The 57,671-nt window shown below is 43.9% G+C and carries 56 protein-coding genes (2 of these 56 running past the window's edge); 28 read left to right on the top strand and 28 right to left on the bottom strand.

Translation table 11 applies throughout. The features are described 5' to 3' along the window. From L2W36_RS10700 to L2W36_RS10680, 5 genes are all read right to left on the bottom strand, one after another. Positions 1-480, bottom strand: partial view of a fumarylacetoacetate hydrolase family protein gene (locus L2W36_RS10700; protein WP_107306649.1) — the beginning only. It extends 537 nt beyond the left edge of the window; 480 of the gene's 1,017 nt are visible here — the first part of the coding sequence; it begins with the start codon at positions 478-480; its stop codon lies off the left edge, out of view. A 1-nt stretch (position 481) separates the two neighbouring features. Then, complete coding sequence (locus L2W36_RS10695; RefSeq protein ID WP_171390255.1) at positions 482-1,615, bottom strand: homogentisate 1,2-dioxygenase; 1,134 nt, start codon at positions 1,613-1,615, stop codon at positions 482-484. Continuing rightward, positions 1,608-2,681, bottom strand: a complete 1,074-nt coding sequence (gene hppD, locus L2W36_RS10690; RefSeq protein ID WP_006070192.1) for a 4-hydroxyphenylpyruvate dioxygenase — start codon at positions 2,679-2,681, stop codon at positions 1,608-1,610. The genes L2W36_RS10695 and hppD overlap by 8 nt, the downstream gene beginning before the upstream one ends. Positions 2,682-3,063: 382 nt before the next feature. Next, complete coding sequence (locus L2W36_RS10685; RefSeq protein ID WP_236110010.1) at positions 3,064-4,485, bottom strand: anaerobic C4-dicarboxylate transporter; 1,422 nt, start codon at positions 4,483-4,485, stop codon at positions 3,064-3,066. 211 nt (positions 4,486-4,696) lie between these two features. After that, on the bottom strand, positions 4,697-6,553 hold the full coding sequence (locus L2W36_RS10680) for an ABC transporter ATP-binding protein (protein ID WP_038230834.1): 1,857 nt from the start codon (positions 6,551-6,553) through the stop codon (positions 4,697-4,699). Between the two features lie 471 nt (positions 6,554-7,024). On the opposite strand from L2W36_RS10680, the gene L2W36_RS10675 reads away from it, so the two are divergent. Then, complete coding sequence (locus tag L2W36_RS10675) at positions 7,025-8,008, top strand: arginine deiminase-related protein (protein WP_107306647.1); 984 nt, start codon at positions 7,025-7,027, stop codon at positions 8,006-8,008. Between the two features lie 87 nt (positions 8,009-8,095). On the opposite strand, the gene L2W36_RS10670 is transcribed toward L2W36_RS10675, so the two are convergent. Beyond that, positions 8,096-8,506, bottom strand: a complete 411-nt coding sequence (locus L2W36_RS10670; protein ID WP_062461879.1) for a VF530 family DNA-binding protein — start codon at positions 8,504-8,506, stop codon at positions 8,096-8,098. 447 nt (positions 8,507-8,953) lie between these two features. Here L2W36_RS10670 and L2W36_RS10665 point away from each other — a divergent pair, with 447 nt between their 5' ends. From L2W36_RS10665 to L2W36_RS10655, 3 genes are read left to right on the top strand one after another with little or no spacing between them, the layout of a single operon-like run. After that, on the top strand, positions 8,954-9,772 hold the full coding sequence (locus L2W36_RS10665) for an NAD-dependent epimerase/dehydratase family protein (protein ID WP_006070187.1): 819 nt from the start codon (positions 8,954-8,956) through the stop codon (positions 9,770-9,772). A 32-nt stretch (positions 9,773-9,804) separates the two neighbouring features. Then, the gene (locus L2W36_RS10660) at positions 9,805-11,232 is read left to right on the top strand and encodes a sugar porter family MFS transporter (RefSeq protein WP_062461884.1); all 1,428 of its coding nucleotides are present in this window, start codon (positions 9,805-9,807) and stop codon (positions 11,230-11,232) included. A gap of 58 nt (positions 11,233-11,290) precedes the next feature. After that, the gene (locus L2W36_RS10655; protein WP_236110009.1) at positions 11,291-12,472 is read left to right on the top strand and encodes a lactonase family protein; all 1,182 of its coding nucleotides are present in this window, start codon (positions 11,291-11,293) and stop codon (positions 12,470-12,472) included. 61 nt (positions 12,473-12,533) lie between these two features. On the opposite strand, the gene L2W36_RS10650 is transcribed toward L2W36_RS10655, so the two are convergent. The 6 genes from L2W36_RS10650 to L2W36_RS10625 form a co-directional block, all read right to left on the bottom strand. Beyond that, entirely contained in the window at positions 12,534-13,394 is an 861-nt protein-coding gene (locus tag L2W36_RS10650) for a DMT family transporter (protein ID WP_107306644.1), read from the bottom strand. 11 nt (positions 13,395-13,405) lie between these two features. Further along, positions 13,406-14,398 (bottom strand): zinc-binding dehydrogenase, encoded by a 993-nt coding sequence (locus tag L2W36_RS10645; RefSeq protein ID WP_236110008.1) that lies wholly within the window; start codon positions 14,396-14,398, stop codon positions 13,406-13,408. A gap of 76 nt (positions 14,399-14,474) precedes the next feature. Further along, on the bottom strand, positions 14,475-15,455 hold the full coding sequence (locus L2W36_RS10640) for a 2-dehydro-3-deoxygalactonokinase (RefSeq protein ID WP_236110007.1): 981 nt from the start codon (positions 15,453-15,455) through the stop codon (positions 14,475-14,477). 50 nt (positions 15,456-15,505) lie between these two features. Further along, positions 15,506-16,192 carry an RraA family protein gene (locus tag L2W36_RS10635; protein WP_006070181.1) on the bottom strand — a complete coding sequence of 229 codons (687 nt, stop codon included), beginning with the start codon at positions 16,190-16,192 and terminating at the stop codon, positions 15,506-15,508. A 2-nt stretch (positions 16,193-16,194) separates the two neighbouring features. Further along, positions 16,195-16,848, bottom strand: a complete 654-nt coding sequence (locus L2W36_RS10630) for a bifunctional 4-hydroxy-2-oxoglutarate aldolase/2-dehydro-3-deoxy-phosphogluconate aldolase (RefSeq protein WP_062461899.1) — start codon at positions 16,846-16,848, stop codon at positions 16,195-16,197. Between the two features lie 2 nt (positions 16,849-16,850). Next, complete coding sequence (locus L2W36_RS10625; protein ID WP_006070179.1) at positions 16,851-17,864, bottom strand: C-terminal binding protein; 1,014 nt, start codon at positions 17,862-17,864, stop codon at positions 16,851-16,853. Between the two features lie 208 nt (positions 17,865-18,072). Here L2W36_RS10625 and L2W36_RS10620 point away from each other — a divergent pair, with 208 nt between their 5' ends. From L2W36_RS10620 to L2W36_RS10605, 4 genes are all read left to right on the top strand, one after another. Then, the gene (locus tag L2W36_RS10620; protein WP_231892996.1) at positions 18,073-18,555 is read left to right on the top strand and encodes a TRAP transporter small permease; all 483 of its coding nucleotides are present in this window, start codon (positions 18,073-18,075) and stop codon (positions 18,553-18,555) included. Between the two features lies 1 nt (position 18,556). Beyond that, entirely contained in the window at positions 18,557-19,843 is a 1,287-nt protein-coding gene (locus L2W36_RS10615; RefSeq protein ID WP_062461902.1) for a TRAP transporter large permease, read from the top strand. Between the two features lie 256 nt (positions 19,844-20,099). Further along, complete coding sequence (locus L2W36_RS10610) at positions 20,100-21,095, top strand: TRAP transporter substrate-binding protein (RefSeq protein WP_006070176.1); 996 nt, start codon at positions 20,100-20,102, stop codon at positions 21,093-21,095. A gap of 79 nt (positions 21,096-21,174) precedes the next feature. After that, complete coding sequence (locus L2W36_RS10605) at positions 21,175-22,470, top strand: DUF362 domain-containing protein (RefSeq protein ID WP_236110006.1); 1,296 nt, start codon at positions 21,175-21,177, stop codon at positions 22,468-22,470. A gap of 43 nt (positions 22,471-22,513) precedes the next feature. On the opposite strand, the gene larB is transcribed toward L2W36_RS10605, so the two are convergent. Genes larB through L2W36_RS10590 form a run of 3 tightly spaced genes read right to left on the bottom strand, consistent with a single transcriptional unit; the run spans position 22,514 to position 25,189 of the window. Then, positions 22,514-23,176, bottom strand: coding sequence for a nickel pincer cofactor biosynthesis protein LarB (gene larB, locus L2W36_RS10600; RefSeq protein WP_236110005.1), 663 nt, complete (start codon positions 23,174-23,176; stop codon positions 22,514-22,516). Then, on the bottom strand, positions 23,164-23,985 hold the full coding sequence (gene larE / locus L2W36_RS10595; RefSeq protein WP_236110004.1) for an ATP-dependent sacrificial sulfur transferase LarE: 822 nt from the start codon (positions 23,983-23,985) through the stop codon (positions 23,164-23,166). The genes larB and larE overlap by 13 nt, the downstream gene beginning before the upstream one ends. Next, the gene (locus tag L2W36_RS10590; protein WP_236110003.1) at positions 23,960-25,189 is read right to left on the bottom strand and encodes a LarC family nickel insertion protein; all 1,230 of its coding nucleotides are present in this window, start codon (positions 25,187-25,189) and stop codon (positions 23,960-23,962) included. Before L2W36_RS10590 ends, larE begins: the two co-directional genes overlap by 26 nt. A gap of 275 nt (positions 25,190-25,464) precedes the next feature. Here L2W36_RS10590 and L2W36_RS10585 point away from each other — a divergent pair, with 275 nt between their 5' ends. Both L2W36_RS10585 and L2W36_RS10580 read left to right on the top strand, forming a co-directional pair. Beyond that, the gene (locus L2W36_RS10585) at positions 25,465-26,046 is read left to right on the top strand and encodes a HupE/UreJ family protein (protein ID WP_236110002.1); all 582 of its coding nucleotides are present in this window, start codon (positions 25,465-25,467) and stop codon (positions 26,044-26,046) included. A 187-nt stretch (positions 26,047-26,233) separates the two neighbouring features. Beyond that, a complete protein-coding gene (locus tag L2W36_RS10580; protein WP_006070170.1) occupies positions 26,234-26,890 on the top strand; it encodes a GntR family transcriptional regulator in 657 nt (218 codons plus the stop codon). Positions 26,891-26,966: 76 nt separating this feature from the next. Here the strand turns inward: L2W36_RS10580 and L2W36_RS10575 are convergent, their stop codons facing one another. Beyond that, positions 26,967-29,357: a hypothetical protein gene (locus tag L2W36_RS10575; protein ID WP_236110001.1), complete on the bottom strand. Its 2,391-nt coding sequence runs from the start codon at positions 29,355-29,357 to the stop codon at positions 26,967-26,969. After that, the gene (locus tag L2W36_RS10570; RefSeq protein ID WP_236110000.1) at positions 29,335-29,961 is read right to left on the bottom strand and encodes a hypothetical protein; all 627 of its coding nucleotides are present in this window, start codon (positions 29,959-29,961) and stop codon (positions 29,335-29,337) included. Before L2W36_RS10570 ends, L2W36_RS10575 begins: the two co-directional genes overlap by 23 nt. A 160-nt stretch (positions 29,962-30,121) precedes the next feature. Here L2W36_RS10570 and L2W36_RS10565 point away from each other — a divergent pair, with 160 nt between their 5' ends. From L2W36_RS10565 to L2W36_RS10555, 3 genes are all read left to right on the top strand, one after another. Beyond that, the gene (locus L2W36_RS10565; RefSeq protein WP_171393600.1) at positions 30,122-30,727 is read left to right on the top strand and encodes a class I SAM-dependent methyltransferase; all 606 of its coding nucleotides are present in this window, start codon (positions 30,122-30,124) and stop codon (positions 30,725-30,727) included. Positions 30,728-31,030: 303 nt separating this feature from the next. After that, the gene (locus L2W36_RS10560; RefSeq protein ID WP_062461926.1) at positions 31,031-32,611 is read left to right on the top strand and encodes a BCCT family transporter; all 1,581 of its coding nucleotides are present in this window, start codon (positions 31,031-31,033) and stop codon (positions 32,609-32,611) included. 239 nt (positions 32,612-32,850) lie between these two features. After that, positions 32,851-34,014: a glyceraldehyde-3-phosphate dehydrogenase gene (locus tag L2W36_RS10555; protein WP_236109999.1), complete on the top strand. Its 1,164-nt coding sequence runs from the start codon at positions 32,851-32,853 to the stop codon at positions 34,012-34,014. A 47-nt stretch (positions 34,015-34,061) separates the two neighbouring features. On the opposite strand, the gene L2W36_RS10550 is transcribed toward L2W36_RS10555, so the two are convergent. From L2W36_RS10550 to L2W36_RS10540, 3 genes are all read right to left on the bottom strand, one after another. Next, complete coding sequence (locus L2W36_RS10550) at positions 34,062-34,826, bottom strand: DoxX family protein (protein WP_236109998.1); 765 nt, start codon at positions 34,824-34,826, stop codon at positions 34,062-34,064. 63 nt (positions 34,827-34,889) lie between these two features. Further along, on the bottom strand, positions 34,890-35,534 hold the full coding sequence (grxB, locus tag L2W36_RS10545; protein ID WP_006070163.1) for a glutaredoxin 2: 645 nt from the start codon (positions 35,532-35,534) through the stop codon (positions 34,890-34,892). Between the two features lie 37 nt (positions 35,535-35,571). After that, a complete protein-coding gene (locus L2W36_RS10540) occupies positions 35,572-36,240 on the bottom strand; it encodes an SDR family oxidoreductase (RefSeq protein WP_443088388.1) in 669 nt (222 codons plus the stop codon). Positions 36,241-36,360: 120 nt separating this feature from the next. Between L2W36_RS10540 and L2W36_RS10535 the strand changes: the two genes are divergently transcribed. Beyond that, positions 36,361-37,296 carry a LysR family transcriptional regulator gene (locus L2W36_RS10535; protein ID WP_038230823.1) on the top strand — a complete coding sequence of 312 codons (936 nt, stop codon included), beginning with the start codon at positions 36,361-36,363 and terminating at the stop codon, positions 37,294-37,296. A gap of 57 nt (positions 37,297-37,353) precedes the next feature. Here the strand turns inward: L2W36_RS10535 and L2W36_RS10530 are convergent, their stop codons facing one another. Beyond that, on the bottom strand, positions 37,354-38,619 hold the full coding sequence (locus L2W36_RS10530; protein WP_329605669.1) for a sensor histidine kinase: 1,266 nt from the start codon (positions 38,617-38,619) through the stop codon (positions 37,354-37,356). After that, entirely contained in the window at positions 38,616-39,305 is a 690-nt protein-coding gene (locus tag L2W36_RS10525; protein ID WP_268980694.1) for a response regulator transcription factor, read from the bottom strand. Before L2W36_RS10525 ends, L2W36_RS10530 begins: the two co-directional genes overlap by 4 nt. Positions 39,306-39,455: 150 nt before the next feature. Here L2W36_RS10525 and L2W36_RS10520 point away from each other — a divergent pair, with 150 nt between their 5' ends. From L2W36_RS10520 to L2W36_RS10510, 3 genes are all read left to right on the top strand, one after another. Continuing rightward, complete coding sequence (locus tag L2W36_RS10520; RefSeq protein ID WP_236109996.1) at positions 39,456-40,241, top strand: efflux RND transporter periplasmic adaptor subunit; 786 nt, start codon at positions 39,456-39,458, stop codon at positions 40,239-40,241. Positions 40,242-40,256: 15 nt separating this feature from the next. Further along, entirely contained in the window at positions 40,257-43,274 is a 3,018-nt protein-coding gene (locus L2W36_RS10515; protein ID WP_236109995.1) for an efflux RND transporter permease subunit, read from the top strand. A gap of 211 nt (positions 43,275-43,485) precedes the next feature. Next, complete coding sequence (locus L2W36_RS10510; protein WP_198558603.1) at positions 43,486-43,869, top strand: DUF1090 domain-containing protein; 384 nt, start codon at positions 43,486-43,488, stop codon at positions 43,867-43,869. Between the two features lie 99 nt (positions 43,870-43,968). On the opposite strand, the gene L2W36_RS10505 is transcribed toward L2W36_RS10510, so the two are convergent. Beyond that, the gene (locus tag L2W36_RS10505) at positions 43,969-44,601 is read right to left on the bottom strand and encodes a response regulator (RefSeq protein ID WP_006070155.1); all 633 of its coding nucleotides are present in this window, start codon (positions 44,599-44,601) and stop codon (positions 43,969-43,971) included. After that, positions 44,601-45,977 (bottom strand): sensor histidine kinase, encoded by a 1,377-nt coding sequence (locus tag L2W36_RS10500; protein WP_236109994.1) that lies wholly within the window; start codon positions 45,975-45,977, stop codon positions 44,601-44,603. The genes L2W36_RS10505 and L2W36_RS10500 overlap by 1 nt, the downstream gene beginning before the upstream one ends. Positions 45,978-46,668: 691 nt before the next feature. On the opposite strand from L2W36_RS10500, the gene L2W36_RS10495 reads away from it, so the two are divergent. From L2W36_RS10495 to L2W36_RS10450, 10 genes are read left to right on the top strand one after another with little or no spacing between them, the layout of a single operon-like run. Further along, complete coding sequence (locus L2W36_RS10495; protein ID WP_006070152.1) at positions 46,669-47,079, top strand: ATP synthase subunit I; 411 nt, start codon at positions 46,669-46,671, stop codon at positions 47,077-47,079. Further along, positions 47,079-47,849, top strand: a complete 771-nt coding sequence (atpB, locus tag L2W36_RS10490) for a F0F1 ATP synthase subunit A (RefSeq protein ID WP_006070151.1) — start codon at positions 47,079-47,081, stop codon at positions 47,847-47,849. Before L2W36_RS10495 ends, atpB begins: the two co-directional genes overlap by 1 nt. A gap of 40 nt (positions 47,850-47,889) precedes the next feature. Further along, positions 47,890-48,126, top strand: a complete 237-nt coding sequence (gene atpE / locus L2W36_RS10485; RefSeq protein WP_004727739.1) for a F0F1 ATP synthase subunit C — start codon at positions 47,890-47,892, stop codon at positions 48,124-48,126. 35 nt (positions 48,127-48,161) lie between these two features. Continuing rightward, positions 48,162-48,632 (top strand): F0F1 ATP synthase subunit B, encoded by a 471-nt coding sequence (locus L2W36_RS10480; protein ID WP_006070150.1) that lies wholly within the window; start codon positions 48,162-48,164, stop codon positions 48,630-48,632. 11 nt (positions 48,633-48,643) lie between these two features. Further along, positions 48,644-49,186, top strand: a complete 543-nt coding sequence (locus L2W36_RS10475) for a F0F1 ATP synthase subunit delta (protein ID WP_038230814.1) — start codon at positions 48,644-48,646, stop codon at positions 49,184-49,186. Between the two features lie 12 nt (positions 49,187-49,198). Beyond that, positions 49,199-50,737, top strand: a complete 1,539-nt coding sequence (gene atpA / locus L2W36_RS10470) for a F0F1 ATP synthase subunit alpha (RefSeq protein ID WP_038230813.1) — start codon at positions 49,199-49,201, stop codon at positions 50,735-50,737. 24 nt (positions 50,738-50,761) lie between these two features. Next, positions 50,762-51,619, top strand: a complete 858-nt coding sequence (atpG, locus tag L2W36_RS10465) for a F0F1 ATP synthase subunit gamma (protein WP_031493101.1) — start codon at positions 50,762-50,764, stop codon at positions 51,617-51,619. A 20-nt stretch (positions 51,620-51,639) separates the two neighbouring features. Next, positions 51,640-53,025 (top strand): F0F1 ATP synthase subunit beta, encoded by a 1,386-nt coding sequence (gene atpD, locus L2W36_RS10460; RefSeq protein WP_006070146.1) that lies wholly within the window; start codon positions 51,640-51,642, stop codon positions 53,023-53,025. A gap of 11 nt (positions 53,026-53,036) precedes the next feature. Continuing rightward, a complete protein-coding gene (locus L2W36_RS10455) occupies positions 53,037-53,480 on the top strand; it encodes a F0F1 ATP synthase subunit epsilon (RefSeq protein WP_006070145.1) in 444 nt (147 codons plus the stop codon). A 16-nt stretch (positions 53,481-53,496) separates the two neighbouring features. Further along, positions 53,497-53,712: a hypothetical protein gene (locus tag L2W36_RS10450; protein ID WP_006070144.1), complete on the top strand. Its 216-nt coding sequence runs from the start codon at positions 53,497-53,499 to the stop codon at positions 53,710-53,712. Between the two features lie 305 nt (positions 53,713-54,017). On the opposite strand, the gene L2W36_RS10445 is transcribed toward L2W36_RS10450, so the two are convergent. After that, positions 54,018-54,638: a glutathione S-transferase family protein gene (locus L2W36_RS10445; RefSeq protein WP_236109993.1), complete on the bottom strand. Its 621-nt coding sequence runs from the start codon at positions 54,636-54,638 to the stop codon at positions 54,018-54,020. A 169-nt stretch (positions 54,639-54,807) separates the two neighbouring features. Here L2W36_RS10445 and L2W36_RS10440 point away from each other — a divergent pair, with 169 nt between their 5' ends. Then, on the top strand, positions 54,808-55,599 hold the full coding sequence (locus L2W36_RS10440) for a hypothetical protein (RefSeq protein WP_236109992.1): 792 nt from the start codon (positions 54,808-54,810) through the stop codon (positions 55,597-55,599). A gap of 42 nt (positions 55,600-55,641) precedes the next feature. On the opposite strand, the gene L2W36_RS10435 is transcribed toward L2W36_RS10440, so the two are convergent. From L2W36_RS10435 to L2W36_RS10425, 3 genes are all read right to left on the bottom strand, one after another. Next, positions 55,642-56,115: a Dps family protein gene (locus L2W36_RS10435; protein WP_006070136.1), complete on the bottom strand. Its 474-nt coding sequence runs from the start codon at positions 56,113-56,115 to the stop codon at positions 55,642-55,644. Positions 56,116-56,256: 141 nt separating this feature from the next. Further along, positions 56,257-56,982 (bottom strand): nitroreductase family protein, encoded by a 726-nt coding sequence (locus L2W36_RS10430; protein WP_171390527.1) that lies wholly within the window; start codon positions 56,980-56,982, stop codon positions 56,257-56,259. Positions 56,983-57,024: 42 nt separating this feature from the next. Further along, positions 57,025-57,671, bottom strand: partial view of an acyltransferase gene (locus L2W36_RS10425; RefSeq protein ID WP_236109991.1) — the 3' portion only. It continues 421 nt past the right edge of the window; the window shows 647 of its 1,068 coding nt (coding positions 422-1,068); its start codon lies beyond the right edge, outside the window; it ends in the stop codon at positions 57,025-57,027.

Below are 57,671 nucleotides of genomic sequence, written 5' to 3'. Positions count from 1 at the left end.
AGAGGCTTGTGCGGTCGAGCAACCCATAGGGACATCGCCGGTCACAACTGCAACTTCGCCTTCAAAGTCTATGCCCCATTGTTCGCTTTCCATTACGATGGGACCTCTTGGGGCGAGAAAAGTGTCTGAACCACCTTGGTACATCAACGGATCAGTCCAAAAGCTGTCTGGTATTTCTGCTCCGCGGGCTTTACGAACCAGTTCGACATGATTGACATAGGCTGACCCATCCGCCCATTGATAGGCCCTTGGCAATGGTGATTCGCACTGGTTTTGGTCGAATGGCATAGCTTGGAGCAAGATCCCTTGATTGAGTCCTAGGTACACCTCTTCTAATAAAGGCTTAGTTTGCTCCCAGTTGTCGAGTGCGGATTGCAGTGTGTGTGCGATGTCAGGCACTGCAATACATTGTGATAAGTCACGGCTCACGACGACGAGTTGGCCGTCGCGAGAGGCATCTTTTAATGTGGCTAACTTCATATTATTTTCCTGTTTTCCAGCTATAGACGTACTGGTTATTCTCAACGTTTGCCGCTTCTGGGCTATGATGCAGCGCGTTGCGGGTATCGATCATCACTGCCACTTCATCAGTAAAGGTTTTCTTGGCTTCTCTTCCGGCTTGGAAGGCTTTCGGGTGTGGTCCGTGAGTAAAGCCTGCTGGGTGGAACGTCATCATCCCCGCTTCAATATTGTCACGGCTAAAGAAATCGCCCGCGTGATAGAACAGCACTTCATCGTAATCATCGTTGTTGTGATAAAACGGTACTTTCAGGGCTCCGGGGTCGCTTTCAATCGGTCGAGGGACAAAAGTACAGACCACAAAGCCGTTTCCTACAAAGGTGGTGTGTGCTGAAGGAGGAAGGTGATAACGGTGCGACATCAAAGGTCTAATATCACGCCAGTTGAGTTTTAGCACTGACAAATCACCGTGCCAGCCTATCGCATCCAGAGGGTTGAAGGGATAGGTGATGACATTCACTTTGCCACCACGTTTCAGCTGTACTTGAGTCTGATTTTCACTGTATTGAGCTTTGAACTTGTCGTTAATGGCTGGTGGCTCAAGAACCGCAGGATCGAACACCGCGTGTTGACCGACGATACCCTTGTCAGGTAACGCATAAGCCGACCCTGTGTTTTCGATCATCAATAAGAACATTGGACTATGCGGTTCTAGGCGCCAATTAGTGGAGCGGGGAATCAGGACGTAATCTCCGTCAGAGACCTCTAGATGACCATAATCGCAATATAGGTCAGCGCTGCCTTGATGAATGAACAACAGCTCATCCCCATCAGCATTGCGAACGAGGTGGGACATGGCGTCTTGCAGCCGCCAGACTCGAATTTTACATTCGTTATTTTCCAGTACGGTGGGTATCGACCATGGTGATGTTTGCTGCGCACTCTCTATATTGTTGAGGTTAAAAGCACGCGGTTTGAGCTCGCCTTCCCATTCTGTCCAGCCAGTAGGAGCATGTTGGTGATGGAAGTGGGTTGCGGGACCAAAGAACCCCTCGCGACCCGCCTCTCGCTCGTAGATGGCTTCTTCAGGAAAATCGGCGTGCGCCTGTTTGGAGTAAGTTCCCTCTCGATGAGGGAACGTTGGCCACTTACGCATCATTAAGTACCCCGCGACGAATTTGGTCTTCTTCAATGGACTCAAACAGCGCTTTAAAGTTACCCTCGCCAAACCCTTCATTGCCTTTGCGCTGAATGATTTCAAAGAACACTGGACCAATAACGGTTTGCGTAAAGATCTGCAACAAGATACCATCTTTCATTGGAGCGCCATCGATGAGGATTCTCAAGTCTTGGAGGCGGTCAACATCTTCGCCGTGGCCTACCACACGGTCGTTAACCTTCTCGTAATAGGTATCGGGGGTTGGCATAAAGTCCATCCCACGATCGCGAAGCGTTTGCACTGTTTGGTAGATATCATCGGTTGTCAGAGCGATGTGCTGAATCCCTTCACCGTTGTACTCACGAATGAACTCTTCAATTTGTGATTTATCGTCAGAGGACTCGTTAATTGGAATTCGGATTTTCCCGCAAGGCGCGGTCATAGCTCGGCTGACAAGACCCGTCAGTTTGCCTTCAATGTCGAAATAACGAATTTCTCTGAAGTTACCAATACGCTCGTAAAATCCTGACCACACATCCATGTGTCCTTGCTTAACATTATGGGTCAGGTGGTCAAGTTCGTATAAACCCACGTCTTGTTCTGCCAATCGCTTGTCGGCATCGGGATAGAATTTGAAATCAACATCGTAAATACTGCTGCTGCCATAACGATCGACAAAATATAGTAAGCTTTCGCCGATTCCATAGATGGCGGGAATACTGAGTTCCATTGGACCAATTTCGGTCACGTATTGTTGACCACCATTTTCCAAAGCGTGAGCCATGGCTTTACCTGCATCTTCTACACGAAAGGCCATTCCACACACAGAAGGGCCATGCACTCTAGCGAATGCCTCTGCTTGGCTGTGAGGCTGTGCATTGACGATAAAGTTAACGTCACCTTGGCGGTATAGCCAGGCTTCCTTGGAACGATGCTTAGCAATTTCTGCAAACCCCAAGGAGTCAAATAGACGTTTGAGATCGTTGATGCCGTTGTCGTCTGCTGCGGTATATTCCACAAACTCAAATCCGTCGGTGCCGAGAGGGTTAAAATTGATGCTCATGTAGGTTTCCTTTTGATAGTCATTGCGCTCCTTTTATGATGAGGAGCTTTCTATTGGTAAAGCGTGGTTCCTCTATAAAATTTGGCTAATTAGCGAAGAAAAAGAAACTGAGTCAAGGATTTAGCAAAGAAGGGCTGTGATAGTCAGTTTTGTAACATTTTTGCTACATGGTGGATTTTATGGGCATAACAAACACTAAGCGCAAAAATAACTAATTGAAAACTAAGAGAGGATTCTGCTGCCTGTGAGAGGGTTCACAATGTGCTACAGGGTGTAAATTTTGGCTAAAAGCAGTACAGCGAGCTTTACGAAGAGTGGTTGTTAGCATCTATATAAAAATAACGGAGCTAAATTGCTCCGTTTGAAGTGTGGTGATTATCGATTAAGCCAGTTTAAGTGTTTCACTGCTCAAACGATTCATATAGCTGTTTACAGCGAAGGCTAATCCAGCAACCGCAATAGCCCATAACCAGATTGGCAATACGCCGGTAGATAGTGCATAACCAATACAAGTTGCCACAAATACGCCAATGAAACCTGGGATCAAGAAGCTATGATTCAGGATGTATTTGCCGATTTTCGTTGTTCCAGAGCGGTCAAACGTGATGGCTGCCAAGTCTGACGGATAGAATGGGAAGAAGTAGTAAGCGTAACAAGCCGGTAGTACACCGATTAGTACTTCTGCAGGAATACCTAAAGCAAAACCAAGCGGTAACATGATGGTTAGAACGGCAGCTTGACTCTTAAGGAATACCGAAGAGGCGTACATGGCGATAGCAAATGTCCAAGGATGAGTTTGAACGACATCTTCAACCAGGCTAATAATGTACGGTTTGTTGTGAGCAATGATGGTGTCACTCATCCAAGCAATACCAAAGATGATAATGACGGCGCTCATACCAGCAATAAACACATTGGTATTGACGATTTTTTTAGGGTCAACATTTGTGGTTAGCAAGATAATGGCACCGACCGACAGCATCAAAAATTGCAGTGCTGTGGATGTACTCACGCCATCAGGCAGTAGTCCTAAATCTTTGCCAAACATGGCAACGCAGATAACCGTTAGAATACCGAGCAAGAAGACTGTCAGTCCTCGTTTTGCTTTTTGATCTTCTTGTTGTCCAGCAGTACCTGTACTTGCTTCACTAGTATCAATTAATTGCGCTTTAAACTGTGGATCTTTACAACGTTCTAAAAACTCTGGATCATCGTTAAGATCTTTACCACGCTTAAGGCTCCACGTCGCCGCGATGAGAACGCCAGTAAGAGTCGCCGGAATAGTGACGAGCAATACCTGACCTAAAGTAATGTCCAAGTTGTTAGTGGCCGCTGTTGCCATAACTACAGCCGCCGCTGCAGCAATTGGGCTTGCAGTAATACCCATTTGCGACGCAATGGTAGAGATGGCCATTGGACGCTCGGGGCGAATTCCACGCTTGATGCTGACATCATAGATAACAGGAAGCAGTGGGTAAACAGAGTGACCAGTTCCGACTAGAACTGTTAGAGAGTAAGTACATAGAGGGCCGAGAAAAACCACCTTTGAAGGGTGCTTTCTCAACAAGATTTCAGCGTACTTTACTAGCAGTTTGAGGCCGCCTGTGGCTTCCAATGTAGCGGAAGCAGCAACGACAGCAAGGATGATAAGCATAACACCGATGGGAGGTTGTCCCGGTGCGATACCAAAGAAGAAGCTTAAAATGGAGACGCCCAGTCCGCCTAGCAAACCAAAAGCGATACCACCGTACCGAATACCTACAAATATTACTGCCAAAAGTAGCAGCATATGAACATAAAACATAACAACTCCTTTTTTATAACGACAGAGTTATAATGCGCATCAATGGCAAACCAAATACTGATCTGGGTAGGAAAAAGTTTGCATAATCTGATGAGAGTGTAAATTTCAAAAGTGGGTCACATTGTTGCAGGTTTGTTATCATATGTTATTGAAATAAAAGTGTAAATAAAAACGGAGCTCGAATGAGCTCCGTTTTTCACAGGGGGGAGGGTTAGGCAACGATATCTTGTTCGTTGTCCTCATCCGCACCTATAAAACCACCAGTTTGGTGAGCCCATAGCTGCGCGTAAATACCACCGTGGTTAATAAGCTCTTGGTGAGAACCTTCCTCAATGACTTCACCTTTATCCAGAACAATCAAGCGATCCATTGCGGCAATAGTAGAGAGTCGGTGCGCAATCGCGATAACCGTTTTCCCTTCCATTAACTCGTTGAGACTTTCCTGAATGGCCGCTTCTACTTCGGAATCAAGTGCTGAGGTGGCTTCGTCCAAAATAAGAATCGGTGCGTTTTTCAACAGTACACGCGAGATAGCGATACGCTGCCTTTGACCGCCAGACAATTTTACACCACGTTCACCTACTTGAGCATCGTAGCCTGCGTTACCAAATGGGTCGGTTAGGGTATCGATGAACTCATGTGCATGAGCTTGGCGAGTTGCAGCCAAAAGTTCTTCTTCGCTTGCATCAGGCTTACCATATAAGATGTTGTCACGAATCGAGCGGTGAAGCAGCGATGTATCTTGCGTCACCATTCCGATCTTGCTGCGCAGTGAATCTTGGGTAACTTTATCAATGGGTTGTCCATCAATACGAATACTGCCACCTTCAACATCGTGAAAACGCAGTAGCAAGTTCACTAAGGTGGATTTACCTGCGCCGGAGCGACCGACTAAGCCGACTTTCTCACCTGGTTTAATATTGAGGTTTAAATTGCTGATGACACCTTTGTTCTCACCATAGTGGAAGCTGACGTCATCGAACTCAATACCGCCTTGATCGACCTTAATTGGTTTAGCATTTGGTTCGTCTTGGATAGCGATAGGTTTTGATAGGGTTTTAATACCATCAACAACCGTACCCATGTTTTCAAACAGTGCACCCACTTCCCACATGATCCACATCGACATCCCGTTAATACGTAGTGCTAAACTGATTGCGATAGCAATTGAGCCGACGGTAATCGCACTGCCCATCCACAGGTAGATAGAAATTGCTGCGATTGAGAACAGTAGAATGTAGTTGGCCAGTTGAACGGCAACGTCAAAGCCAGTAACCAAACGCATTTGACGATGAACGGTATCTAAAAAGCCTTCCATGCCTTCTTCCGCATACTCAGTTTCACGACGGCTGTGCGAAAACAGTTTAACGGTAGAGATATTGGTGTAACTATCAACGATACGACCTGTCATTAAAGAGCGTGCATCGGCTTGCTCAGACGCCACTTTTTTGAGCTTTGGTACAAAGTATATTTGGATACCAATATATGCAAAAAGCCAAAAAAGCATAGGTAACATTAGACGTAAATCAGCTTGTGCCAAAATTACCAACATGGAAGTAAAGTAAACGGAAACATAGATAAACACGTCCGCCGTCTTCATGACGGTTTCACGTACAGCAAGAGCCGTTTGCATCACCTTAGTAGCGACACGTCCAGCAAAGTCATCTTGATAAAACGATAAGCTTTGCTTGAGTAAGTAACGGTGCGCTTGCCATCGGATAGACATTGGGTAGTTGCCGAGCAAGGTTTGGTGCGTAATTAATGAATACACCAAGATTAACGCAGGCATTACAAACAATATCACCAGACCCACCCACATAAGTGTTGCGCCGTTTTCATCCATAAAGGTTTCAGGATTACTCGAAGTCAGCCAGTCAACAAGCTCACCCATAAATCCAAAAAGGGCAACCTCGATAATAGCCACTGTCGTGCTGAGCAGCGCCATAAGCAGTAATGGTTTTTCAAAGCCACGTGTGTAGTGTCGACAAAAGGCAAAAATGCCCTCAGGCGGCTGATCGGGTTCTTGCTTTGGAAAAGCTTCTGTGAAATTTTCAAAGCGCTTAAACATGATTCACCTAAATCGTTAGAAAGCCCGTGTTTCAACGTTCATTCAGGGCTTTCGAGAAGAGACAGAAAATCCTCCAATCCGAGGATAAGAGTAATAGTAAGAGCGAATTTATAATGTAATTTTACATGGCGAAAGATCCATTTCGCGGGTTAGAACAAGAGAAAGAAGTCTGAAAATTCAGATATGAAACAGTGTATAACCTTTAACCAAACTGCTCAACAATTGTAGCAACTTAACAGCAGAATATTGGCTGTGACTCTCATCTTACCGTTAACTTACTCCGTTGATGAAAGTAGGTTTACGGCAAAGGTGGCAGTGATTATTACTGTATTTTTAAAGATAAACAGTAATTAACAGTACTGAAAAAACGAAAAAGTCATGTATTCAGTAAATTAATATTTAACACATTATTTACAATTTAAAGATTGTTGCACGCAAAAGTAGTTAAGTGGATCCTCTATGAATCATGGAATGACAGTTAGTATCGAAACAACTGAGCCGACGCATCTTGGTCAATCAATTCAAAATGCCAATTGTGTGGTGATGGTACCGCCGAAGGAGTTTGGTTTTAATGCACAGACAGCTGCCGATAATGAATTTCAACACCAAGTTTCTCTTGATGCCGGTTCTGTGAAGCAAAATGCAATGTCTGAGTTTAAAGCGATGGTCTCTGGCTTGCGCCGCGCTGGCGTTCAAGTGGTTGAGTTTGACTATCCTATGGATGCCAGTGAAACACCTGATGCAGTCTTTCCGAACAACTGGTTTAGCACCACCCATGAAGGTGCCTTCTATACCTTCCCCATGGCTTGTAAGAATCGGCAACAAGAAGTGAGGCCACAGGCGCTGATTGATAGTCTTGGAGCTGCGGGAAGAAAAGTAGTCGCTGTGGACTCCTTGACCAATTACATCGAGCAAGGTGCTTTTTTGGAGAGCACGGGTGTGATGGTAAAAGATCATGTTAACAAAACGATTTATGCGGCACTCTCTCAACGATGTGAGCGTGAAGCTCTCGAAGACTACGCCAAGCGCATTGGTTATCATCGCGTCGTATCATTTCAAACGGCGCTGCCATCTGGGCAACCGATCTACCACACCAATGTGATGATGGCAGTTGGTGAGCACTTTGCGGTGATTTGCTCAGAAGTGATCCCTGAATACGAACGTCGATTTGTAGTGAAGTCTTTGGCAAACACAAAGCAGGTGATTGATATTACACTTGAGCAAGTTAATCAGTTTTGCGGCAATATTTTGCAACTTGAAACGGTTAATGGTGACAAGGTGATCGCGATGTCTAAATCCGCATTCGATGCGTTCAATCCTGCACAAAAACAGCAATTGTCTACCCACGGAAAACTGCTTCCTTTTGATGTTTCTACCATTGAGAACATTGGTGGAGGTAGCGTGAGATGTATGTTGGGAGAAGTGTTTCTACCAACACGAGTGAAGTCTCTGTAAGCAATTTTCTTGCTATTTATTATCATAACAGCCGCGCCCTTAAAAAGGTTGCGGCTGTTGTCTATTCATAGTTTATGAATGTGCTTATTAGCGAGAATGACGTCCACGAGATGAGCGGTTTTTGAAAGCAGAGGCAGCTTTAGCTTGAGACTTCAAAATAGAATCAACCGTCAGTGCCATTGGTTCTTTAGGTTCTAATCCATGAGGAAAAGTGCGCGCACGTGGCGGTAAATCGTACTCTTCAGCAGAGGCACGAGGCATACGCTTAAAACGATACAGATAGAAGTTCTCTAACTTTTCTCGTGCCCACTCGGTCTTCTTGAGATATTTCACACTGCTAGCAATCGACGGGTTAGTATGAAAGCAGTTAAAGCGCATCGCTGTGTCAAGAATGTCCCACCCATAAAAGTCCACTAGCTCTTGCAACATTGTTTCTAATTTAAGGCCATGTAATGGGTTATTTTGTTGGAGTTCGATTCTTTCTTCATCTGTCATCATGAAAAGTCCTTACATCAGTCGGTGATTAGTAAGACGATGCTTATGAGCATACATTACTCAAGGGAAATAAAGCGCGAAGTCTAACAAAGTAGCTTTAATTGACCTAAATAAAATATCTCTTTAATTTCCGGTTAAATTTGCAACATTTTTATAAAGTATCCGCTTTCTTTATAGAACGGCGATTTAGATTTTTAATTCGGTCAAGCTTTGTTTAAGGTTCGTATCCTGCTACTCCTCTATTCTGAATTACATATCACTCTATCTAGTAAATCCATTTAGATTTAATGGCTACTAAGTCAATTTTCTGTAATTTATTGTTTCTTGTTAGTGAACTAATTTGGGTTATTAAACTGCTTTTTTCTAAACATGACCTTGATCGAAATATCATATCTAACATCTGATATATTAGTTTGCGAAATGTTAATGAGTTTAATATAGAGTGAATGTATGAAAAAAATTGTGATAACAGGTGCGACAGGTCATCTGGGAAACAAGCTATATGAGTACTTATCGCAAAACGATCAACTGGATGTGTGGGGTCTTGATATAAGACCAAGTGATAACCCCCAAATTATTGTTGGTGACATTACCCAATATGATGACGCTTGGGCGGATGTCTTTGCAGATTGTTATGGTGTAGTCCATTTAGCTGCAGACCGAGATAATCAATGTAATTGGGACTCTGCAATTCCTAATAATATCGATGCGACTATCAATGTTTTTCAAGCAGCTGCAAAACATGGCGTGAAACGTTTTGTATTTGCCAGTTCCAATTGGGTTGTAGGTGGCTATCGATTTATCGATGCTCGCCTTACACCTGACATCTTACCTAATCCTGTAAACCCTTATGGTGTAACCAAATTAGTTGGTGAGCGTATGGGGAATTTCTTTAGTGAGCAATATGACATGAGTGTGGTCAGCGCGAGAATTGGCTGGACTCAATGGACTCATGATAACCAGCCTGGTGCGCACATGGAAATGGGGCGTTGGGGGCAACTAATGTGGCTGAGTGACCGAGACTATCTGCATGGAATGGAGCGCTCGCTTTTTGCCGAAGTTGAAGGTCATGTCGTTGTTAACCTGATGTCAAACAACAAAGGCATGAAATGGTGTCTTGAAAGTTCGGCTCAACAGATCGGTTACCAACCTCAGGACAGTGCAACAGCTGAATTACCTATAACGATAAGAATTAAAGAGTGCATTGCTTGGCTAGGACAACGGCTCATTCCATCTCTAGGGAAATGGGTAAACAAACCAAGCTTTTAATTAAAAATAACAAACAAAAGGAATGAAAAAATATGAGTGGGAGTAATCACTACCTGTGGTTTATCTGTTTAGTATCTGCCTTAGGTGGATTCTTCTTTGGGTTTGACTTAATTGTTATCTCAGGGACGATAAGTCTGGTAAAAGCTCAATTCGGATTTTTGCCATGGCAAGAAGGCTTTTTCGTTAGTAGTGCGGTAGTTGGCGCTATTGCAGGGACGGCGGTTGCAGGGAAACTCAGTGACCGTTTTGGTAGGAAAAACAACTTATTTTTGGCCGCGTTAGTGCTATTCATTTCAGCGATGGGCTGTACGTTTGCCTCCGATGCTAACTCGTTAATCTTTTATCGATTAATTGGTGGCTTTGGCGTGGGCGTTGCAACGCTGGTGTCACCTCTCTACATTGCTGAAATCTCTCCAGCCAATGTAAGGGGTAGAATGGTTACTTTGTTCCAGTTCGCTATCACTGTTGGGATAATGATATCACTCTTCTCTAACGCAGCGATTAAGAACTGGTCAGACTCTCTTATCGCAAGCGGAGAGTTAGAAGGTACCTTAGGCTGGTTGTTCGGTTCAGAGCCTTGGCGTGGAATGTTCTTGGCGGAAGGTATCCCGGGCATTTTCTTTGTACTACTTTGTTTATTAATCCCAGAGTCACCTCGTTGGCTGATTAGTAACGGCCAAGAAGATAAAGCAAAACAGATCATTTCACGAGTGGCTGGAAAGCAATGGGCATCAAAGCAGATCAGTGAAATTAAAGAGGTTATCTCGGAAGAAACGGGTAAGTTCTCTGATTTATTTAAGGGCGGTTATAAAACGGCACTCACGATTGCCGTTGCATTATCAATCTTCTCTGAAATGAGTGGGATCACAGTTGTGTTCTTTTATGGGCCTACCATTCTTGAAAAAGCAGGACTTTCACTGGGTGATTCGTTAGGCGGCTTTGCTATCATCGGCATCGTGAATGTGCTCTTTACCGTAGTGGCGCTTTGGCTTATGGATATTTCCGGTCGTAAAAAGCTGCTTCTTACAGGTACTGTTGGCGTGATTTTGGCTCATACAGCGATTGGTATTCTGTTCTTGAATAACTATGACACGGGCTTTGCTCTTGTATTCTTGATGTGTGCATTTGTGGCCTTCTTCGCCTTCTCAATGGGACCTATCAAGTTCGTTATCATGAACGAGATCTTTCCAACTAAAGTGCGTGGCCGAGCTGTCGCCATTGCCACTATCACTATTTGGGTGTGCCAAGCATTCTTGAACCAGTTCTTCCCGATGCTTCGAGAAATCATCCCAGTTGGTGCAATTTTCATTTTCTTTGCTCTAATTTTGGTACCGCAGATCTTTTTTGTACTCAAGGTGATGCCAGAAACCAAAGGAATGTCGCTTGAAGAGATTGAGCAGCACTGGAAAGCGCAGTCGAACGAAGAAGAGCAGAGCGAACTAAGCTCAGCGAAAGCATAAAGACCTTTCACCTAAGCGAAGTTTCTTCGCTTAGGTGATGTTGTAAAAGGAATATTGAATGATTGATGCTCATAAAAGTCCGTCGACACACAAGAAGTATATGTATGTAGCTAGCTATACTTACCCTCATTCTGCACCCGGTTCAGACACGGTTAGTACAGCCAAGGGCATATCAGTGTATGAGATTGACGACAGCGGTAACCATGAACTTATTCAAGTCATGAAATCGGCCAATCCTTCTTATCTAGCATGTAATAGCGATCAGTCCATCCTATATTGTGTCAATGAACTGGGCGTGGATGATAGGAAGATGGAAGGTCGAGTTAGTGCATATCGAATAGACGCTCACACCGGTTTATTAACCTTTTTGAACACGCAATCGACCAATGGTAATTGGCCTTGTCATTGCGAAGTTACGCCTTGTGGCCGCTATTTAGTAAGTGCCAATTATGGAACCGGAAACTTTATTGCTCATCAAATTGAGCAAGACGGTTCAATCGGTTTAATGGCTGATGAAGTCGTTATTACGTTGGACAAAATAGGTGCCGACCCTAATCGTCAATCAGCATCACATCCACATATGATGACGGCCCATCCTTCAGGAAAGTTCTTATTTGGCGTCGATTTAGGGAGTGATAAAATTTACACATGGTCAATACAGCAAGAAGATAGGGTGCTGTCTCCCATCGCTCAAGCTTCAACACAAGTGGCTTCTGGTAGTGGACCTCGCCATATGGTCAATCATCCCAATGGTCAGTTTGCTTTTGTACTCAATGAGTTGTCGTCAACGTTAGATGTCTTCATTGTTAATGAAGCGACTGGGAGTATGGTTTGGAAACAATCAACGTCTTTGCTACCAGCAGACACAGACTTTCAACGACCGATATTTGACCCAACCAATCCAGGCAAAGTTCCCGTAGGAGGTAATACTGGAGGAGCAATTTGTATTAATGACGATGGGAGTTATATCTATGCCACTAACCGCGGAATGAACAGTATCGTGGTATATGCTGTGTGCGGAGAATCTGGCAAGGTGACGGCAATCGACTGGGTTTCGACAGAAGGTTGTATTCCGAGGGGCTTATCAATAGAACCTAATGGAAATTATGTGGTTGTGGGTAACCAAAACTCTGACACGATTGCTCGGTTTAAGATCGACAAACAAAATGGAAAGTTACAGCAAAACCCTCAAATAATACTTTGTCCAGTACCGACAGACTTCGTGTTCATTAATCGATAAAACTAAAAGCATTCAAAAGAAACGGTTTTGAATGCTTTTAACTTGCTTCCTGAAACGCACACTACCTCCGCCTAGAAAGACGAATATAAAGATACAAGGACAATACGACTAATCCACTACCGAGTGATTTGTAGCCACTTAGTGATTCACCGAGTAAGGCTACGCTCATAATCAGTGTCCATATAGGCTCCAAGATCATAATTAGTGCTGCGACTTCAATATTGGCTGAGTGCTGACCTACAGTCTGAGTTAAGTATCTCAATGCAGTTGCGACAAAAGTCGCGATTGCGAACCAAACCCAAGTATTGCCAGAGTAAAGCAGGGAAGGCGCACCATGAATGAGATAAAGTAGCAAACCACTCATTCCTACCACCCACATTTGCAAACAAATAGAAGATAATGGGGATGCGGCGCTACTGGCGCGTTTGTTTAAGACAAAATGAACGGACAAAAGGCAGGAGGAAAGCAAAAAATACCCCTGACTGATATCAATCCTCCAACCATTTGTCAGGGTGAGAAAGACCATGCCTACTATAGCGATAGGCAAGGAAAGCCAGAATGCTCTGTTGGGACGTTGCCGGAACAATACCCAGCGAGTGAGCGGAGCAATAATCATCGCCAAGCTCATGATAAATGCTCCCTCGGAGAGACTTTTGGTGATGCTGACAGCGTAGACCCAAACGTGAATCGATAATGCTAGCAAGATACCGATGGCGCTCAGCTTCAGAGTCAATGTCATCGAGATATGTCTTAGTTCCTTCCAACAAAAAGGAAGCAATAGCCCGCTAGCAATAAGAAAACGCCCCCCGATAAAGGCGCTGCTAGCCATCTCTTGTAAAACATATTTTGACGCGACCCAGCCAACGGCAGCAAAAAGAGTAGCGATAAGTAGATACCATTCTCCCCTGACAGAACGCACCATAGCTTTTCTCCTTATTCAGCCTCTGGGAACATGACAACAATTTTGCCAACCGTCCTCTGCTTTCTCATTTCCATTAGCGCTTGAGCTGCTTGTTCAAGATCGATGGTTTGAATGTGAGGAGGTTTAATCGCGTTTTGATTGAGCAATAGGTTGAATGACTCTCCCGCCTTTAAAATTGAGTTCCGACCTTTGATGCCATTATTGTAGCCAGCGCCCAGACTCAGTTGATGAACTCCTATACCTCTTGCTTTGGCTTGTCGATATTGGTTTAGGTCTGCTGTTCCGACAAGCTCTACCATCTCGCCGTCAAATTCCAGTGCCTCCGCACAATAAAACTCAGATTCGCCACCCACACAATCAAGGGCGATATTAACGCCAGAACCATGAGTTATTGCCATGATTTCTTTAACCACATCTTGTGCTTGGTAATCGATGATATGAGTAGCGCCGAGGCTTCTAACGTAATCAATATTGCGACCAGAGCAGGTCGTGATAATTGTCTCAAGCCCAAAATGCTTGGCAATTTGAATAGCAAAGCTACCCACGCCACCAGAACCGCCGGCAATGAATATTGAGTTACGGTTTTTTATCTTCAGTTTGTCGAACAACGCTCGCCACGCGGTCCAACCTGCACAAGGTGTGGAGGCAGCCATTGCAATAGGAACATTCGGTAGTCGTGTTAATGTACGATGGTCTTGTAAGCAAAACTCGGCTAAGCCACCATGCTGGCTAAACATATTGCCGTGAAATAGCACTTTGTCCCCAGCTTTCCAGTTGTCGACTTGGTCGCCGATAGTGACGATTTCACCAACCACATCGAGGCCTACAACAAAATCGTCCTTCATGTCATTCACCAATGTGTGCCAGTTTATAATTTTGGTATCGACGGGATTTAAGCTGCAAGCAAGAACTTTTACCAAGACTTGATGAGTATTAGGAGTAGGAATAGACAAATCCTGAATCTGAAACTTATCGATGGAAGGCTGATAGGTCAGAGCTTTCATGTTGTGAGTCTCCAAAACAATAAAGGAGCTTTCGATTGGGGTCGAAAGCTCCAGAAAGGTCACTTGGGGTGAGTGACTAAATAAGGTTCGCCTTCTGGGCGACATAAATAGAGCCAATAGCTGACAAGTCATGAACATCTTCACAGCGAGTCACAGAGTTATCAGGGAATTGGTAATTAAGTAGCGTAGAGGTCGCTTCGCAGAGCAATCCTGAGCCACCAATGTACACTGGAGTTTCTGAGTTAAAGTGCAGTTGTGGAGCGGAGCTTAGAGCCTTTATGTCAGAATGCAGTATCACACCGATTAGGAAGCTGGCGAGCTGCTCATGCTGTTTGCCACCGAATTGTTCCTGAAGTCGAATCATAAACAGAGCGTGACCAAGACCATAACGGTCAGCCGATTGATAACCTTCTAATAGAGAGTCGTTGCACAACGTATCAGAAAAACGGTCTTCCAATGAGTTGGTAAGAATGGTGTGGTGCGTCACGATGGCATTTAATTCACCAGCAAGCGTGGTGCAGCACCCTCTAATTGTCTGCTTAGAATCAACCGCAACAAACTTTGAGTGTGAACCAGGGAGAGCAATTATGGCGTCCTGTTCAATGTTGAACAAATCAACAATCGCTAGTGCTTCAACTTCTTCACCTCGCATGATATCCAAACCAACAACAGACTGAAGGTTTTCAGTGTCGAGGTTTTTCACGCCTGGTATAAAGTGGATTGGCAAAGCTGAAACTTCTGGAATCACGACCGATTTGATGTTGTTGGCAAAGCTCTCGAGAGAAACTGGAGCGACAAGATGTGGAACCTCGTATAAACCTAAGTTAGAGGTAATCATCCCAGCAGCTAGTATGGCTTCAATATCCGAATCTTGCAGAGAGTGAGTCTTTTTCAGCTGACTAATAGCATTGGCAATAATACTAATCAATTGCTGATTATTGCCGTCGATACTGGTATTACGAACACCGATATTCGCCTTAACCAGATCAACGCGTTGTTTACCATCAAATAGCGCTACGCGAGTATTGGTAGTGCCAGTATCTATTGTAATGATCAATGGAATATCCCTCTGAAGAGACCCATTTTTCAATGGGCCTCTATCATTGTTTAGATGCGGCCAAACTTAGCTAGAAGCTGCTCTACTGTTGCACCGTTAAGAATCTCTTCACGCACTTTCTTTTCATTTTCAGCAAGCTGTTTAGCTGCTGGATAAACTTCTTCTACAAATTCGTAAGGAACTACGGTTACACCTAGCTCATCTGCAACCACTAGGTCACCAGGTTTAACAATTTGGCCACCAGCAACAACTGGTACGTTGATTTCGATTGGTTCAGTGCGGCCAGTCTCTGCGGAGTGTGCTGCGCGAGGCGATACAGAGCGAGATGCGATTGGGAAACCGAGCACTTTTGACTCATCAGTATCACGAACAGAACCGTCAACAACTGCACCGACAACACCTGCAGCGCGAGCTAGACCAGACATTAAGCCACCCCAGATTGAGGTATTTGGTGTGCCGTTTGCGTCTATAACAACCACATCGCCCGGTTTAGCAATGTCGAAGATTGGAAGACAATCAACGATGTCGCCTGGCTTAAGTTTTACAGTAAGTGCAGTACCAATAAATGGCTTGTTTGATGAACGGAATTTGATCTCGTGATCCATAACACCATCGCGTTTAAACGCATCACTAAAGACCGCACTTACGCTCAAAACATCAGTCATTTCTGCACATTTTGCGATGAGCTCTTCGTTTACTTCTGGACGAGGGTTAATGATTTTTTTTGCGTATTCCATTTTTACTTCCTAATAGATTCAATCGCTTGCTTAAAACGACAAGCATTTTGGTAGATTTTTTCAAATTCGTTGTTTGCAACGAGAGTGTTGTTGACCAAGTTAGAGCCAATACCAAACCCAACTGCGCCAGCTTTAGCGAAGTCAGGGATGTTGTCTGCATCAACACCACCTACAGCAATAAATTTAAGATCCGACAGAGGGGCACTTAATGCAGCTAGATACTCAGGACCTAACAAACCACCTGGAAACAGCTTGATAAAGTCAGCACCAGCTTCATTGGCTTGTACGGCTTCGGTTGGTGTCATCACGCCGGGCAAGGACACCATATCGCATTCGCGGGTTGCCTTAACGACGTCCGCATTAAAGTCCGGGGAAACAATAAATTGTCCACCCATGGCTTTGACAGCTTTGACTTGCTCCACCGTAGTGACGGTGCCTGCCCCGAAGATCAGTTTGTCTTGAAACTCGCTGGCGAGAATATCGAGTGCTGCCAACGTATTTTCGTCACCGTTTTTTCGGTCAAATGTCACTTCGACTAAACGAATTCCGCCGCTGTATAGTGCTTCCATCGTTGGGCGAACATTGTCCGGATCAAGGCCACGAACGATAGCGAACACCTGATGCTCTTCAATGGCGGCAATAGTTGTTTGTCTCATGATTACTGTTCCGAAATTGGAGTTTTGACACGCGCTACTGGATCTAGAGGCTCACCACCTAATAAGACGGCTTTCGCGTTTTCTGCGGCAATGCGACGACATTCTTGGAAAGCTTCTTGTGAAACATAAGCAACATGTGGTGTCACAATACAGTTGTCTAAACCAAAAATTGGGTTGTCATTAGGGTTCCAATTATCGAGTTTCGCAGGCTCTTCTTCTGGATCGTCAAGACCGGCAGACGCTATCCAACCTTCAACAAGTGCTTTGTAAAGTGCTTTGTTATCAACAACTTTCCCGCGAGCACCATTAACAAGTACGGCATTCGACTTCATTTGACGTAGACGATCTTCATTGATTAAGCGGTCGGTTTCTGGTGTATGTGGACACATCACATTAACGACGTCAGACGTACTGATCAGAGTATCAAGATCGACTTTCTCTACGCCAAAGGTGTTCATATAAGAACCTGATACATAAGGATCAAAAGAGATAACTTTGAAACCCAATGCAGTCATCTTTTTAGCGATGTTTTGGGCAATGCGACCAAAGCCAATCAAACCCCATGTAGAAGAGCGAAAACGTTTAGGAACTAAGCCGTCGATATCCCAGTGCCATTGGCCCTCATGGGTGAACTTGTTGTAGGCAGGAATGCGTCTAAACAGTGTCAAGCCTAGTGAAATTGAGTGATCAGCGACTTCATCAATACAGTAGTCTGGGACGTTAGATACTTTGATGCCGTGGTCATAACACGCTTCTACATCCAAAATATCCACGCCAATACCGTAACGGCAAATGATCTTACAGTTGTCTAGCTGCTCAATAGTGGTGCGAGGGATTTTGGCATATTGCTGCAAAATAGCGTCAGCGTCTTTAGCTAACTCACCAAGTCCAATACCGGTTTTACATTTTAGGCCGATAACTTCTGCGCCAATTGGTTCCAAAACACTGCGCTCAATCTCCAGATCTGGATAGTCATAGTCGGATACATAGACTTTGAATTTGGTCTCAGCAGTCATGTCACATCACCTCTTTGTTGTAATATTTGATATCTGAGATCTAACATATCAGTTGAATTTTAAGATCGGAATTCTGATGTTTTCAAACTGTGATCAATCACAAGAAACTCGATATTTGACGGTTTAATTGATGTTTTTGACTGTTTCTGGCGTTGTTTGAGGTCTATGATATCTGACATATCAGTAATCAGGTAACGATGAGACTAGTATGATGAAATGGTTAAATGACAATTTAGAAGCGGCCCTTGGCGGGTTACTTCTCGCGGGAATTGTAATATTGATTACAGTCCAAGTAGTGATGCGGTATGTATTTCAAAATGCATTGTCTTGGTCTGAAGAGCTCACCTTATGGACGTTTATTTGGTTTATTTGGATTGGTATCGCCTATGCTTTTAAAGAAAGAAAGCATGTAAAAGTTACGTTTTTCCAAGACCTACTTCCGGCGAAGGCAAAACGAGTACTAGAAATTTTGATTGATGTTGCCATTGTTGCTTTCTTATTAACAATGGCATACCAGTCTTACAAACTTATTACTCTTCCCTATGTTCTATCGCAAAAGTCAGTGGTACTTAACCTTCCAATTGCCATTATGTATGCATCCGCTCCGGTAGGTTCGCTGCTATCCGTATTTAGAATTATTCAGTTTTACGTTGTAAAACCAACACAAACATCATCGCCAGTAGAGGTATAAAATGTCTGGAATTATACTATTTTGCGCTTTGGGCCTCTTATTAATCCTAGGTATGCCCATTGCAATGAGTTTAGGAATGAGCTCTCTGTTCGTGATGAGCTTTGTTGACGGCACGCCGCCATTAAGTTTGATGGCTCGCTCAATTGTGACAGGGGCTGATTCGTTCCCACTTATTGCTGTACCGCTGTTTGTTTTGGCTGGTGATTTGATGCAAAAAGGTGGTCTGTCTGCACGTATTATCGGTTTTGCATATTCTCTTGTTGGGCATATTCGAGCCTCTCTTTGTTACGTAAACGTGATTGCTTCCATGTTTTTCGCGGCTATTTCTGGTTCAGCGCCAGCAACGGTGGCAGCAATCGGCTCTAATATTATTCCTTCAATGACTCAGCAAGGTTATAAAAAAGATTTCTCATCAGCATTAACGGCATCTGCTGGCATGATTGGGGTTATGATTCCGCCAAGTATTCCATTTATTATTTATGGTGTATCTGCAGAAGTCTCTATTGGTAAGTTATTCCTAGCTGGTATTATTCCAGGCGTTTTATTCGGACTTACCTTTATGGCAATGAGCCGAGTAGTTGTTCGCAATCAGCCTATTATGGATGTGGAACCTACGCCATTTTCATGGGCTGGAGTTGGTGCACAGTTTAAAGAATCAATTTGGGCTTTAATTGTTCCAGGTATTATTCTTGGTGGTATTTATGGTGGTGTATTTACACCAACTGAAGCAGGGGCGGTTGCGGTTGTTTATGCAGTAATTTGTGGTCTATTTATATATAAAGAAATCTCATTCTCCGACTTGCCAAAAATATTCGCTCGTTCGACTCTAACATCAGCAACAATTCTAGTTCTTGTAGTATTTGCAGCAGCATTTGGTCGCTTGGTTACGTTTGAACAAATACCATCTGTGGTTGCTAGTACTCTGGTAGGATTGTCTGATAATCCAGTAGTCTTATTGCTATTAATTAATGGTATGTTGTTGATAATTGGTATGTTTATGGAGACCATTTCGGCGATTATCATACTTACCCCGATTCTATTACCTGTAGTCAAACAGATAGGCGTTGATCCTATTGTATTTGGTGTAATATTAACGGTTAACTTGGCAATTGGTTTCTGTACCCCTCCGTTGGGAGTTAATATATTTGTTGCAAGCCAAGTTTCTAATGTAAGTATAGAGAAAATATCAAGAGCATTAATTCCATTCTTATTGTCGATGTTAGTATTATTATTGGCAGTTACATTTATACCAGAACTGTCACTATTCCTTACAGAATTAATTGGATAGTACTAATACTTTAGAGTAGTAAATAGGAGCCTTAGTTCATACTAAGGCTTTTTTTATTTCTAGTATTAATAAAAAGCGTTATATATTCGTGACCATTCTCACAGCAATAATTAGATTAGTCGGTAATAATTAACATCTAGCATCTGATATGTCAGATGTTAGATGGAATAAAGAATACTTATATTGTTGCTGCACGCTATGTAGCGGCCTTTAACGATGAACCAGAGTCACCCTGCAAACGAGAAACGAGGGCACAATGAAAAAACTAATTATGGCTACCGCGGTATCTATGCTCGCACTATCAACTTCTGTAATGTCAGCAACGACAATCCGAATTGGACATGGTGCTAATGAAAACTATCACTTACATAGAGCTCTAGAAAAATTCAAAGAAGACGTTGAGACGAAATCAGAGGGTAAGTTCGAAGTCCAAATTTTTGCCAACTCTCAAATGGGTCCTGACCGTGAGATGATTGAAGGTGTTCAATCTGGCATGCTTCAAATGGCGGTATCTCCTTCTTCTTTTTATTCATCTTGGGATCCATCCTTTGACGTAGTAGAACTTCCATTTATCTACCCAAGCAAGCAGGCGGCACTAGATACGGTGCATAGCCCAGCTGGCGACCAGTTACTAACAAAACTTAACAACATGAACCTTCAAGGTATCGGCTGGTTAGAGAATGGTGTTCGTCACGTTACAAATAACAGCCGTCCAGTAGAAACACCTGAAGATCTAAAAGGTCTGAAAATTAGAACAATGAAGGTTCCTGCGCATGTTAAGACATTTAACTCGCTAAACGCTTCAGCGACACCAATGAACTTTGGTGAGGTATACTCTGGACTTCAACAAGGAGTGATTGATGGTCAAGAGAACCCAATCGCGCATATCTACGCGCAGCGTTTCTATGAAGTACAGGATTATGTAAGCCTGACAAGTCACGTAGTTACCTTCTACATCCCTGTAATGAATCTAGAGTTTTGGCACGGCCTATCTGCAGAAGACCAAGAATTAATCAAGGGCTCTATGCGTGACGCAGAAATTTATCAACAGGAACTAGTGTCTGCGGAAGAAGGTCAACAGATTGAAGAGTTTAAGAAGCAGGGTACACAAGTGAACGCCCTGAGTGAAGAACAACTTCAACTATTTATTGATGCGACTGAGCCAGTACGTCAAGAGTATAAAGAAAAACTAGGTGCTGACGTCTATGACGCATGGATGGCAACTATTCAAGAAGTGACATCTAAAAGCTAAGTAGTCACAAATTCTACATCCACTGTTTGGGAGGGCAATGCCCTCTCTTTTCGTTTTCATTCTTGGTGAGAAGTAAGTCATGTTTGATAGAGAAATAAAGTTTACGTTAGATGGTGGCTTTGAGTGCGAGCTGCCTAAAATGGTGAAGGTGCGTCAGCACTTTAGCCGAAACAAGCTGGAAGATATTCCTCAGCGTATAAACCAAGAATTAGCACGTTACCCTAACCCAGAACGTTTGCAGGGACAACGCTTGGCCATTACGGTTGGTAGTCGTGGGATCTCTGGGCTAATACCAGTGCTCCAACAAACGATACAGTTTTTAAAGCGCCATGGTGCTATCCCTTTTATTGTTCCTTCTATGGGTAGTCATGGTTCGGCGAATGCTGAAGGGCAAACCAAGATACTGGCAACTTACGGCATTACAGAAAGCTCGATGGAGGTACCTATCGTTTCCTCCATGGATGTTATTGAAGTTGCTCAAATGTCTGATGGAGTCTCGCTCTACTTAGATAGAGTGGCGATGGAAGCGGACGGCATTATTCTCTGTAACAAAATTAAGCCTCATGCTGATTTCAAAGGCCAGGTCGAAAGCGGTTTATTGAAAATGCTGTGTATTGGGTTAGGGAATCACGTTGGTGCTTCATCACTTCACCGGTATGGATTCCACAATTTTCATCGAGTAATTCCTGAAGCAGGAGGTCGTTTGCTGGAACAAATCAACGTGCCTTTCGCTATTGGCTTAGTAGAGAATGCTTATGATGAGTTAATGGATATTGAGGTGGTAGAACAAGCCGATATCTTATCGCTCGAACCGAAGTACTTGGAAAAAGCCAAACAGAATATTGCTGCGATTAAGATACCGGATATCGACGTACTGATTATTCAAGAAATCGGCAAGAACATCAGCGGTGAAGGGATGGATCCGAACGTGACAGGGCGTCCGGGATCCGGTGTCAGTGGCTTTACTGGGCCTAATATTTCAAGCACTGTAGTGCTTTCTCTTACAGAAGCAACTCATGGTAATGGCGTTGGGATTGGTATGGCTGACATTACTACTCGTCAATTGGTGCAAAACCTAGACTTCTCGGCGATGTACACTAATGCGGCGACAGCGGGTACGTTAGCGACTGCAAAGATCCCTATGGTTATGGGGAATGACCGAGAAGCGATTGTATTTGCGCTGAAAACAGGACCGATCCATGATATTCAGAATGCGAAAATCGTGTGGATAAAAAACACGCTTGAACTCGACAATATTTATGTATCAGCAGGGCTGAAAGATGTCGTCGAGTCGCTAGAGGGCGTAGATTGTATTTCGGAATCGATAGCGTTTGAGTTTGATGAATCAGGCAGTTTATTGCCTTGGATTGAATAGCAATCGTTACAAAGGGCTCATCTGAGCCCTTTTTCTTTTGTGATCAATTATGCTGGAAACTGTTTAGTAGCTTGATCGCTGCGCAGGCAGCACCAAATCCATTATCAATATTCATGGTCATGACGCCTGCAGCACAGCTTCCTAAGCAAGAGTGTAGGGCGAGCTCACCACCATTTGACACGCCGTAGCCAACAGAAGTAGGCACCGCAATAATAGGTCTAGGTGTTAGACCTGCTAAAACCGTTGGCAGTGCCGCTTCCATACCCGCGACTGCTATTATGATCTTGGCCTTGTTAATGTCTTCCAGTGCGTTTGTTAAGCGCCACAACGCAGAAACTCCAACATCTTCATACAGTGAAGCACTCACGCCATGATAGTTTAACGTCCGTAAGATTTCATGACAGATGTTAGTATCCGAAGACCCTCCTGACACGATAGCAATAGGGCTTTCTTGTTGTGTAAGGTCTGGTATTGTTCCCAAAATAGCGGTTTCAGAAACAGAGCAATAAGATAGCTTCGGATGAAAGGTGGGACTTAAAGATTGCCACTTTTCTAGTGATAAGCGAGTGAACAACATTCGCGCATCTCGTTCTAGAGCCATTTGAATAATCTGTTCTATTTGAAGCGGGCTCTTACTAGAGCATAAGATAGCTTCTTCAACACCACAGCGTTGCTTGCGTTCAAAATCGATTATTATGCCTGACATTCTTTCTCTCCAATAAACGCACTGCCTCGCTGGTAGGGCATAAACTGAATGGGAACGGAAGCCTCAAACTTTCTGGCTATGACCGTTATTTGCTGTGTTAGTACTTTAATCTCAGATTCACTTAGGGCTGTTATGGTTTGAGTATCAAGCTCTATGCTTAAACGCTGCTTTTGAACACGACAACGAAGCGTATTACTTTCTACTTTGGTTCGTAAGTATTGTTCGACCGAATTGACTAAATTTAAGTTACTTTCATTGATGTAAATACCGGTTTCTATCCTGCTGGCTAAGCAAGGAGAAGCGGGCAACTTAGACAGCTTAGGTAGTCCTAATTGATTAGCAATATCACGGATATCTTGCTTATTGATTGAAGCATCGACAAAAGGATGCACCACTCGGTGTTCCTTTGCAGCGATTAAGCCAGGTCGGTAATCATCTAAATCGTCTAAGTTTGTGCCTGATACCACTTGTCCAAATGATAAGATTCCGAGTGTCGTGTAGAGGCATGATTTACAGTAGTAGCAGCGATTGACAGGGTTGGATTGGTAGTTTGGAGTATCTATCTCGCCGCTTTCCACAAACATCATATTCCATCCGTACCTAGTAGCAAAGTCCTCAATCCGCTGGGTGTCTTGTGGCGGGACAGCGGGAGAGATGGAGTGAACCATTTTTGCGTTGGCACCCAACACTCGGTGAGCAACAAAGGCGAGTGTCATGCTGTCTACACCGCCACTTACCGCAACAGTGACCTTACCAAGTTGTTGGAGCTGATTTTCTAGTCTCTCAATCTTGTTGTTTATTGAATTCATGGGTCGCTAGCTTCTCTGTAAGTGATTTGATTTCAATCTGACGGCTCAGGTTCATGCGGGGCTGCTCTAATTGACTCGATTCTATTTTACTGGTCAAGGTACCATCAGGTCGCTCTGCAGTTTTTACGTCATATTGACTACCATCGATTGTGACTTGATGATGGTGGCGAGATAAAATCATTCGTTGGCAGATCCAGTAACGTACGCCAAGAGTTGAGGTATGATTGAAGATAAACTCAATCATAGGGTTCTGAACTGTTAACTGAGTGAGCACCGTTATGGTATTAATATGGCGATTTTTCTTACCATGCGCCACGGTCTCTGTCACCTCAAGTACGCCGTGTTGAGCGCGAATTTTCTCCCTAGCGATGGCGAGTAACTCTCCAGTCATATCATCAATATCAAATTGAATGACACAGATTTCTTCATGGTTGTTGTGAAATCCTTCCTTTGTTGTTAGCAAGGTGGTTCGCAGAAGGTTTGCTCTTCCATCTAGTTTGCGTTTGCCAAAACCGTAACCTATGTCAAAGACTTGCCCCTTAGCTACGTTATGTGAAGGCTTGAGCCATGCAAGGATGGCAGCGCCAGTTGGTGTCACGCGCTCTCCTTTGATACCGTCATCTATCATCTGAAAGCCCTTTAGCAACGATAAGGTCGCCGGAGCAGGAACAGGGATATCGCCGTGAGCACATGTTACAGTGCCTCCGCCCCATGGAATATCTGAGCACGACCATGATGTGGCTTTTGAGTGTTCAATCAGCCAACTAGCAGATAGGATATCGATAATACAATCCCACGCTCCTACCTCATGAAAGTGGACATCCTCGACACTTTTACCATGGATTTTCGCCTCTGCTTCCGCTAGAAGTCCAAAGATACCAAGCGCGTTTTCTTTAATCGGTTCATCTAACGGCAACTCAGAAATTAGCTGTCGTATATGTTTCCAACTTCTATGCTCGTGATGGTGATGGTGATGGTGATGGTGATGGTCACTCGCTGCGCCATGCTGACTTTCAACATAGAAGCGTTTACCGGTTAAGCCCTTATCTACAGCACTCTCAGTCCAATAATTAACTTGCGCGGTCTCTTTCACCGTCTCAAGAGCAGCTAGCAGCGGTAACTCCAAGTCTGGTAATGCATCAAGCATGGATGCTGTAAACATGTCACCAGCAATTCCACCGACAAGATCCAAATGAATATGCATTTTCGTACTCCGAGTCGTCATTATCTGCCACGTTTATAAAATGGTAGTGATTTTTCTTTAATGTGATATGTCAGATACTTTAAGTTCAAAATTGATAGTTATCTAGTTTGTCATGCTACGTTTAATGATGTTTTTCTCTAAATGTGATCGATGCCATTAAAAGAAAATATTTATAAAAAATAACCATTGGTATCTGATATGTTAGTTGTCGTAATTTGGTTGCAATAAGACGTTGCCGTCATTTGAACTCTCTAATAAACAAAAAGGCTAGGTTTATGAAAAACGCGTGGATGCTATTGGCTTTACTCTTTCCTTCTTTGGCAAGTGCCCATCCCGGTCACTCTGAAGTAGGATTTCTATCGGGTATGCTGCACCCACTTTCCGGTGTTGACCATGTTGCAGCTATGATGGGTATTGGTTTAGCCTGCAGTTTGTACTTTGGCCGTGACAAATCAATGAAATGGGTCTCACTTAGCGTGCTCGCATTAAGTTTGGTTTTCGGTGCCGGAATAGCAGTGACGGGTTTTCATATCCCGATGTTTGAGAGTTTGATCGCCTTATCGGTGGTCTTAGTAGGAGTGGTGTTGACGTTTGGTGTTTCGGGTCGACAGTTGAGTCGATGGTTAGTCTATATGTTAGCCTCTTTTGCCTGTTTTCATGGCTACGTGCATTTATTCGAAATGCCAACAAATGCCGCCGTTATGTTATACACACTCGGTTTTGTCACTGCTAGTGCCGCGCTGTACTTTATGGGTTTCATTTTGGGTGCTCAATTCGAAAGCCCGGAATCGAAGAAAAAAGCGTTTCTATACTCCGGTAGTATGTACCTAGCGATGACGGCAATGTTTCTAGTTTAAATTTCGAGGTCTTTAACCAAATGCGATTTAACGCACTGAAACAACGAGTGATATAGCTAAATTAAATAAATATAATATGTGTTATTAACATGCATGAGTAAGCCGGTCTCGCCACTTATTAGTTGCTGTCAACAATAAGATATTGGGGTAGACTAACGTCAGTAGAATTAATCATGAGGTAACGAGATTGAAAGTCATCACTCGCCCTAAAAGTTTAACAGAAAATGTTGCTGAGAATTTACGCTATTCAATTGTGAGTGGTGAATTGAAGCTAGGTCAACCACTCTCAGAAGCGTCACTGTCAGAAACGTTTGGAGTCAGTAAAACGCCCGTAAGAGAAGCACTGTTTATTCTTAAGCAAGAAGGGTTGATCGATATCATTCCTCAGAAAGGTAGCTTTGTTTTTCAACCAGATGAAAAGTCTATTGTTGAACTATGTAATTTTCGAAGCTATTTAGAGCCAATCGCAATTGAAGAATCAATGCGAAATGACTCTCAAGCATTTTTGGAAAGCCTAGAAATTAGCATCGTTAAAATGGAACACAAATTTAAGAACAAAGACTTCAAAGCGTTCTTATTGTTAGACGGTGAGTTCCATGAATCCTTTTTCAAACACTGCAACAACTCGTTACTGCAGAAGAGCTACCAGTTAGTTCAGTTCCACATTGGGGCCATTCGTAGTCACCTAACCAGTACGGAAGATGCTTATGCTGAGATCCTCGATGATCATCGTCGTATTTACCAAATGCTTAGCGATGGTGAGATTGAAGAAGCTAAGTCTATGTTGAGAAAGCACGTGCTAGATATTAAGTCACTGATTGACGCTTGTGTGTTAGGCAAATAAGTCTCACGGTATTCTAAATGAGGTCATTTATGTTTAGCGGCATAGGTGGCCTTTTTTATTAACGGTATGTCTAAAATTACGGTTTAAGGTAGTTCAACCTACTCACTTCAAATGCCACACTCTCAGCGCCACTATTTTGCAATACGACAGAAATGACGCCGCTGGGTTTATCTCGCCATATTGGTTTACCGTCGACGTATTTGACCCATTGTCGATTGAGTTGTTGCAATGGGACATAAATGGCGATGCTATCACCGATTTGATAGGCGTAAGAAGAGGCAGAGACGGTTTGTTGGAAGCCAATTTGGTCTATGAGCCCGATATGCAGCGCCTCGAGTTGAGGGGAAGTAAGCCGCTTTAGAACAAGCTCAATGGCTGCAGGAATACCCGAACTTAGCTGCTCAAGTGCAATGCTCTGTTCCGGTGCTTGCTGCCAAGTTTGCCATCTGTTGAGTGAAACCTGTTCATTGAAGGCTTGCTGGTGGAAGTTAAGAGGGACGTTCCAGTTCGTTACCAGTGAGTCGTGAATAGTACCATTGAGGACCAGCGTTACAGACACCTCGCCATTTTCAGCCCAAGTTGGCAGCATTTGTCCATTCCAATGAATAGTAAAGGCATCACCAACGCCTTTTTCAAGCCATGTGTTGGTGTCTTGTTGAATAACGACTTCCCAGCGAGTCCAGTGTGCTAACTGAGCTTTGATTTCGAGCTGACGATTTGCCATTAGTTTGGCGTGAAACTGCTTAACTTGAGGCGTTTTTTCATTACGATGCGCGTTGATGAGTTGTTGATAGTCAGCCAATGCGGGCTTAGGTTGGTAGCTGGCTTTAAGAAGTCCAAAGCTTTGTTCTGCTTCGGCAAACCAACCTTGCTGCTCGGGTTCATCAGTAAGAGAGAACCAATTAAGGGCAAACAGACCAAGACTACGAAGCATCGGCAGATAAAATGCCAGCTTTTCAATCTCCACCGCTTGCTGCTGCTCCCATGCTGGTTGAGATGCGATTGATAAATACGCCAGCATCCACGGTTTGTTGAAGCGTTTTTTTAACCTATCGCCTAGTCGTAAAGCTCGAACCCAAGCGGACCAATCTGGCGCGGCGTGAGCCCGCTCAGTATAACTAGAGAGCATTAGCATACTTGCCACAAAATCACTTGCTTCAATGGCTTGCTCAGCGCTTGCGTAACTCGGTGTGCCACCGGGTTTATCCCAATCACCCAGCCCCAATCCTACTTTAACTTGCGGCGCCCCTTTTCGTATTAGTTGGATCACCTCCAGCATTAATGGATCCCACTCGTCCCAAGATTCAATACCCTGTTTATTAAACTCAGGCTCCAAAATCAGGTAGGCTTGAGGAAGGTCTCGCAACAACGGAATCAGCTGGTTTTTGATCTGTTCGAGATAACGTTGACGATTGGCAGTGACGTAGTCAGGGCTGATTTTGTCACCAAAAAACCAGTAATTAATCATAGGAATATAACCATGCAAATGAGCGCCGCGAAGTAAATCTGTGCGCAGCCAGTTCCAATCGCTGTCCTGAGTGATCCACAAACTGACGCTGTTTACCCGTAAATCATTATTGGTAAGCGTGTGCCAGATTGGCGCGAAGTTGTTACCACTACCTACAGGGTTATCTAACAGCAACCTTGCGCCGACTCCCCATAAAAATGGTGTTGTTGATACTGTCGTTTGTTGTGCGAGAGGCAACATGAAGGTCATGGCGTTGATGCGCTGTTGCCAACTTCTCGCTAACAGGCTGTTGCGGCTGCCCCAACTAGAGTTCAATTTACCCTGTATGTCATTGATAGCTCGTTGGGCTAGCGGTAAACGGTTGGCGCGAATGGCTGCGAAAGCCGCCCCAAACAATGCCTGAATGTACCAATCTGCATCGGCATTCTGAGTATCTTCTGCAATGGAAAGGTAAAGTTGCAGTGCCGTTTGGGGTTGTTGAGCTAGCTCTAACAAACTGTATGCGGTCAGAAGTTGTCCGCGAATCGCCAACGGCGCTTGCGGATGTGTGGCATATAGCCTGGCGCTAGTGTTTTGAAGTTGCTGAATATGATTTAGGTCGCGTAGCTTAACTAGAGTGAAGAAGTCGCCAAGTAACGGATCATTTTGATAGGCTCGCAATAGTGCAAATGCCGCCCTTGCTTCTAATTGGTGCACGCTAAAAGGCTTACTGGCTAAATATTCGCGATACAAGGTCATCGCTGTTGTCCAGTTGTTTTCTGCTTCTGCAATACGCGCTGCCAAGAATAGTGCTTCTCCTGAATAAGGCTGTGGCAACTGGTTCAACTTTGACTTGGCTTGTGTGACTTGTCCAACTTGAACCAGCTGAATTCCTTGACCGACGATTGCTTGGGAAGCGTTCACGGCTTGGCTACTACCCATGGTGAGTAATAAGGTAAGCAATAACGTAAGTAACCACGGTTGCCATGACGCCAAGTTAGCGTTCCGAGTTAAAGTCATTAGACGGCTCGGCTTCATTGGATGGGCCAACATCAATGGTCTCAAAGTAGTCTAGATTACTGCGAACCATTTCGATGTGAGCAGTTTGTTCTGGAGTCATCGCGCTGCTATCTAGACCATCAAGGCTTTGCTTCATGCTTAATACGATCACTTGTAGGCGAGCGGCACTATCACTGACATTTTCTGCAATGTCGCTGAGTTCATCACCGCTCCGAGTCTTCACTTCTGTCGTTAGCCTACCTAAGGAGATGTCGACCAGAGCTTGTCGAATCCGCTCTACTGGACCATAAAGACGGTAGCTGAGCCAGCATCCCGCCCACGTTGCCAGTGCTAATTGAAGTAACAGTAATAAAATCAGCCAATTACTCATGGCTTGGTACATTGAAGGCATGGAGTTAGCTACCGCTGCAAACTCTTCGGGAAGCAACTGAAACGAGAGCTGTTCAGCGAGCACATCGAGCGTTTGAGAGTAAAAGAAATAGAACTGAGCAGCGTTAATCGCGGCACTGAGTACGGCGATGAACAGCACTCGCCAAATCAGTCGCCGAGATAATCCCACCTTAAAACTGTGCGTGATGGATGTTAGGCGCAAGAATTGCTGCATGTTCACTCTCCCTCGGATTTTGTCATTAAGAGTCTAGGATGGGCTTAAAGGTATTTCTGCAAAATTCGTTGGCGGTCACTCTAAAGAAAGCGTTAAACATCAATATGTTTTATAGTGAGATAGCAATAGTACTCAGGGAAATAGACAAGTTGGGAACAAGATGACGCCAGAACAAATAGGGAAAGCTTACGATCAGATTACTCACCTGTGGTTGAGTGAAGAGTTTAATCTCGATAATGGCATCGAAGCTCATAAACGAGCGATTGAGTTTATTTCGTCTAGAGGTAAGGCGCTCGATATCGGTTGTGGGTGTACCGGACGATTTATCAATCTGTTGCAACAAGTAGGGTTTCAACCTGAGGGGATGGATATCTCGAGTAAAATGATTCAGCTTGCTCGCGAACGTTATCCAGATATTCCCTTTTATCATCAAGACATCTGTAACGCTGATCTACCAAGTAACTATGATTTTATCACTGCATGGGACAGTATTTGGCATATTCCTCTAGAACAGCAAGTTACTGTTATAACGAAGATTATTGCTAGTCTAAATCCGGGCGGTGTGTTTATTTTTTCTTTTGGAGGCACACAAGAAGCAGGGCAGCATACCGATGATTTCATGGGGCCAGAAGTGTATTACTCTTCTCTTGGGACTAATGGCTTTTTAGAGCTTTTCATTAAACTTGGCTGCACAATTCGTCATTTGGAGTTCGACCAACACCCAGAGCTTCACACCTACCTTATTGCTGAAAAGCTGACCAAATAGCCCTCGTTACTTCTGGCATACGCTAATGCTGTTATTCGCTGCTCTCACTAATACAGATTGGTTGGATAAAGCACGTCTAATGTTAATTGGTTTGTATTCTAATGATTAGAGTTCATTGCTTTTTATGGCTGGTTCTAAGCGTTTTCTAATTTTTACTATGAAAAATTGAGCTATTTGAATCATTTTTGTGCGTGTGATAGCATTTTGCCCGAAATAAATTGTTAGAGTTCTAATTAAATGGAGGGCGTTTTCTAGTTTTTTCCTTCTCGAGGAAAGCAATTTGGACACGTAGTAGTAGTATTTATGGACAATGCATTAAAGAAGTACAGTATCGAAACCACTGACTATCAAGTAGGTCAGGACAACATTCAAAAGTGGGGTTTCGATATACACAACCCCGTATTCGGAACAAGCGCAGCGCTTGTTATTCTCAGCCTAATTTCCCTTCTTATCGTCGAGCCAGCAACCGCACTCAACGCTCTCAATGGTCTTAAAAATGGCATCATTAATGACTTTGATGTCTTCTTCATGTGGGCAACCAATTTTTTCCTATTCTTTGCCGTCGCGTTATTGATTTCTCCTCTTGGGAAAATTCGTATCGGTGGTAAAAATGCAACAACTGACCATTCAACCATTTCATGGTTGGCGATGCTGTTTGCGGCTGGTATGGGTATCGGCTTACTATTTTGGGGAGTGGCGGAGCCAACGGCTTATTTTACTGACTGGTGGGGAACACCACTCAATGTAGAGCCCAATACGGAAGCAGCTAAATCACTTGCTATGGGGGCAACGCTGTTTCACTGGGGCATCCATGGTTGGGGTATTTACGCTATTGTGGCGTTATCACTCGCGTTTTTCACCTACAACAAGGGGTTGCCTCTATCTATTCGCTCAGCATTCTATCCAGTATTCGGTGACCGAGCTTGGGGTTGGCTAGGCCACGTGATTGATATCATGGCGGTGTTGGCGACTTTGTTTGGTCTAGCGACATCACTGGGTTTAGGTGCTCAACAAGCGACAAGTGGCATCAACTATGTATTTGGTCTAGACGGTGGCATTGGTATGCAACTGGCGGTGATTGCGTTTGTTACCTTAATCGCGGTTATGTCAGTGGTGCGTGGTATTGATGGTGGAGTAAAGGTTCTTAGTAACATCAATATGGTTGTGGCCTTCTTATTGCTGATTTTTGTCACGGCTGTGAGTCTGGATGTCGCTCTGCCGTCAATCTGGAATACAACGCTTGGTTACGTAGAAAATATCATTGCGCTCAGTAGTCCTCATGGCCGTGAAGACACTGTCTGGATGCATGGTTGGACGGTATTCTATTGGGCGTGGTGGATTTCTTGGTCTCCATTCGTTGGGATGTTCATTGCTCGAGTCTCGAAAGGACGTACGGTACGAGAGTTCTTGTTAGCGGTTATCTTTATTCCAACTGCAGTGACGTTAATATGGATGTCAGTATTTGGCGGGATCGCTATAGATCAAGTGGCAAATCATGTAGGTGAGTTGGGGGCGAATGGTTTAACCGACATTTCACTAACGCTATTTCACGTATACGATGCTTTACCATTTGGCTCTATTTTGTCCGTGATCTCCATTGTTCTTATTTTGATTTTCTTTATAACGTCTTCGGATTCTGGCTCGTTGGTTATCGATAGCATCACTGCTGGCGGCAAGATTGATGCGCCAGTACCTCAGAGGATATTTTGGGCGTGTATTGAAGGGGCAATTGCCGCAGTAATGTTATGGATTGGCGGTAAAGAGGCGCTTCAAGCATTGCAGTCTGGCGTAGTGGCAACGGCTCTGCCGTTTACTTTTGTTCTGCTATTGATGTGTTTTAGCCTGATAAAAGGTTTGAGGACGGAACAAGCACTTTATTCGTAAAATTGCTTAGCTGAAGAAAAACAGGTGCTCTCAGAGCACCTGTTTTTCATTTAGGCTGGTCTGTAAGTGCCCGTCTGATTAGATAAAATAAAAATAAAGCGATTGATTGTCATACACTATTTCAGTTTTATTCCACTCTTATTGTTTAGTGATAAATCTTATCTTCGTCCTCGTTACTATACGCCAACGTTTACACATGAGTTGTTTCCCCTAATGTTGCCAGTAACGAGGATCTTACCGTGAGAGCTTCCCTCTCTATTATTGTTTTGACGGTTTCAATCGCTTCAAGTCAAAGCGTTGCTACTAGTTTTACCGATCCAGTTGATCATCAGTTTGATATGGGTGAATACCTAGCTGAAAATGCTTATGGTTTTTTGCCTGTACCAATACTCGTGACCGAACCTGCCGTTGGGTATGGCGGTGGTGTGATGGGAGTATTCTTGCATGAATCGGAGGCGCAGAAAGAAAAGCGTAGAAAGTTGTCGATGACATCGGTAAATGGTGGTGCTCAATTGCTAACGCCAGCTATCAGTGTAGGTGGTGCTTTTGGGACAGATAATGGTACTTGGGCTGGATTTGTGGGTCATCGGCACTCATGGAAGCGTGACAGTATCCGCTATCTTGGTGGTGCATTTTATGGTGACGTGAATATGGATTTCTATGGTAGCGGTGAACACGTCAGTAAGTTTGAGCTGAATATGAAAGGGTATGGAGAGCTACAGAAATTGCAATTTAGAGTCGCTGACACGCCATTGTTATTAGGGATCTCACAAGCTTTTGTTCAATCTACGTTATCATTAAATTCCATCGAACGTCAGCAGGATCGTCATCGGCGAGAGTTCCATCCTTCATTAGATTCTACATTTTCAATGCTGGGGTTATTGGTTGAACATGACACACGAAATAGCTTCTTATACCCCTCTGCTGGTGGGGATTACAGTGGTGAATATCGCTTGTTTAGAAAGAGTCTTGGTAGTGACTACGATTTTGATACGTTCACATTTAAAGGGATACACTATTTTCCAATTAGAGAATCGTGGAACCTTGGTTTCAAAGGGCAATACAACACGCTAAGTACCAGTGAGCGTTACTTACCAACACCTGTATACCCTGATATCAATATGCGCGGCATTGCTAGAGAGCGATACCAAGGTGACACAACAGCCTCGTTAGAAACCCAATTAACTTGGCAAATGACTATGCGTTGGTCAGCTTCTGTTTTTGGTGGATTAGGTACCGCCGTTGATGATGGCGACTCGATTTTTACAACCAATAACCATTATAGCTATGGTGTTGGTTTTCGTTACCTTATAGCCCGTCGCTATGGCTTGCGTGCAGGGATCGATGTGGCTACCAGTGAATCGGATAACGCCATTTATTTTCAAGTAGGCACTGGTTTTTAGTAGTGATCGAACAAGGGGACATGATAAGTCCCCCTTGTTTTACTTGATTAAGAGCGAGCGAACTTCATCCGTTCCAAAGCGACAGAGCCACCTACGTTTGGAAGCATAAATGGTATGGTGACCATAAAGTAATAGAACGCCAATTCCCATCCTCCACCCGGTAAAATCCACGTATAACCAACGGCAAAGTGTCCACCCACTATCTGGGCAACAATCAGATATCCTGCTGACATGAACGCTCCAAACCGAGAAAGTACCCCTAGTCCCAATGAAATAGCAGTAGCCAGTTCAACTAGGCCGCCAAGCACAATCAGAATATTGGCGGTTGAATCCGTTAATGGGTGTCCAACCACTAAGTTACCAAATCCGTTGGCAAAAAAGTTAACCAAGCCAGCGTCGTGGGAAGAGACAAACAGTTTTTCTGTACAGTGCGTTAACCAGTTCATACCGATGAGTATACGCAGCATACTTAATGCTGTTTCTGTCGGACCTTCTTTGATAAAGGTACGTCGCATGACTACAACACACTGTGCGAGCAACGGCAGATAAGATATTGCCGCTATCCAACCAATCATTGACCAATCATGTTGATCAGAATTTCTAACGACAATGGTGGTAAAAAATAGTGGTAAAAGAAAAGACAGTGCGACATTCTTCCTATTGAAGTAGGCAGTTACGGGAATCATTATTGCGGCGGCAATGGTAGCGACTTCAGACCAGGTACCATCGTAAAGATCGGCGTTAATGATGGCACTTGCTGCGGCGAGTAATCCTGTGAAAACGATAATATTTGCGTAGTTTTTGCTTTCCATAATCGTACACCTTACGTAGCCTTCGTCGTGACTGGCAAAGGCCACAAATATTGAATTTCGGAATTATTGGTATTGTTCGTTGTTGAGTAACTTCACCTGAGTACTTTGACTTTGAGTGACCATCCAATCGGCAACACTTGGCTCCCAGCGCACTTCAGGTGCACTGAAAAAGCCTCTTAAAATGGAAAATACAATAGCCTCGTCCACCAATTTCCTGCGACTTCCGGTACCTAGTTGGAGAAGTTCATTCGCCTGAGTGATCAGCACCTCTGCTTGTGAGGCGATCTGCGATGTGTCTTCTAACAAGCTGTTGAAATTAAGCTCATAGGTTTCTTTTTTAGTACGCCATGCTTTTTTTGCACTGGCAGTGGAGAACTCTTTGAGTGGCAAGGCGCTCCAACGTGGATATCCAATTTTCTGCAGTGGTAAGAAGGCATCCTTCTGCCATCTCATCACGTCTTGAGATGGCGTACTGTTTTCTGCCGAATCTGCTAAGTCGAGCAGATAACCGATGATATCGAGACTCTCCGCCATGGCTTTTCCGCTACCTGTGACAAACACAGGAACTTGCTTACTGCCGATGATGTTTTTTGTAGTTGTGTCGTCGTCATAATCTAGTGTGACAATATCCAGTGATAAGTTGAGCATTCCCGCCACGTAGCGAACACGTGCACTGAAAGGGCAATGGTCATAGATATAAAGCTTCATGATGAATACCTGTAATAAGAGTAGGCTTGGTTTTGGCTTAGTTGATTAACGCGCCGCCATCGACATCAATAATGGCGCCAGTCATATAGGTGTTTTCGATAGCAAACAAATACGCTTTTGCGACATCTTGCGCTTCACCAACTTTGCCAACAGGTAGATTGTTCTTGGCGTTTTCGTACATGGTATTGCGGGTTGTTTGATCCATTCCTTTGTATGCGGTGGTTTTTGTTAAGCCAGGGCTGACGGCATTGACGCGAATTGGCGCTAGTTCTCTAGCCAAGATCTTTGTCACCGCTTCTAGTGCGGCATTCATTGCGGTTTTTGCATAAGTGTTAGGAACGACTTTTCGAGATAACATGCCCGTCGTAAACGTAATGGTGCCGTTTGGCTTGATAAAGCGAGCAGCTTGTTTTGCAGCGTTGATGGAGCCCCAGAATTTGACGTCAAATGCTCCTTTAGCATCGTCAATGGCTACGTCGGTTACTTTGCCTGCAGGCGCCGCTGATCCTGCAGTGACAATAAGGTGGTCGAACGCACCGATGGATTCGAAGTAACAGTGCATCTCTTTCTCGTTGCTGATATCTAGACCAGTTGAGCGACTAGCAACATGGACGATATTCTCTCCGTGATTAACGAGCTGAGCGATAGCTTCTCCAATACCTGAGGTGCCACCTAGAATGACGTAAGTTGTTTTTTCGCGGTTCATTATTGTTTCTCCCAATTCGATGACTTCATTTGATAACGCCCATTATATTTATTCGACTTAGTTTTATAATTGGGTAAAATACGAAATCATTATTCGGATTGGTTAAATAATGGAGCGCCTATGGATAAGTTTTCAGATATGGAGATGTTCGCGAGCATTGTTAAGCACCAAGGGTTAGCGGCTGCGGGCAGAGACCTTGGATTGTCGCCAGCCTCAATGACGGCTAGGCTTCAGGCTTTGGAGGAGCGTTATGGCGTTAAACTGCTTAATCGAAGTACTCGCCACGTATCGTTAACTGACTCAGGAGAACTCTACTACAAAGCTTGCTTGGATATATTGGATAACGTCAATGAAGTGGAAAATATTATCCAAAGTGGCGTTAAAGAGGTAAAAGGCGCGCTGAGAGTGTCTGCGCCAAAAGACATTGGCAAACAATACATTGTGCCCATTCTGAATGAGTTTTCAGAACGCTATCCTGACGTCATTCCTTATCTCTACCTCAATGACCACCTGTCGAACGTTAACGAATCGGGTATGGATATTGTCATTCGCTATGGGGAAATGGCGGATAGTAACCTCATCTCTCGCAGATTAGCGTCCAGTCGCCGTGTGTTGTGTGCCTCGCCAGAGTACCTAGCAAAGCGGGGGACTCCTATTACGCCTCAAGATTTGGTTGGGCATGATTGTTTAGTGATGTTGCGTCATAACGAAGAGCTAAAGACGTGGCACTTTCGAGAAAATGACCAACGAAAATCCATTACGGTAACGCCCAAACGTTTTTCAGATGATGGTGAAGTGATTCGTCGATGGGCGTTAGAGGGAGCGGGTATTGCTCTCAAGTCACTATTGGATGTTCAGGCAGACATTAACCATCGTCGTTTGGTAACAGTACTTAACGGCTATATGAAAAACTTCAATGCTTCGACAACGGTATCAAGTGCGGATTTGAATGTGGTCTATTTGAGTAAAAAATACCAACCCAAACGCATTCGATTGTTCTTAGACTTTTTGTTCGAACAGTTCCCAGATCTAGTCAAGCAATCTAGCGATAACTGAGGATTACGGGTGATGATCGTGTAATGGTAGGAACGACTTGGTTCCTATCGTTTGCGTCTAGCTATCAATCCGTGTGAGTCTCGCGCAGCATCCACTACTGTTAGTATTGTTCGAAAGTGTAAATTGCCAGCCATAGCTTTCTGCGATCCGATGAACAATCAGCAGCCCCAGCCCATGCTCAATATCGTTATTATTGTTCAGTCCACAGCCGTTATCAGTAATGCAAATTTCCTGAGATGAGATACGGACGGAAATCTCCCCTTTGGCTGTAAAACGTATGGCATTGTCTAGCAAATTTCCGACTATCATTCTCACGGCTATCAATGGTAGGTTAACCGCTGTCCCTTCTTCGATCTGCACCGTTACTTTTGTGTCTTTTGAAGCACTTGAATAGTATTTTGCTAGCTCCAAATCTTGTTCATTGACTTTGGTCGATAAGCTATTGGGACTCGCATTTTCTTGCTTAACGATGTTTAGTAGCAGTTCCACGGTCTGTTGCATACCGTTTGCCGCTTTGAGTATGCGTTCACGTTGCTTGGTTTGAAAAGCCTCATCTTGTTTCATTGCCTGTAAGTTGGCGGCACCCAATACAACGGCAATGGGCGTTTTCAACTCGTGGCTCGCATACTTGGCAAACATAAGCTCTTGTTTGGCGACACGCTCTTTCATTTGCGTGTAACTATTAAGATGCTCGGTGAGTGTTTGCAGCTCTAAAATTGAATGCTCTGTGATAGAGAATGCTCCGTCTTGGTTACTTGCGAGTTGGTGGCTGAGGGATGAGATTGGCGACATTAATGTGTCGAAGACCCTTTTAAGCGATAACCGCAAGACAAAAATCAGAAAGACCATCAGTAGCATTGAAATGATCATCAATGTGTCCCAAGAGTCATCTCCAAAGTCCATCGCTCTCGAATCAATGGTGAGGTAAAGCGGGATAGTTTGCTCGTTAAACTTAAACTTGGTGTGATAGACCAAAAAGCCATCCTCGAGGAAGGTATTGTATTTCGTTACTTTTCCTGATGGGAAAGGCCCTTGTTGTGCGATTCTTTTCGGTAGCATATTAGCATCAAAATACGCGGTAACGCTCTTACTGAGCTGAGCCTGATTTACTTGGCGAAGTTGATAGTAGGATTGAGCAATTTCTTCAAATGATACTAGGTGATGTTCGATCTGGTCGTCTTCCTCCAGAGCCAAGTGAAGCGAAAAGGCAAAGAAGACCAGAAAAGAAGTGACCAAAGCGATGAGAGAGAAGGTTCGTAACAAGCGAGCTTTGACTTGTTTTATGGAGTAATAACTAGGTTGTGACTTTGACCTTTTCATCATTGAATTACCAGTTTGAAGCCAAATTTAGGTACCGTCATCAGGCATGGAAAGTCGAACGGCTTATCTAAGACACTCCTCAGTAAATAGATATGACTTCGTAATACGTCTTTATCGGGCACATTTTCCCCCCAAAGAGTCTGAATTAATGACTCTCTCGATACCACTTCACCTTGAGCTTTTACTAGGGCGACTAGTATTTGATAGGTCGCTGGGCTTAACTCTATGTTTTCGCCTTGTCGTGTCACTTGATGGCTTTTTTCATCAATAACAATATCGCCAAATCTAAGCATGCTTTTGGCAACTTGACCACGATAGCGCTTAATTAGCGCGGTAAGTCTGGCTTCGAGTTCAGGAAACTGGAATGGCTTAGTGAGAAAGTCGTCAACTCCAGAATCGAAACCGGTCAATAGGTCAGATTGTCCATTTAGTGCTGTCAGCATAAGAATAGGTGTCGTGCAGCCTTTAAGGCGCAGTTCTCGTGCCACCTGCATTCCATCTTTTTTTGGCATTATTACATCTAGAATAATGGCATCGAACGCATGAGATAAAGCAAGCGATAGGCCTAACTCACCGTTACTTGCGAAGTCCGCTTCCGCTTGCTTGACTTCAAGAAAGTCCGCCAATATGCCTTGTAGTTCTTCATTGTCTTCTACGACTAAGATCTGGCTGCCAGATAACACACTCATACATGTTTCCAATTCAATAGCGTGAATTGATGATAGCAAATTTGTGTCGATTTTTTGTCGAAACGCGATTGCTAAGTTGTAAAACCGCTTTGACAAAAACTCGACATCGACTCCTGCACACTGCTCTTATTTACTAAGGGAGTGTGTGATATGAAAACACCAAAATCATTAGTTTGTTTGGCTTTAAGTCTGGTGGCGCCTTGGGGTCAAGCCATAGAACTAATTGGGCAAACTGTCAGTTTGTCATCGGTAAATGTGGTTGCCGAAGTCAATGGCGTGATTGAAACCATGGACGTAGAGGTCGGTGATAAGGTTCAGCAGTACACGGTTATAGCTGAAATCAAAAAGCAAGACTTTCAGTTTGAACTAGCACGTACCACGGCCAATCTGGAACTAGCACAAGCGGAGCTCAAACTCAAACGTTCCGTATACGAACGTTATCAAGAGCTTATTAAAAACAACAACTTATCTGTCAATGAACTTGATATCGCCAAAGCTGATTACCTCAATGCCAAAGCATTACTTAAGCTGGCACAAATTGAACTTGATATTGCTCAGAAAAACTTCGAAGAGACAAGTATCCGAGCCGATATTGAAGGCTTTGTGGTGAGCCGTGATACACAAGTTGGTGCTTGGGTAAACCAAGGTGATTTGCTTTATCGACTTGTGAATATTGATACGTTGACGGTACGTCTGTTAGCTAGTGAGCATGATATGTCTTTGCTATCGGTGGGGCAGTCGATAGAACTTTGGGCAGAGACAAGTCCAGAGCAAAAAGTGGTGGCATCCATTGCTCGTATAGGAGTGGAAATGGATGTTCAGCATATGGCTTATCCGATTGAAATTGATATAAAAAACGCCGATTTTAAGCTGATACCAGGTATGTCGATGTATGCCACGACCGATGTTTCGCAAATCACAACTTCCGTGAAATAAGAGGCGATTTTGACCATGTTTTCTTTAATCTCCTATTTTGCTCGGCGCCCGTTTCTCGCCCGAATCATTACGATTATGGTATTAATGATGGGAGTGATTTCACTATACACTCTTAAACTGCAAGAATACCCCGATGTTGCCTTCGAATCCGCTGAGGTGACGACCCATTACCCAGGAGCAACGGCTTCCGATGTTGAAGTCAATGTTACTAATCCATTGGAGAAAGAGTTACGCACGGTAAAAGGTATTAACTTTTTTTCCTCTCAATCTGTGGATGGCTTTTCTGCAATAGAACTGGAGTTTCTTCCAGATGTCGATTCCACACAAGTTATGCGCGATATTCAACAAGCCGTCGATAGGGTGAGTGGTTTACCGAAAGATATCACTAACCCGCCACTAGTGACTCAAAAGCAAACATCTTCATTTTCTGTTCTATCGTTCGGCATCAGTGCTGTTGGCGAGACGCAAGGGAATGGAGAGTTACAAGAGTATGCGTACCACTTAGAACGTGCGATAAGCGCACTATCAGGTGTTCAAACTGTCACACTCTCTGGGTATAGCGAGCGAGAGTTTTGGGTAGAGATTGATCCTACAAAGGCGAGTCGTTATCAATTAACGTTTGCAGAGATAAGTAATGCAATTGTTCAGTCGAACTTGTCACAATCGGGCGGAATGGTACGCGCTAAAAACAGCGAGCAAAAGCTGATCACGATGACTCAAGTACAATCGGCGCAGGAAATTGGGAATATCGTTATTAAGGCGCTACCTAGCGGCACTATAGTGAAAGTTTCCGATGTTTCGCAAGTGATTGATACCTTTGCGAAAGCGACACAACAAGGAGTGATCAATGGTCATGATGCTGTGTTGTTCGATATCTCTAACAGCGGCAATGCGGATATCACTAAAACGGTCGCCAGTATCAAAGCGTTGTTAGAGCAAGAACAAACTACGTACCAGGGACAGTTCGTTTTTCAATATGGAATGAACCTCGCTGATGACATGAGCAATCGCTTTACTATCGTGTCGACCAACGGTGCTATTGGTCTTCTCTTAGTATTACTAGTTTTGAGCATGGTACTCAAAAGACAAGTTGCTTTTTGGGTTTCTATTTCAATTCCATTCTGCATATTGGGTGTCATGATCGTATTGCCGATGCTTGGGCTGAATCTCGATAGTATTACCTTGGCGGCATTGTTGTTAGTTATAGGAATCATTGTTGATGATTCAGTGATTGTTGCCGAAAGCATTTATCAACAAAAAGAGGCGGGGAAACAGGGCGTTGAAGCTGCAATTGAGGGAACTAAAGCGGTCATTAAGCCTATTTTGGCCAGCTTGACGACTACGGCCTTGGTATTCCTTCCGATGATGTTTATTCCCGGTATTATGGGGAAAGTGATTGTCGTTATCCCAATTACGGTTATTACCGCACTGTTGTTTTCTCTTGGTGAATGTACCTTTACCTTACCTGCACACCTTTCTGGATCGTTAGAATCAAAGCGTGCTACTTCAGACAAATTTACTAAGGTAGCTAGCTGGTATCAGCGGATGTTGACCAAATGTCTTCGCTACAAAAAGTCCGTTATTACCGCGGCGATCGTCGTTGCATTAGCAGGGACGAGTCTAGTGATGACTCTTAAATTAGATATCTTTCCTTCACAAGCTGCAAAATATGTAGAGGTACATACCGAGGTAAAGCCGGGAACCTCGTTAGAAAATGTTCGCGTAATGCATGCGAGAATCGAGCAGGCAATAAAGTCACTACCCGTAGACGAACTCGACAGTTTTGAAATGACTTATCAATCGCCGGTGAGTACAGGTCGAATCAACTTGAGTGATTATAGCCAACGAAAGCGCACAGCAGATGAGATCGTCGCTGAACTGAATCGTAAGGTTGCCAGTTACAGTGACCAGGTGTTTGTTAAGTTTTCCATTGATGCAGGAGGACCGCCTCCAGGAGAGCCTATCGAAGTACGTGTCTTGGGAGGACTGGAGCATGATCGTCAACAAGCGGTCGAGTTGGTATCTAAATGGTTAGCCGAGCACTCTGGTCTTGCGAATGTTACTAACAGTGAAGCCTTAAAAGATCCTCAATTAAAAATAGTGCCACAGCACACATGGCTAGCGAAATATGGACTCACGGTAGCGGACCTTGCTAATACACTACGTATTGCCTTTGATGGCGAGAAAATCACTTCCACGTGGTTAAGCACCCGAGAAGTCGATATCCGTATGATTTTAAATGAAGACTACCGATCTCTAGAAAAGTTAGCGACAACAAAGATCTATACCTCAGATGGAAAACAAGTCCCGTTGAGTCGTTTGGCAAGAGTAGAGCAAATTGACTCCCCTAGACTGATCAAACATTACAATGGACAGCGAGAAGTGACAGTAACAGCACAGATAACGGATGATGCCCTAAGCTCAGTAGCACTGTCGAACGAGTTACTTACTGAACTACAGGGTAAATACGCTGCTACAGTAACTATTGATATTGGCGGTGAAGCGGAAAAAACTAATGAAACCATGAGTGGATTTATTGTTGCTTTTCCTTCCGCTATGGTGGCGATCTATTTTGTTCTCGCGATCATGTTTAATTCGCTACTTCAACCACTCTTAGTAATGGCAGTAATTCCATTTGCTGTTGTTGCATCGTTGATGGCATTGGTTGTGCACTTTCAAGCGTTGTCTTTATTCGCGTTGATAGGAGTGCTCGGAATGGCTGGAGTCGTTGTGAATAACGCTTTGGTTCTCATTAATCGAATCAACGAACTAAGAGCTGATGGAAATTGTGGTGTTGATGCGGTTATAGAGGCATCCGTAAGTCGACTGCGCCCAATATTATTAACCTCCTTGACAACAGTAGTGGGCTTATTACCACTCGCTTACGGTATAGGTGGCACTGACGTTTATATGGGGCCGATGTCGTTAACACTCGGCTATGGTTTATTGTTTTCGCTACCGATTGTCTTATTGGTTGTTCCAGTTTTGTATAGTTTGTGTTTTGTCTGTGAACGTGAACCGATGAATACCTAGAGTGTGTTTATAAGCAGTATACGATTGATAGAAAAATACATCATGTGTATGCACTCATGCGTCACTTTGGGCACATGGCTCCAATTTAAGCCAATCTAGATAATTAATCTTTACGTATAGTATCTTAATGCTAAGCTAAGAGGTGTTTGCTTTTTTATGCCACTAGTTTCTTTAGCCGAAGTCTAAGAGACGTAATCTATTTAGGTACACTATGAGAAAAATGACATTAACCTTGCTAGCACTTACCGTATCCGTTAGTGGCAGTGTGTCTGCCCAAGAAGCGTTGACGGGGTGTGCGGCCAAAGAGCAGCGACTCAAAACCAAGCTGGAATATGCTAAAAAGTATAACAACACTCATGAGATCCAAAGCCTCGAATTAGCCATAGAGAATGTTCAAAATTACTGCACTGATGAAAAGCTCTATAAGGAACGAATGCAGAAAGTGGAGAGCAAGAAGAAAAAGGTAGCGGAAAGAGCTCAAGAGCTGGAGCAAGCAAAAGCTAAGGGTGATCAGAAAAAAATCAACAAAAAGGAGCGCAAACTAGCGGATGCTGAAGAAGAGTTACAGGAGGCAATTTCAGAGTTATCTGAGTGATTATTCTCTATTCGAAAGCACACAAATAGCTCCTGTATGATCGAGTAGGCACTCTCGCGATAGAAGTGCCTACCAAGAACTGATTACTGTTTGTCGAACTTATTGAAGCATGCTGGTATAAACCTGCTGGCCCAAAGTAGTTAAAGTGTATACCTTGCCGTTGTCCTTAGTTACCAGCCCACAGTTTACAAGTTGTCTTAAGTGGAAGTTGAATTTCGTATGATCCTCGATACCGACAATTCGGCATAGATCCATGAACTTAATTTTGTGGTGTACTTTTAGTTGTCTCACTACGGTGCGGCGAATTGGGTTCGATAGTGCGCTGAATACTTGGTCACGAGACTCGGCATTTTGCACGTCCTTAGGAGAGCGCTCTGCATGAACACGTTTGAGTGTGACGGAGAGTGCGGATAGGTTAAATGGTTTAGTCAGAAACTCATCAGCGCCTTTTTTCATGGCGTCAACCGCAAGGTCTACCGTAGCAAATGCGGTAGTGACAATTACACCAATATTGGGTTGGAATCGGCGTAGTGTTGTCAGCGCATCAATGCCAGTGATTCCACCCATCACCACATCGAATAGGGCTAGGTCAAACGTCTTTTCTTTCGCGAGATCAAGAGCATCTTCGGCATTATCGACGGCGGTGACTTCAAAGCCTTCAAGTGATAATGCTTCCTCCAATACTTCTCTTAAGTCCGTATCATCTTCAGCTAAAAGTAGTTGCAGTTTCATTATTTAACTCCTGGTAGTTTGAACTCAACAAGTAGCCCCGGGCAAACATTCGAGAATGTAATAGAGCCGTTATGTTGTGTGGCAATTTGTTTAACGAGGGCAAGGCCCATACCGGTACCTTTGCCTTTTGGTTTAGTGGTAAAGAAAGGTTGTGTCGCCTTCTCTAAGGTTTTAGGGGACATTCCTGTACCCCAGTCGCGTACTTTCAATGACACTTTGTCATGATCTTTTTGAACTCTGATGGCTAGCTTGCGTTGATTGGCGCTGGCATCAAGAGCATTGGATACAAGGTTGATAACGACTTCTTCAAGCAAGGCTTTATCGCCTCTGACATAGAGTTTAGGGTCGATATCTAACGTCAGGTCATATTGAGCAAGACGGTAGCGAAGCATATCGAGAGCGGCATTCACTATGCTCTCAACATGCACTCGCTCCCGCTCAATACTGTGCTGATGTGAGTAACGTAGTACTTCTTGGCTTATGCAAGCCGCTCGCTCAAGTCCTCGACGTATACGGACGATTTGACGGTCTGCGATTTCTAGGTTCTCGCGATTCTGCTCTAACAAATCACAACTCATAAGAGCACTGCTAATAGGTGTTTTTATTTCATGGGCGATGGCTGAAGATAGTTCTCCAAGCTCTTTTAACTTCTGATTTTGTAGAGACAGTGATAGTGCTTCTTCTATTTGTTGTTTTCTTTCGAGATCAAACATCTTCAATGCTTGCCACAGTGTTGCCAATAGCATGACAGCACCAACACAGCGGAAGACCAAGACCCAAGCTCCATACTGAGCAAAAACAAGGGCGCTGCCGAGGCCGTATATGAAAAAGGCAATGCCAGATAGCAAGAAGTACAGATGGTTGGGAACATCTTGTTCTTCTAACTGTTTTGAATACAACGCAAGACCAACCCCTGCAACACAGCTAGCGATCAAGCTAAAAAGGAGTCGTGCGTTGCGAGTGGCGCTAATGGTAAAGGCGTAAAAATCTTGAGTAGAAAACTGATAGAAGGAAACCGCGAGTAAGAGAGTCGCTAGGCCTAACCAGACACGGCGAACGGTTTTAGCAATAGTGGCATCTAGAAGTTCGGTCATCTTCCATGCGAATAGGTTTAAAGGAAGATAGGCAATAACAAACTTTAATAGAAGTAGTACTTCCATCGGTTTCGTAATGACGAACTCTTGTTGGTAAATAGCAAGATACAATTCGCTCCACTCATGGAAGCCAAGCACCAATCCAGAAATGCCTAAGTAAGGAAGAACTTTAGCAATTTTTATTTCACTGCTGGACATATCGCGCAGTAATATCGCGAAAAATAGCGTTATAAATGCTAGTCCGTAAATGAGATAAATCTTAAATACAAAGAGAGTATCCATGAGTAATATTGTTTACAAGATAATCAGTATTAGTGTTATAGCACTTCTCTATGTGATCTCTATCACTGATATCTTACTTTCTATTTTTGAAAATGAACAAATGTAAGAATGTATAAAAACATATTAAGGCATTGATATATAAGGGTTGACGGTGGGGTTGTTGAGTGATTTGTCGCTAGGTTGTTACTAATGTAGTTAACTTGAGTGACAAAGCGTTACATTAACGAAGCGTGGTGGTAGAAGGAAAATTTATAAGGACTAGAAATAAAAAAATCACTCCTTGAAAGTCTATTCTGTTGGGTGGGGAAGAATAAACGATCAAGGAGTGAAATATAATTAAGCAAATATAATCTAAGTTGATAAGTGTATTTATCAAAAAATAGTAAAGGTTAAATGTAAATAACTAAAGAGTTCACATCCTTGTGAATAAGTTAGTCTGTAAGTATTGGCTTACTATATAAACGTAGCTTGATCATTAATGGAATACAAATAAATAAATCCTCCAAAAATGAAATGATAAGTTTCGCTAATTATTATTTATATTATCACTTTGTTGGGTGTATCTTTCTTCTCGCAAGCTGTGTAGATAAATAACTACATTTTGCGTCGATGATAAATTTAGTTATCCATTAATTAATTTAGTCGGTAATTAAATTTATCAATATGTTTTAAATACAATTAAGGATTGCTGATGCAAGCTAGTATCCCCAGCGAAGATATAATGCTAGCTGGGAAGCGGATATTATACAGCCAGTTGATGCTTGGGTCGGTATTTATACTCTACGAGCTCTTTTTTAAAGACAAACTAGATATAGAATCGGCGTTAATCGGAGTGATTATTGCAGTTGTACCTCCGTTCATAGGCATGATATTCGCGTCGCTAAAAGCTAAATATAAGCCGCAACAAAATTTAAAAGATCTGATGCGTTTGAGTCGCAATATCAAGATGATCTACACCATAGTGATGTTCATTTTGACATTTCGATTTATGGAACTGAGTAACGTTACTGTATTAGCCGGATATTGCATTACGGTATTAGGTTTCTTTATCAGTCCAATGCTTAAAGATCAGCAAACCATTGAACTACAGAGGAAAGCGTAATGGAAAACGTTCAATCAGCACATGACTATATTGAACACCATTTGACGTTCTGGACTTCGGGTGATGGTTTTTGGGGCATAAACCTAGACTCAATGTTGATGGTTTGGTTACTGGGTATCGTCTTTATCGTAGGCTTTCGCTATGCGGTTTCCAAGGCGACAAGTGGGGTTCCTAGCCGATTGCAATGTCTCGTTGAATTGGTGTTTGAGTTTGTCGACGGACTGGTAAAAGAAATTTTTCAAGCACAAGATAAACTAATAGGTCCATTGGCTCTGACTATCTTTGTTTGGGTATTCTTGATGAATGCTATCGATTTATTACCTATCGATTTTATTCCAGCCTTTACCCGAGCAATAGGACTTGGTCACTTTAGAGACCTACCATCAGCGGATGTTAATGTCACCATGTCAATGGCGTTAGGAGTATTTATTCTAGTCCTTGGTTATACCTTTAAACATAAAGGCATAAAAGGATTTATTAAAGAACTGACTACTCAGCCATTTTCACATCCTTTGTTATATCCGGTGAACCTGGTTCTTGAATTGGTCACACTAATTTCAAAACCTATTTCATTAGGTCTGCGACTATTTGGCAATATGTATGCGGGTGAGATGATATTTATTCTTATCGCACTAATGCCATGGTGGATGCAATGGGCGTTAAGTGTTCCGTGGGCATTGTTCCATATATTAATTGTCGGATTACAAGCGTTTATATTTATGGTTCTCACTGTTGTCTATATGGGCATGGCAGTAGAAGAACATCACTAATTCAAACTTAATTTACTAAATATATTTCTCAGGAGTTGTTATGGATATTGTAAGTGCTGTTTTATATGTAGCAGGTGCACTTCTAATTGGTCTTGGTGCGGCGGGTGCGGCAGCAGGTATCGGTAACCTTGCCGGTAAATACCTAGAGGGTGTGGCACGTCAACCAGATTTAACCCCGATGCTTCGTACTCAGTTCTTCATCATGATGGGTCTAGTGGATGCGGTTCCTATGATTGGTGTTGGTATTGGTCTCTACATCATCTTCGCAGTGGCTTAATTGATTTTTAATAAGTAAACATTGGTGAGGATGTTATGAACCTAAATGCAACCATGCTGGGTCAAGCAATCTCCTTCGTTATCTTCGTTTGGCTTTGCATGAAATATGTGTGGCCACCATTGGTAACACTGCTTGACGAGCGTCGAGACGAAATCGCGACTGGTATTAAGAATACTGCAGCCGCGGCAAAAGAACTTGAACTAGCAAAAGCAAACGGTGAGAGCATCGTTGCGGAAGCGCGCGAAAAAGCACAATCCATTATTGAGTTAGGACAGCAACGTCAAAACCAATTAGTGGAAGAAGCGGCAGAGCTAGCGCAAAAAGAGAAAGCGAAAATCATCGCTGAAGGTAAAGCTGAGGTAGAGAGCGAAAAGAGCAAGGTTCGTCAGGAGCTGAAATCTGAAATGGCAGATTTAGTGATTGAAAGTGCCAGCAAACTGATTCGCAAAAACCTTGATTCTAAGAGTAACCGTGAGCTTGTTGAGCACATGATTAGCGAAATGTAGGGGTAAATCAGATGAATGACTTTACCTCAATTGCTCAACCCTATGCCAAAGCTGCGTTTGACTTTGCCCTTGATGAGGCACTGCTCGATGAGTGGGGACAAGCGTTAGGGCTTTTAAAAATGGTGGTGTCACAACCCGCGGTCGTCGAGGTGATTGAAGACCTTGAAGAGGAAAGTTCAGAGCAAGTCTTGCTCGATATGATACTGACCTCGTGTGATGAGTGGCTTAGCCAATACGTTAAGAACTTCTTACGTGTTATGGCTGAAAACAAGAGACTCAAGCTACTGGCAACCACTGTTGAGCTGTTCTTTGAAATGAAAGCGGAATATGAAAAAACCATGGAAGTTTTGGTTTACACCGCAGAGCCATTGGAACAAGACCAATTGGTGGATATTAAGAACGCGCTTGAAGCTAAGTTTGGCAAAACGGTAACGATAGAACAGCAAATTGATCCATCCCTTGTTGGTGGAGTGATGATTAAAGCGGGCGAGCAGGTGTTAGATGGAAGTATTTACTCATCGTTACACCGTCTTGCTGTCAACCTACACGCATAGTAGGGGAAAGAGATGCAATTGAATTCAAATGAAATTAGTGAACTGATCAGAGAGCGCATCGCCAATTTTGACATGGCGAGTGAGGCGAGAAATGAAGGAACCATCATTTCGGTCAGTGACGGTATTATCACCATTCACGGTCTTGCGGATGCTATGCAAGGTGAGATGATTGAGTTACCAGATAACCGTTTTGCCCTAGCGCTTAACTTAGAACGCCACTCTGTTGGTGCGGTAGTGATGGGCCCTTATGCTGACCTTTGTGAAGGGATGAAGGTCCGTGGTACGGGTCGTATCTTAGAAGTGCCAGTTGGCCCTGCGCTGCTTGGCCGTGTGGTGAACACTTTGGGTCAGCCTATCGATGGCAAAGGCGAAGTGAAAGCTGAACGCTTTGACCCTGTAGAAGTGATTGCACCGGGTGTAATCGACCGTAAATCAGTAGATGAGCCAATTCAAACTGGTTACAAAGCGGTTGATGCTATGGTGCCAATCGGTCGAGGTCAGCGTGAGCTGATTATCGGTGACCGTCAAACAGGTAAGACGGCGATGGCTATCGATGCCATCATCAACCAACGTGACACTGGCGTTAAATGTATTTATGTCGCGATTGGCCAAAAAGCCTCAACGATTGCTAACGTGGTTCGTAAGCTAGAGGAACATGGCGCACTAGCAAACACCATTATTGTGGTGGCGTCAGCATCAGAATCTGCTGCATTACAATACCTGGCACCGTATTCAGGCTGCACCATGGGTGAATATTTCCGTGACCGCGGCGAAGATGCATTGATCATCTACGATGACCTGTCTAAACAAGCTGTTGCTTACCGTCAAATCTCACTACTACTAAAACGCCCACCGGGTCGTGAAGCGTTCCCAGGTGATGTTTTCTATCTTCACTCACGTCTTCTAGAGCGCGCAGCTCGAGTTAATGAGGGTTATGTAGAGCGTTTTACTAATGGTGAAGTTAAAGGTCGTACTGGCTCGTTAACCGCATTACCGATCATCGAAACACAAGCGGGTGACGTATCTGCGTTTGTACCGACTAACGTTATCTCAATTACCGATGGTCAAATCTTCTTGCAGACTCAGCTGTTTAACTCTGGCTTACGCCCTGCTGTGGACCCTGGTATCTCAGTATCGCGTGTAGGTGGTGCAGCACAAACCAAGATCATCAAGAAGCTCTCTGGAGGTATTCGTACCGCATTGGCTCAGTACCGCGAGCTAGCTGCCTTCGCGCAGTTCTCATCTGACTTAGATGAAGCGACTCGTAAGCAGCTTGACCACGGTGAAAAAGTGACCGAACTCATGAAGCAAAAGCAGTACGCACCAATGTCTGTTGCGAATCAAGCATTAGTCATCTTCGCAGCCGAAAAGGGTTTCTTGGAAGATGTGGCACTGAACAAGCTCGCGGAGTTTGAAGATGGTTTGGTGGCTTTTGCCAAACAGACTCAAGCTGATCTACTCGAAGAGATCAACAAAACTGGTGATTACAACAAGGAAATCGAAGGCAAGCTTTATACGCTGCTAGAAGAGTTTTCTGCGCTGCAATATTAACCATCAACCAAGTAGGAGTCAGTAATGGCAAATACCAAAGAGATACGCACCAAGATTGCGAGTATTCAAAGTACTCAGAAAATCACCAGTGCGATGGAGATGGTGGCGGCAAGCAAAATGCGTAAGGTTCAAGACAATATGGAAGCGTCTCGACCTTATGCAGACAACATGAAAAAAGTAATCAGTCACGTGTCTGGCGGTACGTTGGAATATAGCCATCCGTATCTGCAAGAGAGAGAAGTTAAGCGGGTTGCTTACATCATTATCTCTTCAGACCGAGGCTTATGTGGCGGTTTAAATACCAACTTGTTCCGAAAAGTTTTGTCTGAAATGCAAAGCTGGCAGGAGCAAGGTGTCGAAGTTGACACCACATTGATTGGTTCAAAAGCAATCAGCTTTTTTCAATCATCAGGGCGTGTCATTGCTCAAACCTCAGGTTTGGGAGACCACCCAAAGCTCGAAGAGCTACTGGGTACTGTCCACGCCATGATGGAGCATTACGCAGAAGGGCAGATAGACCGACTATTTCTGGTTTATAGCCAATTTGTAAACACCATGACGCAACAACCTACCGTGATGCAGCTGTTACCGTTTCCTAAGCAAGAAGAAGCGGAAAAAGAAACACGTTGGGACTACATCTACGAGCAAGCACCAAGAGATATCTTGGACCATTTGATGCTGCGCTACGTTGAGTCTCTTGTGTATCAAGGTGTGGTAGAGAGCATTGCTTGTGAACAAGCAGCGCGAATGGTTGCGATGAGAGCCGCAACGGACAATGCAGGTCAGTTAATTGATGACTTGCAACTCGTGTTCAACAAAGCACGTCAGGCAGCGATCACTCAAGAGTTGAGTGAGATTACCGCCGGCGCTCAAGCGGTGTAACAGGATTCAGAGGTAAGATTATGAGTATTGGCAAAATTGTCAAAGTCATCGGTGCCGTTGTCGACGTAGAGTTCGAACAAAACAGCGGTCCGCGAGTATACGACGCTCTAAAAGTCGTAGGTGATGAAAACAGCTCACTTGTTTTAGAAGTACAACAACAACTTGGTGGCGGTGTGGTTCGCTGTATCGCAATGGGCTCATCCGATGGCCTAAGACGTGGTCTGCAAGTAGAAACTACAGGTAGTCCAATTACCGTACCTGTAGGTGAGGAAACACTAGGGCGTATTATGAACGTTCTAGGCCAACCTATCGATGAGTGTGGTCCAATTGGCGAACAAGCGTCATATGAGATTCACCGTCCAGCGCCTAGCTACGAAGATCAGTCAAACAGTACTGAACTACTTGAGACTGGCGTGAAAGTTATCGACTTGATTTGTCCATTTGCTAAGGGCGGTAAAATCGGTCTGTTCGGAGGCGCTGGTGTAGGTAAGACCGTCAACATGATGGAACTTATCAACAACATCGCGAAAGCGCACTCAGGGCTTTCGGTGTTCACTGGTGTTGGTGAGCGTACTCGTGAAGGTAACGACTTCTATTACGAGATGAAAGAAGCAGGTGTTCTAGACAAAGTGGCCATGGTTTATGGTCAGATGAACGAGCCACCGGGTAACCGTCTTCGTGTTGCTTTGACAGGCTTAACCATGGCGGAACGCTTCCGTGATGAAGGTCGTGATGTACTGTTATTCGTGGATAACATTTATCGTTACACCTTGGCGGGTACAGAGGTATCAGCGTTGTTAGGTCGTATGCCATCAGCAGTAGGTTATCAGCCAACGCTGGCGGAAGAGATGGGTGTACTGCAAGAACGTATCACGTCTACCAAAAATGGCTCGATTACGTCGATTCAAGCGGTGTACGTACCAGCGGATGACTTAACGGATCCATCGCCAGCAACGACGTTCGCTCACTTGGACGCAACGGTTGTACTGTCACGTAACATTGCAGCACTTGGCCTTTATCCTGCGATCGACCCGCTAGACTCAACGTCTCGCCAGCTTGATCCGCAAATAATTGGTCAAGAGCACTACGACACAGCGCAAGCGGTACAAAAAACACTGCAACGTTATAAAGAACTCAAAGACATCATTGCCATCTTGGGTATGGATGAACTTTCCGAAGAAGACAAGCAACTGGTATCTCGAGCTCGTAAGGTAGAGCGTTTCTTAACGCAGCCGTATCACGTAGCTGAGGTCTTTACTGGACAGCCAGGGGTGTTTGTACCTTTGAAAGACACTATTGCGGGCTTCCAAGGTCTGCTTAACGGTCAATATGACGATATCCCAGAACAAGCATTTATGTACTGCGGCTCTATCGACGAAGTGCTTGAGAAAGCGAAAACACTGTAAGGGGTGACGTGATGGCAATAGGTGTTTCACAAACAACCTTTCAACTCAATGTGGTGAGTGCGGAAGGGACGCTGTATTCAGGGCCAGCTCATGCAATCGCCGTTGCCGGAGCGGATGGTGAGCTCGGGATTCGTCCCGGCCACTCCCCATTAATCAGCAAGATCAAGCCAGGTGTTGCAAGAATTCTTGGTGATCTCAAGCAACCAGAGCAGATCTTGTATGTATCGGGTGGCTTGGTAGAAGTACAGCCTGACGTGGTTACCGTACTCGCAGATACGGCATTACACGGCAAAGATATTGATAAAGCTCGAGCGGAAGCGGCGCGCCGCGCAGCCGAAGAGAACATTAACAAGTATACCGACGACGTTAATTTTGCTCAGGCGCAGCTCGAACTTGCAAAAGCACTGGCTCAACTACGAGCGGTAGAACTTACCGTTGCGCGAGCTAGATATTAAAACCGGAGGAAAGATCATGAGAACAGTTATTGAGTTTACACAAAGTGGTCGCTACATGGACCGAGCTTGGGAAGGTGAGATCTTAGCAGAAAAAGGGGTCCAGAAAGCAGTTTCTCCATCACTGGCTATGCGTCTAGTGAGTTTGGGCAGTGCGATTGCGATTTTTGGACCAGATGGAAAACCACTGACCGTGGATGATAACGAAGAGTTCAAACCAGAAGACAAGAAATAACACAAGCAACGATGAGGCTCGAATCTCATTAGCTAACAGGACGAACCCGGCAACGAAACTTTAAAGGCTCATATTCACCAATGAAGGCTTTGATGTTTCTAAAACAAGAACTGGCTATACCGTCCTCTCAGCTCCGTTGAGTTGAACTCAGCACTCAACAAACCGGACACTGAGGTGAGGTCAATCTATATAAGTGACTCCATCGCCACTTATCCAGATTGGTTTCAGCACTTAGCCGTCACTCTTTTCATAGTTGGGAGTGACGGCTTTTTCTTTTCTACAGCCGCTTATTTTTAGCGTTAAACTTAACGATTATTTGCTTGTTCTACTTCTATAGCCTTTTGGTAGTTTGGGTTTTGTTCGAGCTGTTCAGAGTAGCGCTGAATGTTTGTGTATTGGTTAATGACGCCTAAATTCGCGACAACATCCACCACGAACGACATCATGATGTCTGCACCAGTCAAACGATCTTCAATCAGATAGCGTTTACCCTCAAGTTGCTGATTCAAAAAATCTAATACTTTGTTTTGTTCCATATCTGCATAACTTGATAGGAAGGCAGTTTCTGCAGGCTCTTTTGCAAGAAACACTTTCAGGAGTAGCGGAAGCATCGCAGAACTTTCTGCAAAGTGTAACCAAGTCAGATAATCGGCATAGACAGGGCTTTGACGAGCTGGTGCCAATTGGTCTGCGCCAAATCGCTCGATAAGATATTCAGTAATAGCGCCGGATTCGGTAATGATTTGGCCGTCTAATTCTATTACTGGAGATTTGCCTAGCGGGTGTACAGATTTCAGCTCTGGCGGTGCAAGAAATGTCACTGAGTCACGCTGATATGGGACGACTTCATAATCGAGACCAAGCTCTTCTAGCAGCCAAATAATTCTTTTTGAACGAGAGTGATTGAGATGGTGAAGCTTGATCATATCGATATCCTTGAAAATATATTGTGTGCAATATAATTGTTACCTATTTAATTTGATAAGGCAATAGAATAATGGCTAACACTGACAATTAATGACCTGTTAATACAGTAAGTCTTCATCACTGTTATTAGAATGAGGACCAAAAATAAGCAACGGTTGAGGAGCAGGGATGAAACGTTGTATAGGCTTACTATTCTTTATCAGTGCATTATCTAGTGCGGGAGAGTTTTCTTCTGTCGAATCGCCTGTTGCTGGATGCCCAGGTGATTTCTTTACCCAGAAAGCCCGAGTCTTTGACGTGGTTACGATTTGTGCCACCTCATCGGTACCCCAAGATAAGCTCAAACATGCCGCCAATGTGACCGCACAATGGCTAGACAACGATCAAAACGGTCAGATTGATGAACCGAATATCATAGAGCCGCTTAGAAGTAATCACGCTACTTTGTTGATGAGCAAATCAGGCTTTAGTGATGATGCATTTGAAAAGCTCGAACCCTACTTTGACCATATGTTAGGGCAAGATTTATCGGCAGATGAAACTGCACCGAAGTTTGGGCGAGATGCGTCGCAAGAAGAGATACATCATTTGATAGTCAATGCGGGTTGGCAGCCGTATTTACCAGCGGTATTTAGCGACAAAAAGGCAAAACAAAGTGCGCTGTATCAGCAATGGCAGCTAGCCGAGCAAAAGGGATTGTACAATTATGATGACCCAACGTGTGATGATGCGTGCAAAACCGTCGAGTTCTTTTACTTGGCAACTGCAGCGTATTTAGGGTCCAGTGCTGATTTGCAAAGTGATGAAATGCGAGTAAAAAGTCGCAAAGAGTTGAGGCATTTATTGCCAGATTTAGTCTCTTTAATGGAGTCTAGGGACTATCATTACCCGACCCATCTTTGGCCAGATGGTCAATATCGATATTCAGGGAATATCACGCTAACCTCGCAGACAGATTGATGACAAAAAAGGCGCTTAAGCGCCTTTTTTGTTGCGGTCGAATTATTGAAGATAGGCATTCAACATCCAGAGTAGTTTCTCTTGCTCGCGAATATAGTCGCCCATCAATGCTGCAGTACCCTCGTCACTCGCTTCGCCAGCTTGCTCTAGGATTTCGCGCTGTTTATTGATAAGCACAGAGAAACCATTTACTAGGCCAGAGACACACTCTTTACCGCGAAAGGCATTTTGGTGCTCTTCAATTGCACTTAGCTCTAGATAGCGACTAAAGCTATGGTCTGGAGTATGACCAATAGTCAGAATACGCTCAGCAAGCTCATCGATCTTAGTTTGTAAGTCCGTGTAGATTTCCTCGAACTTAGCGTGCAATTCGAAGAACTGTTCACCTTTGATATTCCAATGATAACCACGAGTGTTCATGTACAACACCTGATAGTTAGCGAGTAGCTGATTAAGTTCAATCGCAATTGAGTCAGAAGCTGCTTGGTCTAGACCGATAAAATTAGTGTTTGTCATAATACTGTCCTCTTTAAATCAGAGTGGAATCTTATTTCGTTGAGGCCAGTATATGAGTAATACCAACTTAGGTTAAATCGATTGTAAATATTGTATTGATAGCTAAATGCTATCAATTTTAAGTATGAACCTTTACCCCATTTAGTGACTAAAAATCACCTCTTCGTTGGGAACGCGGTGACGCTCGCCGTAAATACCTTCGTCGGTACGAACACCACAACTGATGATCATGGTAATTTCATCATTGTCACCTAAGCCGAGAAGTTGTTTTGCTCTCACCGAGTCAAAGCCTTCCATCGGGCAAGTGTCATAGCCCTGCTCGCGCATTGACAACATAAAGGTCATAGAGGCAAGAGCCGCACTCTTATGTAAACAGACTCTAACGTCTTCCTTACTGACTTCACGCACCATCGGTTTGTTTCTGCCAAGCCAGAAGCTGTATATTTTGCGCACTACCCCACGGATGCCAAGTGAGTCATTGTTATAAACCATTGGGATCAGTTTGTCGTAATACTTAAATGCTCGCTTTGAGGTCTCATCTTCGCGGCCGTTAAAGTTGCTGCGGACAATATCTGCATTCATCTTGGCGCGTTGCTTCCATTTGTTTGGTGTCACCGTCACCACAACTAATTCGTTTGCGGTTTTAGCGGCATTTTGCCCCATGCAGATTTCACTCAATGCAGCGCGTTTGTCTTCGCTGATCACACGGTGGAAGGCCCACATCTGCATATTGCTACTGTTCGGGCTTAGCGTGGCGTGTTCAAGGGCCTTTTTAACGGCATCGTGGTCAAAGGTCGCGCTCTGGTCGTATTTACGAACAGAGCGACGAGTATTAAGAAGAAGTTCTAGATGAGATGGGTGGCTCATTGCAGTGTCCAATCATTGAAATTGGACACTTTCTAACAGGTCTTATCGAGGTTCACAAGAGCTTGCCGTAATTGGTTTAGGCAAACCTCTTAGCTTTTTAAATGCAAGTGGTGTTTTTTCTAACAAGATAACTAACAGGTACGAGCCAAATAGCGTTCCAAAGAACACAATGAGATCACGTGTCCACTGGGTTGCGCCCAACATTCCCGCAATATTATTCATGTAGATAGTGACGAGCAGGTGTACCACATAAATAGGAAGTACCCACTTCGCTAGGTCATGCCAGACTTTATGGTTCCCCAAGTTTGGATGATTCAGAAGCCAGAAGAAAATGCCAGTCGACCAAAAAACAGTGCCAAGTAGGAAGTCATTCATGTTGAACACTTGCCCAAGAGAGTTGAGATAAAACGCTTCAAAGAAGTGCAGCAACATGCCGAACAACGCAAGCACCACCGCTTGTGTCGAGGTTATTGACCACTCTCTACGTCTTACTTCAAATCCTATTGCGACCATCAAAAAGCTAAAAAATGGCCCATTTCGACTAAAGATCGGTGTTTCGATTTCGGTAATGTTCAAGTAACTGCCCGCCATTAAGCCATGAACGTAGAAGATGGCGGCGAATGGCAGTAGAAGTGATCGGCACTTATTGTCTACAAACCATGCAATCATTAAAACCGCTAACGCAAGCG

The sequence above is a fragment of the Vibrio sp. McD22-P3 genome, from assembly GCF_021568915.1.
GTDB lineage: Bacteria > Pseudomonadota > Gammaproteobacteria > Enterobacterales > Vibrionaceae > Vibrio > Vibrio mediterranei.
The sequence above is the reverse complement of the archived record's forward strand: the minus strand, read 5'-3'. Positions and strand labels throughout refer to the sequence as shown.

Coding starts and splice junctions, on each gene's coding strand:
- atpD (WP_006070146.1), top strand. CDS start 51,640: ATGAGTATTGGCAAAATTGTCAAAGTCATCGGTGCCGTTGTCGACGTA.
- L2W36_RS10685 (WP_236110010.1), bottom strand. CDS start 4,485: ATGTTTTATGTTCATATGCTGCTACTTTTGGCAGTAATATTTGTAGGT.
- L2W36_RS10550 (WP_236109998.1), bottom strand. CDS start 34,826: ATGGAAAGCAAAAACTACGCAAATATTATCGTTTTCACAGGATTACTC.
- L2W36_RS10620 (WP_231892996.1), top strand. CDS start 18,073: ATGATGAAATGGTTAAATGACAATTTAGAAGCGGCCCTTGGCGGGTTA.
- L2W36_RS10585 (WP_236110002.1), top strand. CDS start 25,465: ATGAAAAACGCGTGGATGCTATTGGCTTTACTCTTTCCTTCTTTGGCA.
- L2W36_RS10540 (WP_443088388.1), bottom strand. CDS start 36,240: ATGAACCGCGAAAAAACAACTTACGTCATTCTAGGTGGCACCTCAGGT.
- larB (WP_236110005.1), bottom strand. CDS start 23,176: ATGTCAGGCATAATAATCGATTTTGAACGCAAGCAACGCTGTGGTGTT.
- L2W36_RS10530 (WP_329605669.1), bottom strand. CDS start 38,619: ATGATGAAAAGGTCAAAGTCACAACCTAGTTATTACTCCATAAAACAA.
- L2W36_RS10570 (WP_236110000.1), bottom strand. CDS start 29,961: ATGCAGCAATTCTTGCGCCTAACATCCATCACGCACAGTTTTAAGGTG.
- L2W36_RS10435 (WP_006070136.1), bottom strand. CDS start 56,115: ATGACAAACACTAATTTTATCGGTCTAGACCAAGCAGCTTCTGACTCA.
- L2W36_RS10605 (WP_236110006.1), top strand. CDS start 21,175: ATGTTTGATAGAGAAATAAAGTTTACGTTAGATGGTGGCTTTGAGTGC.
- L2W36_RS10445 (WP_236109993.1), bottom strand. CDS start 54,638: ATGATCAAGCTTCACCATCTCAATCACTCTCGTTCAAAAAGAATTATT.
- L2W36_RS10430 (WP_171390527.1), bottom strand. CDS start 56,982: ATGAGCCACCCATCTCATCTAGAACTTCTTCTTAATACTCGTCGCTCT.
- L2W36_RS10670 (WP_062461879.1), bottom strand. CDS start 8,506: ATGATGACAGATGAAGAAAGAATCGAACTCCAACAAAATAACCCATTA.
- L2W36_RS10680 (WP_038230834.1), bottom strand. CDS start 6,553: ATGTTTAAGCGCTTTGAAAATTTCACAGAAGCTTTTCCAAAGCAAGAA.
- L2W36_RS10535 (WP_038230823.1), top strand. CDS start 36,361: ATGGATAAGTTTTCAGATATGGAGATGTTCGCGAGCATTGTTAAGCAC.
- atpE (WP_004727739.1), top strand. CDS start 47,890: ATGGATATTGTAAGTGCTGTTTTATATGTAGCAGGTGCACTTCTAATT.
- L2W36_RS10560 (WP_062461926.1), top strand. CDS start 31,031: ATGGACAATGCATTAAAGAAGTACAGTATCGAAACCACTGACTATCAA.
- grxB (WP_006070163.1), bottom strand. CDS start 35,534: ATGAAGCTTTATATCTATGACCATTGCCCTTTCAGTGCACGTGTTCGC.
- L2W36_RS10525 (WP_268980694.1), bottom strand. CDS start 39,305: ATGAGTGTGTTATCTGGCAGCCAGATCTTAGTCGTAGAAGACAATGAA.
- L2W36_RS10665 (WP_006070187.1), top strand. CDS start 8,954: ATGAAAAAAATTGTGATAACAGGTGCGACAGGTCATCTGGGAAACAAG.
- L2W36_RS10565 (WP_171393600.1), top strand. CDS start 30,122: ATGACGCCAGAACAAATAGGGAAAGCTTACGATCAGATTACTCACCTG.
- atpA (WP_038230813.1), top strand. CDS start 49,199: ATGCAATTGAATTCAAATGAAATTAGTGAACTGATCAGAGAGCGCATC.
- L2W36_RS10610 (WP_006070176.1), top strand. CDS start 20,100: ATGAAAAAACTAATTATGGCTACCGCGGTATCTATGCTCGCACTATCA.
- L2W36_RS10505 (WP_006070155.1), bottom strand. CDS start 44,601: ATGAAACTGCAACTACTTTTAGCTGAAGATGATACGGACTTAAGAGAA.
- L2W36_RS10695 (WP_171390255.1), bottom strand. CDS start 1,615: ATGCGTAAGTGGCCAACGTTCCCTCATCGAGAGGGAACTTACTCCAAA.
- L2W36_RS10520 (WP_236109996.1), top strand. CDS start 39,456: ATGAAAACACCAAAATCATTAGTTTGTTTGGCTTTAAGTCTGGTGGCG.
- atpG (WP_031493101.1), top strand. CDS start 50,762: ATGGCAAATACCAAAGAGATACGCACCAAGATTGCGAGTATTCAAAGT.
- hppD (WP_006070192.1), bottom strand. CDS start 2,681: ATGAGCATCAATTTTAACCCTCTCGGCACCGACGGATTTGAGTTTGTG.
- L2W36_RS10615 (WP_062461902.1), top strand. CDS start 18,557: ATGTCTGGAATTATACTATTTTGCGCTTTGGGCCTCTTATTAATCCTA.
- L2W36_RS10455 (WP_006070145.1), top strand. CDS start 53,037: ATGGCAATAGGTGTTTCACAAACAACCTTTCAACTCAATGTGGTGAGT.
- L2W36_RS10515 (WP_236109995.1), top strand. CDS start 40,257: ATGTTTTCTTTAATCTCCTATTTTGCTCGGCGCCCGTTTCTCGCCCGA.
- L2W36_RS10655 (WP_236110009.1), top strand. CDS start 11,291: ATGATTGATGCTCATAAAAGTCCGTCGACACACAAGAAGTATATGTAT.
- L2W36_RS10660 (WP_062461884.1), top strand. CDS start 9,805: ATGAGTGGGAGTAATCACTACCTGTGGTTTATCTGTTTAGTATCTGCC.
- L2W36_RS10590 (WP_236110003.1), bottom strand. CDS start 25,189: ATGCATATTCATTTGGATCTTGTCGGTGGAATTGCTGGTGACATGTTT.
- L2W36_RS10650 (WP_107306644.1), bottom strand. CDS start 13,394: ATGGTGCGTTCTGTCAGGGGAGAATGGTATCTACTTATCGCTACTCTT.
- L2W36_RS10675 (WP_107306647.1), top strand. CDS start 7,025: ATGACAGTTAGTATCGAAACAACTGAGCCGACGCATCTTGGTCAATCA.
- L2W36_RS10630 (WP_062461899.1), bottom strand. CDS start 16,848: ATGAGACAAACAACTATTGCCGCCATTGAAGAGCATCAGGTGTTCGCT.
- L2W36_RS10475 (WP_038230814.1), top strand. CDS start 48,644: ATGAATGACTTTACCTCAATTGCTCAACCCTATGCCAAAGCTGCGTTT.
- L2W36_RS10635 (WP_006070181.1), bottom strand. CDS start 16,192: ATGGAATACGCAAAAAAAATCATTAACCCTCGTCCAGAAGTAAACGAA.
- L2W36_RS10440 (WP_236109992.1), top strand. CDS start 54,808: ATGAAACGTTGTATAGGCTTACTATTCTTTATCAGTGCATTATCTAGT.
- L2W36_RS10510 (WP_198558603.1), top strand. CDS start 43,486: ATGAGAAAAATGACATTAACCTTGCTAGCACTTACCGTATCCGTTAGT.
- L2W36_RS10645 (WP_236110008.1), bottom strand. CDS start 14,398: ATGAAAGCTCTGACCTATCAGCCTTCCATCGATAAGTTTCAGATTCAG.
- larE (WP_236110004.1), bottom strand. CDS start 23,985: ATGAATTCAATAAACAACAAGATTGAGAGACTAGAAAATCAGCTCCAA.
- L2W36_RS10625 (WP_006070179.1), bottom strand. CDS start 17,864: ATGACTGCTGAGACCAAATTCAAAGTCTATGTATCCGACTATGACTAT.
- atpB (WP_006070151.1), top strand. CDS start 47,079: ATGGAAAACGTTCAATCAGCACATGACTATATTGAACACCATTTGACG.
- L2W36_RS10575 (WP_236110001.1), bottom strand. CDS start 29,357: ATGACTTTAACTCGGAACGCTAACTTGGCGTCATGGCAACCGTGGTTA.
- L2W36_RS10495 (WP_006070152.1), top strand. CDS start 46,669: ATGCAAGCTAGTATCCCCAGCGAAGATATAATGCTAGCTGGGAAGCGG.
- L2W36_RS10500 (WP_236109994.1), bottom strand. CDS start 45,977: ATGGATACTCTCTTTGTATTTAAGATTTATCTCATTTACGGACTAGCA.
- L2W36_RS10450 (WP_006070144.1), top strand. CDS start 53,497: ATGAGAACAGTTATTGAGTTTACACAAAGTGGTCGCTACATGGACCGA.
- L2W36_RS10480 (WP_006070150.1), top strand. CDS start 48,162: ATGAACCTAAATGCAACCATGCTGGGTCAAGCAATCTCCTTCGTTATC.